The 57,671-nt window shown below is 70.8% G+C and carries 54 protein-coding genes (2 of these 54 only partly in view); 45 read left to right on the top strand and 9 right to left on the bottom strand.

Going from position 1 to position 57,671, the window contains the following annotated elements; all coding sequences use genetic code 11:
* On the bottom strand, positions 1-1,147 hold the 5' portion of the coding sequence (locus tag ACFY6U_RS45465; protein ID WP_390048058.1) for an elongation factor G-like protein EF-G2. 1,052 nt of this gene lie to the left of the window's left edge; the window shows 1,147 of its 2,199 coding nt (coding positions 1-1,147); its start codon is at positions 1,145-1,147; the stop codon falls past the left edge of the window.
* Between the two features lie 280 nt (positions 1,148-1,427).
* On the opposite strand from ACFY6U_RS45465, the gene pgsA reads away from it, so the two are divergent.
* The 15 genes from pgsA to ACFY6U_RS45390 all read left to right on the top strand — a co-directional run bounded on the left by pgsA (position 1,428) and on the right by ACFY6U_RS45390 (position 17,119).
* Positions 1,428-2,105 carry a phosphatidylinositol phosphate synthase gene (gene pgsA / locus ACFY6U_RS45460; protein ID WP_390048056.1) on the top strand — a complete coding sequence of 226 codons (678 nt, stop codon included), beginning with the start codon at positions 1,428-1,430 and terminating at the stop codon, positions 2,103-2,105.
* Positions 2,102-3,010, top strand: coding sequence for a phosphatidylinositol mannoside acyltransferase (locus tag ACFY6U_RS45455; protein WP_390048054.1), 909 nt, complete (start codon positions 2,102-2,104; stop codon positions 3,008-3,010). The genes pgsA and ACFY6U_RS45455 overlap by 4 nt, the downstream gene beginning before the upstream one ends.
* The gene (locus ACFY6U_RS45450) at positions 3,007-4,167 is read left to right on the top strand and encodes a glycosyltransferase family 4 protein (protein WP_390048052.1); all 1,161 of its coding nucleotides are present in this window, start codon (positions 3,007-3,009) and stop codon (positions 4,165-4,167) included. Before ACFY6U_RS45455 ends, ACFY6U_RS45450 begins: the two co-directional genes overlap by 4 nt.
* 138 nt (positions 4,168-4,305) lie before the next feature.
* Entirely contained in the window at positions 4,306-4,857 is a 552-nt protein-coding gene (locus tag ACFY6U_RS45445; RefSeq protein WP_351487702.1) for a hypothetical protein, read from the top strand.
* Positions 4,858-4,961: 104 nt separating this feature from the next.
* On the top strand, positions 4,962-5,867 hold the full coding sequence (gene pdxS / locus ACFY6U_RS45440) for a pyridoxal 5'-phosphate synthase lyase subunit PdxS (protein ID WP_093505318.1): 906 nt from the start codon (positions 4,962-4,964) through the stop codon (positions 5,865-5,867).
* A gap of 20 nt (positions 5,868-5,887) precedes the next feature.
* Complete coding sequence (pdxT, locus tag ACFY6U_RS45435) at positions 5,888-6,496, top strand: pyridoxal 5'-phosphate synthase glutaminase subunit PdxT (RefSeq protein WP_390048049.1); 609 nt, start codon at positions 5,888-5,890, stop codon at positions 6,494-6,496.
* A gap of 49 nt (positions 6,497-6,545) precedes the next feature.
* A complete protein-coding gene (locus tag ACFY6U_RS45430) occupies positions 6,546-7,298 on the top strand; it encodes a YebC/PmpR family DNA-binding transcriptional regulator (RefSeq protein WP_390048047.1) in 753 nt (250 codons plus the stop codon).
* A gap of 151 nt (positions 7,299-7,449) precedes the next feature.
* Entirely contained in the window at positions 7,450-7,989 is a 540-nt protein-coding gene (gene ruvC, locus ACFY6U_RS45425; protein WP_390048045.1) for a crossover junction endodeoxyribonuclease RuvC, read from the top strand.
* Positions 7,986-8,591 (top strand): Holliday junction branch migration protein RuvA, encoded by a 606-nt coding sequence (gene ruvA / locus ACFY6U_RS45420; RefSeq protein ID WP_390048043.1) that lies wholly within the window; start codon positions 7,986-7,988, stop codon positions 8,589-8,591. The genes ruvC and ruvA overlap by 4 nt, the downstream gene beginning before the upstream one ends.
* A gap of 27 nt (positions 8,592-8,618) precedes the next feature.
* Complete coding sequence (gene ruvB, locus ACFY6U_RS45415) at positions 8,619-9,692, top strand: Holliday junction branch migration DNA helicase RuvB (RefSeq protein ID WP_390048041.1); 1,074 nt, start codon at positions 8,619-8,621, stop codon at positions 9,690-9,692.
* Between the two features lie 538 nt (positions 9,693-10,230).
* Positions 10,231-10,764, top strand: a complete 534-nt coding sequence (gene yajC / locus ACFY6U_RS45410; protein WP_390048039.1) for a preprotein translocase subunit YajC — start codon at positions 10,231-10,233, stop codon at positions 10,762-10,764.
* Positions 10,765-10,905: 141 nt separating this feature from the next.
* Positions 10,906-12,711: a protein translocase subunit SecD gene (gene secD, locus ACFY6U_RS45405; RefSeq protein ID WP_390048037.1), complete on the top strand. Its 1,806-nt coding sequence runs from the start codon at positions 10,906-10,908 to the stop codon at positions 12,709-12,711.
* Between the two features lie 3 nt (positions 12,712-12,714).
* The gene (secF, locus tag ACFY6U_RS45400) at positions 12,715-13,827 is read left to right on the top strand and encodes a protein translocase subunit SecF (RefSeq protein ID WP_390048035.1); all 1,113 of its coding nucleotides are present in this window, start codon (positions 12,715-12,717) and stop codon (positions 13,825-13,827) included.
* The gene (locus ACFY6U_RS45395; protein ID WP_390048034.1) at positions 13,824-14,363 is read left to right on the top strand and encodes an adenine phosphoribosyltransferase; all 540 of its coding nucleotides are present in this window, start codon (positions 13,824-13,826) and stop codon (positions 14,361-14,363) included. The genes secF and ACFY6U_RS45395 overlap by 4 nt, the downstream gene beginning before the upstream one ends.
* 227 nt (positions 14,364-14,590) lie before the next feature.
* The gene (locus tag ACFY6U_RS45390; protein WP_390048032.1) at positions 14,591-17,119 is read left to right on the top strand and encodes a RelA/SpoT family protein; all 2,529 of its coding nucleotides are present in this window, start codon (positions 14,591-14,593) and stop codon (positions 17,117-17,119) included.
* 81 nt (positions 17,120-17,200) lie between these two features.
* Here ACFY6U_RS45390 and ACFY6U_RS45385 read toward each other — a convergent pair whose 3' ends face one another.
* Both ACFY6U_RS45385 and ACFY6U_RS45380 read right to left on the bottom strand, forming a co-directional pair.
* Positions 17,201-18,430, bottom strand: a complete 1,230-nt coding sequence (locus ACFY6U_RS45385) for a DUF349 domain-containing protein (RefSeq protein WP_390048031.1) — start codon at positions 18,428-18,430, stop codon at positions 17,201-17,203.
* A gap of 135 nt (positions 18,431-18,565) precedes the next feature.
* Positions 18,566-19,390, bottom strand: coding sequence for a peptidylprolyl isomerase (locus tag ACFY6U_RS45380; protein ID WP_390048029.1), 825 nt, complete (start codon positions 19,388-19,390; stop codon positions 18,566-18,568).
* Between the two features lie 178 nt (positions 19,391-19,568).
* On the opposite strand from ACFY6U_RS45380, the gene ACFY6U_RS45375 reads away from it, so the two are divergent.
* Together ACFY6U_RS45375 and hisS are read left to right on the top strand one after the other, a co-directional pair.
* Positions 19,569-20,276: an MBL fold metallo-hydrolase gene (locus tag ACFY6U_RS45375; protein ID WP_390048027.1), complete on the top strand. Its 708-nt coding sequence runs from the start codon at positions 19,569-19,571 to the stop codon at positions 20,274-20,276.
* Between the two features lie 13 nt (positions 20,277-20,289).
* Positions 20,290-21,552, top strand: a complete 1,263-nt coding sequence (gene hisS, locus ACFY6U_RS45370) for a histidine--tRNA ligase (protein WP_351487732.1) — start codon at positions 20,290-20,292, stop codon at positions 21,550-21,552.
* Positions 21,553-21,834: 282 nt separating this feature from the next.
* Here hisS and ACFY6U_RS45365 read toward each other — a convergent pair whose 3' ends face one another.
* From ACFY6U_RS45365 to ACFY6U_RS45350, 4 genes are read right to left on the bottom strand one after another with little or no spacing between them, the layout of a single operon-like run.
* Positions 21,835-22,458 (bottom strand): response regulator transcription factor, encoded by a 624-nt coding sequence (locus ACFY6U_RS45365; RefSeq protein WP_351487734.1) that lies wholly within the window; start codon positions 22,456-22,458, stop codon positions 21,835-21,837.
* Positions 22,455-23,651 (bottom strand): sensor histidine kinase, encoded by a 1,197-nt coding sequence (locus tag ACFY6U_RS45360; RefSeq protein ID WP_390048145.1) that lies wholly within the window; start codon positions 23,649-23,651, stop codon positions 22,455-22,457. The genes ACFY6U_RS45365 and ACFY6U_RS45360 overlap by 4 nt, the downstream gene beginning before the upstream one ends.
* A complete protein-coding gene (locus ACFY6U_RS45355; protein ID WP_390048025.1) occupies positions 23,648-24,493 on the bottom strand; it encodes an ABC transporter permease in 846 nt (281 codons plus the stop codon). The genes ACFY6U_RS45360 and ACFY6U_RS45355 overlap by 4 nt, the downstream gene beginning before the upstream one ends.
* Complete coding sequence (locus ACFY6U_RS45350; RefSeq protein ID WP_390048023.1) at positions 24,490-25,356, bottom strand: ABC transporter ATP-binding protein; 867 nt, start codon at positions 25,354-25,356, stop codon at positions 24,490-24,492. The genes ACFY6U_RS45355 and ACFY6U_RS45350 overlap by 4 nt, the downstream gene beginning before the upstream one ends.
* 146 nt (positions 25,357-25,502) lie before the next feature.
* Between ACFY6U_RS45350 and ACFY6U_RS45345 the strand changes: the two genes are divergently transcribed.
* The 3 genes from ACFY6U_RS45345 to rpsD all read left to right on the top strand — a co-directional run bounded on the left by ACFY6U_RS45345 (position 25,503) and on the right by rpsD (position 28,498).
* Positions 25,503-26,159: a vitamin K epoxide reductase family protein gene (locus tag ACFY6U_RS45345; RefSeq protein ID WP_351487740.1), complete on the top strand. Its 657-nt coding sequence runs from the start codon at positions 25,503-25,505 to the stop codon at positions 26,157-26,159.
* A gap of 58 nt (positions 26,160-26,217) precedes the next feature.
* Positions 26,218-27,573 carry a replication-associated recombination protein A gene (locus ACFY6U_RS45340; protein ID WP_351487743.1) on the top strand — a complete coding sequence of 452 codons (1,356 nt, stop codon included), beginning with the start codon at positions 26,218-26,220 and terminating at the stop codon, positions 27,571-27,573.
* Between the two features lie 310 nt (positions 27,574-27,883).
* A complete protein-coding gene (rpsD, locus tag ACFY6U_RS45335; protein WP_093505354.1) occupies positions 27,884-28,498 on the top strand; it encodes a 30S ribosomal protein S4 in 615 nt (204 codons plus the stop codon).
* Positions 28,499-28,525: 27 nt separating this feature from the next.
* Here rpsD and ACFY6U_RS45330 read toward each other — a convergent pair whose 3' ends face one another.
* Positions 28,526-30,691: an ATP-binding protein gene (locus tag ACFY6U_RS45330; protein WP_390048020.1), complete on the bottom strand. Its 2,166-nt coding sequence runs from the start codon at positions 30,689-30,691 to the stop codon at positions 28,526-28,528.
* Positions 30,692-30,903: 212 nt separating this feature from the next.
* On the opposite strand from ACFY6U_RS45330, the gene ACFY6U_RS45325 reads away from it, so the two are divergent.
* The 13 genes from ACFY6U_RS45325 (at position 30,904) to nusB (ending at position 43,911) form a co-directional block, all read left to right on the top strand.
* Complete coding sequence (locus ACFY6U_RS45325; protein WP_089103241.1) at positions 30,904-31,344, top strand: DUF948 domain-containing protein; 441 nt, start codon at positions 30,904-30,906, stop codon at positions 31,342-31,344.
* Between the two features lie 12 nt (positions 31,345-31,356).
* Positions 31,357-31,704, top strand: a complete 348-nt coding sequence (locus tag ACFY6U_RS45320; RefSeq protein WP_293999699.1) for a hypothetical protein — start codon at positions 31,357-31,359, stop codon at positions 31,702-31,704.
* Positions 31,704-34,376 (top strand): alanine--tRNA ligase, encoded by a 2,673-nt coding sequence (alaS, locus tag ACFY6U_RS45315; protein WP_390048017.1) that lies wholly within the window; start codon positions 31,704-31,706, stop codon positions 34,374-34,376. Before ACFY6U_RS45320 ends, alaS begins: the two co-directional genes overlap by 1 nt.
* Before the next feature lie 14 nt (positions 34,377-34,390).
* Positions 34,391-34,855, top strand: coding sequence for a Holliday junction resolvase RuvX (gene ruvX / locus ACFY6U_RS45310; RefSeq protein ID WP_351487751.1), 465 nt, complete (start codon positions 34,391-34,393; stop codon positions 34,853-34,855).
* A 123-nt stretch (positions 34,856-34,978) separates the two neighbouring features.
* Positions 34,979-36,712 (top strand): endolytic transglycosylase MltG, encoded by a 1,734-nt coding sequence (mltG, locus tag ACFY6U_RS45305; RefSeq protein ID WP_390048015.1) that lies wholly within the window; start codon positions 34,979-34,981, stop codon positions 36,710-36,712.
* The gene (locus ACFY6U_RS45300) at positions 36,693-37,532 is read left to right on the top strand and encodes a shikimate dehydrogenase (protein WP_390048014.1); all 840 of its coding nucleotides are present in this window, start codon (positions 36,693-36,695) and stop codon (positions 37,530-37,532) included. The genes mltG and ACFY6U_RS45300 overlap by 20 nt, the downstream gene beginning before the upstream one ends.
* A 166-nt stretch (positions 37,533-37,698) precedes the next feature.
* A complete protein-coding gene (gene aroC, locus ACFY6U_RS45295) occupies positions 37,699-38,883 on the top strand; it encodes a chorismate synthase (protein ID WP_390048012.1) in 1,185 nt (394 codons plus the stop codon).
* Positions 38,884-38,915: 32 nt separating this feature from the next.
* Positions 38,916-39,398: a shikimate kinase gene (locus tag ACFY6U_RS45290; RefSeq protein WP_390048143.1), complete on the top strand. Its 483-nt coding sequence runs from the start codon at positions 38,916-38,918 to the stop codon at positions 39,396-39,398.
* Positions 39,395-40,486, top strand: a complete 1,092-nt coding sequence (aroB, locus tag ACFY6U_RS45285) for a 3-dehydroquinate synthase (protein WP_390048010.1) — start codon at positions 39,395-39,397, stop codon at positions 40,484-40,486. The genes ACFY6U_RS45290 and aroB overlap by 4 nt, the downstream gene beginning before the upstream one ends.
* Positions 40,487-40,628: 142 nt before the next feature.
* Entirely contained in the window at positions 40,629-41,453 is an 825-nt protein-coding gene (locus ACFY6U_RS45280) for a Pro-rich N-terminal domain-containing protein (protein WP_390048008.1), read from the top strand.
* Positions 41,454-41,751: 298 nt separating this feature from the next.
* Positions 41,752-42,858 (top strand): aminopeptidase P family protein, encoded by a 1,107-nt coding sequence (locus ACFY6U_RS45275; protein ID WP_390048006.1) that lies wholly within the window; start codon positions 41,752-41,754, stop codon positions 42,856-42,858.
* Between the two features lie 52 nt (positions 42,859-42,910).
* Positions 42,911-43,477: an elongation factor P gene (gene efp, locus ACFY6U_RS45270; protein ID WP_181803274.1), complete on the top strand. Its 567-nt coding sequence runs from the start codon at positions 42,911-42,913 to the stop codon at positions 43,475-43,477.
* Between the two features lie 2 nt (positions 43,478-43,479).
* Entirely contained in the window at positions 43,480-43,911 is a 432-nt protein-coding gene (gene nusB / locus ACFY6U_RS45265) for a transcription antitermination factor NusB (RefSeq protein ID WP_390048004.1), read from the top strand.
* 286 nt (positions 43,912-44,197) lie between these two features.
* Here the strand turns inward: nusB and bldD are convergent, their stop codons facing one another.
* Positions 44,198-44,701 carry a transcriptional regulator BldD gene (gene bldD / locus ACFY6U_RS45260; protein ID WP_390048002.1) on the bottom strand — a complete coding sequence of 168 codons (504 nt, stop codon included), beginning with the start codon at positions 44,699-44,701 and terminating at the stop codon, positions 44,198-44,200.
* A 253-nt stretch (positions 44,702-44,954) separates the two neighbouring features.
* On the opposite strand from bldD, the gene pyrR reads away from it, so the two are divergent.
* The 12 genes from pyrR to coaBC all read left to right on the top strand — a co-directional run.
* Positions 44,955-45,554, top strand: coding sequence for a bifunctional pyr operon transcriptional regulator/uracil phosphoribosyltransferase PyrR (gene pyrR / locus ACFY6U_RS45255; protein ID WP_390048000.1), 600 nt, complete (start codon positions 44,955-44,957; stop codon positions 45,552-45,554).
* A gap of 85 nt (positions 45,555-45,639) precedes the next feature.
* On the top strand, positions 45,640-46,620 hold the full coding sequence (locus ACFY6U_RS45250) for an aspartate carbamoyltransferase catalytic subunit (protein ID WP_390047998.1): 981 nt from the start codon (positions 45,640-45,642) through the stop codon (positions 46,618-46,620).
* A gap of 5 nt (positions 46,621-46,625) precedes the next feature.
* A complete protein-coding gene (locus ACFY6U_RS45245) occupies positions 46,626-47,912 on the top strand; it encodes a dihydroorotase (protein WP_390047996.1) in 1,287 nt (428 codons plus the stop codon).
* Complete coding sequence (locus tag ACFY6U_RS45240) at positions 47,909-48,478, top strand: hypothetical protein (RefSeq protein ID WP_390047994.1); 570 nt, start codon at positions 47,909-47,911, stop codon at positions 48,476-48,478. Before ACFY6U_RS45245 ends, ACFY6U_RS45240 begins: the two co-directional genes overlap by 4 nt.
* Positions 48,475-49,617 (top strand): glutamine-hydrolyzing carbamoyl-phosphate synthase small subunit, encoded by a 1,143-nt coding sequence (gene carA / locus ACFY6U_RS45235; protein WP_390047992.1) that lies wholly within the window; start codon positions 48,475-48,477, stop codon positions 49,615-49,617. The genes ACFY6U_RS45240 and carA overlap by 4 nt, the downstream gene beginning before the upstream one ends.
* Positions 49,610-52,918 (top strand): carbamoyl-phosphate synthase large subunit, encoded by a 3,309-nt coding sequence (gene carB, locus ACFY6U_RS45230; RefSeq protein ID WP_390047990.1) that lies wholly within the window; start codon positions 49,610-49,612, stop codon positions 52,916-52,918. The genes carA and carB overlap by 8 nt, the downstream gene beginning before the upstream one ends.
* A gap of 119 nt (positions 52,919-53,037) precedes the next feature.
* The gene (locus ACFY6U_RS45225) at positions 53,038-54,144 is read left to right on the top strand and encodes a quinone-dependent dihydroorotate dehydrogenase (RefSeq protein ID WP_390047988.1); all 1,107 of its coding nucleotides are present in this window, start codon (positions 53,038-53,040) and stop codon (positions 54,142-54,144) included.
* Positions 54,141-54,986, top strand: a complete 846-nt coding sequence (pyrF, locus tag ACFY6U_RS45220) for an orotidine-5'-phosphate decarboxylase (RefSeq protein ID WP_390047986.1) — start codon at positions 54,141-54,143, stop codon at positions 54,984-54,986. The genes ACFY6U_RS45225 and pyrF overlap by 4 nt, the downstream gene beginning before the upstream one ends.
* Before the next feature lie 278 nt (positions 54,987-55,264).
* Complete coding sequence (locus tag ACFY6U_RS45215; protein WP_003977346.1) at positions 55,265-55,588, top strand: integration host factor; 324 nt, start codon at positions 55,265-55,267, stop codon at positions 55,586-55,588.
* 60 nt (positions 55,589-55,648) lie between these two features.
* Positions 55,649-56,242 carry a guanylate kinase gene (gmk, locus tag ACFY6U_RS45210; RefSeq protein WP_351487795.1) on the top strand — a complete coding sequence of 198 codons (594 nt, stop codon included), beginning with the start codon at positions 55,649-55,651 and terminating at the stop codon, positions 56,240-56,242.
* Positions 56,243-56,293: 51 nt separating this feature from the next.
* The gene (gene rpoZ, locus ACFY6U_RS45205; protein ID WP_005319902.1) at positions 56,294-56,566 is read left to right on the top strand and encodes a DNA-directed RNA polymerase subunit omega; all 273 of its coding nucleotides are present in this window, start codon (positions 56,294-56,296) and stop codon (positions 56,564-56,566) included.
* 73 nt (positions 56,567-56,639) lie between these two features.
* Positions 56,640-57,671, top strand: partial view of a bifunctional phosphopantothenoylcysteine decarboxylase/phosphopantothenate--cysteine ligase CoaBC gene (gene coaBC / locus ACFY6U_RS45200; protein WP_390047984.1) — the 5' portion only. It continues 198 nt past the right edge of the window; 1,032 of the gene's 1,230 nt are visible here — the first part of the coding sequence; the start codon lies at positions 56,640-56,642; its stop codon lies beyond the right edge, outside the window.

The raw sequence follows: 57,671 nt of genomic DNA, 5'->3' as shown, positions 1-57,671 counted from the left end.
GGTCCTCGTGCCCGCGGTCGGCGAGCCCGTGCCCGGAGACGTGGACCGTCTCGTCGGGCCGCAGGGTGCCGGAGAAGACCCGGACCAGCGAGACCCGGCCGACGTACGGGTCGGAGGCGGTCTTCACCACCTCCGCGACCAGCGGGCCGCCGGTGTCGCACGGCTTGATCTCGCGGGGCTTGCCGTCGATGGTGGTGACCCCGGGCGTGGGGTGCTCGAACGGCGTCGGGAAGCCGCCGGTGACCAGTTCCAGGAGCTCGACCGTGCCGAGGCCCTGGCGGGCGCCGTCGGCGGCCGGGGCGGCGGCCAGGACGGGGAAGAAGGCCCCGCGGGCCACGGCCCGCTCCAGGTCCTCGATCAGCGTCTTGAGGTCGATCTGCTCGCCGCCCAGATAGCGGTCCATGAGGGTCTCGTCCTCGCTCTCCGAGATGATCCCCTCGATGAGCCGGTTGCGGGCGTCCTCGATGTCCGGCAGCTGGTCGGGGCCCGGCTCGGACTCCTTGCGCTCCCCGGTGGAGTAGTCGAACAGCTTCTGGGTGAGCAGCCCGACCAGACCGGTCACGGGCGCGTGCCCGTCCGGCCCCTGCGGGCCGTAGAGCGGCAGGTAGAGGGGGAGCACGGCGTCGGGGTCGTCGGCGCCGAACGCCTCGGCGCACACCCGGGTCATCTCCTGGAAGTCCGCGCGGGCGGCCTCCAGGTGCGTGACGACGATCGCCCGGGGCATCCCGACGGCCGCGCACTCCTCCCACACCATCCGGGTCGAGCCGTCCACCCCGTCCGAGGCCGAGACGACGAAGAGGGCCGCGTCCGCCGCGCGCAGACCGGCCCTCAGCTCACCGACGAAGTCGGCGTATCCCGGGGTGTCCAGGATGTTGATCTTGATTCCGTTCCAGTCGACCGGCACCAGCGACAGCTGTACGGAGCGCTGCTGCCGGTGCTCGATGTCGTCGTAGTCCGAGACGGTCCCGCCGTCCTCCACGCGGCCCGCGCGGTTCACCGCTCCCGCGGTCAGCGCGAGCGCCTCCACCAACGTGGTCTTGCCCGATCCGGAGTGGCCGACCAGCACCACATTCCGTACAGACGCGGGGTGGTCGGCCGCCCTTGCCCTGCCGGCGGCTCCGGGGTGTTCCTTGACCTTGTCGCCCATGGTTTTGCCTCCCGTGCACGGTGAGGTCTCTGTGGGCGCGGGCGAGCATGGCGGGCCGCGTGCGGTGGCGGCTCCGATGACGCCCGCGGTTATTCGAGCTTTCCACTCCCGTCACGGTGCGTCCATACGAAGGACGTGATCGTGCCCGCGGGACCCTTCCCGACGGGCCGCCGGCCCCTCCTGCGAGTGCCCACCCGTCGCACACACGCGCGCGTGGCTACGATGGGCCAGCCGGGGTGGCCAGCAGGGGCCGCACGGCGCAACGACCGTCGGGAAGGCCATGCTGAACAAGTACGCGCGTGCATTCTTCACGCGTGTCCTCACACCGTTCGCCGCGTTTCTCATCCGCCGGGGCGTGAGCCCGGACACGGTCACGCTCCTCGGCACGGCCGGAGTGGTCGCGGGCGCGCTGGTCTTCTTCCCCCGGGGTGAGTTCTTCTGGGGCACGATCGTGATCACGCTGTTCGTGTTCTCGGACCTGGTGGACGGCAACATGGCCCGCCAGCTGGGCCGCACCAGCCGCTGGGGCGCCTTCCTGGACTCCACCCTGGACCGGGTCGCCGACGGCGCGATCTTCGGCGGCTTCGCCCTCTGGTACGCGGGCAACGGGAACGACAACGTCCTGTGCGCGGTCGCCATCTTCTGCCTGGCCAGCGGCCAGGTGGTGTCGTACACCAAGGCGCGCGGCGAGTCGATCGGGCTGCCGGTGGCCGTCAACGGTCTCGTGGAGCGTGCCGAGCGCCTGGTGATCTCGCTGGTGGCGGCGGGCCTGGCCGGCTTCCACAAGTTCGGCGTCCCGCACATCCAGATCCTGCTGCCGATCGCCCTGTGGATCGTCGCCGTGGGCAGCCTGGTCACCCTGGTCCAGCGGGTCGTCACGGTCCGCCGGGAGTCCGCCGAGGCGGAGGCCGCGGCCGAGCGCGAGAAGGCCTCGCACGGGAGCGAGGCCTCCCAGTGACCGCCGCCGACCGGCTCACCGACTCCATGTACGGTCTCGGCTGGAGCACCGTCAAGAAGCTCCCCGAACCGGTCGCCGTGCGCCTCGGCAACTCCGTCGCGGACCTCGCCTGGAAGCAGCGCGGCAAGGGCGTCCAGCGGCTCGAGTCGAACTACGCGCGCGTGCGGCCCGACGCGAGCCCCGAGCGGCTGCGCGAACTCTCCCGGGCGGGCATGCGGTCGTACCTGCGCTACTGGATGGAGTCCTTCCGGCTGCCGTCCTGGAGCGAGGAGCGGATCCGGACCGGCTTCGTCCCCAAGGACGTCCACCACCTCACCGACGGCCTCGCCTCCGACCGCGGGGTGATCCTCGCGCTGCCGCACCTGGCCAACTGGGACCTGGCCGGTGCCTGGGTCACCACCGAGCTGGAGACCCCGTTCACCACGGTCGCCGAGCGCCTCAGGCCCGAGACGCTGTACGACCGTTTCGTCGCCTACCGCGAGGGCCTCGGCATGGAGGTCCTCCCGCACAGCGGCGGCACCGCCTTCGGCACCCTGGCCCGCAGGCTGCGCGACGGCGGCCTGGTCTGCCTGGTCGCCGACCGCGACCTGTCCGCCTCCGGCATCGAGGTCGGTTTCTTCGGCGACACCGCGCGGATGCCCGCCGGACCGGCCCTGCTGGCCCAGCAGACCGGCGCGCTCCTGCTGCCCGTGACGCTCTGGTACGACGACACCCCCGTCATGAAGGGCCGGGTGCACGCCCCGATCGAGGTACCCGAGTCAGGTGACAAGGCGTCGAAGACGTCTGTCATGACACAGGCGCTGGCCGATGCCTTCGCCACCGGGATCGCCGACCATCCGGAGGACTGGCACATGCTGCAGCGGTTGTGGCTCGCGGACCTCGACCCCGCGAAGGGACCGTCGTGAGGATCGGCATCGTCTGCCCCTACTCCTGGGACGTCCCGGGTGGCGTCCAGTTCCACATCCGCGACCTCGCCGAGTACTTCATCGGCCTGGGCCACGACGTCTCCGTCCTCGCCCCCGCCGACGACGACACCCCGCTGCCGCCCTACGTCGTCTCGGCCGGCCGCGCGGTCCCGGTGCCGTACAACGGCTCGGTGGCCCGCCTCAACTTCGGCTTCCTGTCCGCCGCGCGGGTGCGCCGCTGGCTGCACGACGGCGCGTTCGACGTGGTCCACATCCACGAGCCGACCTCGCCCTCCCTCGGCCTGCTGACCTGCTGGGCGGCGCAGGGTCCGATGGTGGCGACCTTCCACACCTCCAACCCGCGCTCCCGCGCGATGATCGCCGCGTACTCGATCCTCCAGGCGGCCCTGGAGAAGATCAGCGCCCGGATCGCCGTCAGCGAGTACGCCCGCCGCACCCTGGTCGAGCACCTCGGCGGCGACGCCGTCGTGATCCCCAACGGCGTCGACGTCGACTTCTTCGCCAAGGCCGAGCCGCGCCCCGAGTGGCAGGGCGACACCATCGGCTTCATCGGCCGCATCGACGAGCCCCGCAAGGGTCTCCCGGTGCTGATGAAGGCCCTGCCCAAGATCCTCGCCGCCCGGCCGCAGACCCGGCTCCTGGTGGCGGGCCGGGGCGACGAGGAGGCCGCGGTCGAGTCGCTCCCCGCCGAGCTGCGCTCCCGCGTCGAGTTCCTCGGCATGGTCAGCGACGAGGACAAGGCCCGCTTCCTGCGCAGCCTCGACCTGTACATCGCGCCCAACACGGGCGGCGAGAGCTTCGGGATAATCCTCGTGGAAGCCCTGTCCGCGGGCGCGCCTGTCCTCGCCTCCGACCTCGACGCCTTCGCCCAGGTCCTCGACCAGGGGGCGGCGGGCGAACTCTTCGCCAACGAGGACGCGGACGCGCTGGCCGAGGCCGCGGTACGGCTCCTGGAGGACCCGGAGTACCGGGCCGGGCTGCGCGCCCGCGGCAGCGTGCACGTACGGCGCTTCGACTGGTCCACCGTGGGCGCGGACATCCTGTCCGTCTACGAGACGGTGACGGCGGGCGCGGCGGCGGTGGCGGCCGACGAGCGGTCGGGGCTGCGGGCGAGGTTCGGGCTGGCGCGGGACTAGGCGCTTCGCTGCGAGGGCCGCGATGCGTGGTGCGGCGTCTGCCGTCTCACGGGTGCGGCGTCGTCGTGGCTGGTCGCGCAGTTCCCCGCGCCCCTTCGGGGGCGCACTGCTGTGGGTGCTTCCTATAGCGTTCCGCCCGTGACCGCAACGCTCGTCTGGACCCTCTGTATCCTCGCCGCCCTCGTGGTGATCGGCCTCTATCTGAGCTGGACCGCAGGCCGCCTCGATCGGCTGCACTCGCGGATCGACGCCGCCCGGGCCGCCCTCGACGCGCAGTTGCTGCGGCGGGCCTCGGTGGCCCAGGAGCTGGCGACCTCGGGGGTGCTGGATCCCGCCTCTTCGATCGTGCTGTACGAGGCCGCGCACGCGGCCAGGCAGGCCGAGGAGGAGCAGCGGGAGGTCGCGGAGAGCGAGTTGAGCCAGGCCCTGCGGGCCGTCTTCGAGCACCCGCAGCAGGTCGAGGAGGTCCGTCAGGCCCCCGGCGGCGACGCCGCCGCGAGCGAGCTGGCCGAGGCCGTACGCCGGGTCCCGATGGCTCGCCGCTTCCACAACGACGCCGTCGGCGCGGCCCGCCGGCTGCGTGAACACCGCAAGGTCCGGTGGTTCCGGCTGGCCGGGCACGCCGCCTTCCCGCTGGCCTTCGAGATGGACGACGAACCGCCTGCCGCGCTGGTCGAGCGCACGGCCTGACCGGAAAACGATCCACCGCCTTCCCATTGGCCCTTGCTGTGGACTGGTCCACTCGCGTTTCCTCGGTGTTTGCAGAAACCCTCTTTCAGCGAGTGAGGTCACCCGTGTCCACCAGTGAGAACCAGACCCCCGAGACCGGCACCGCCCGTGTGAAGCGCGGCATGGCCGAACAGCTCAAGGGCGGCGTGATCATGGACGTCGTCACGCCGGAGCAGGCGAAGATCGCCGAGGACGCGGGCGCCGTCGCCGTCATGGCCCTGGAGCGGGTCCCGGCCGACATCCGCAAGGACGGCGGGGTGGCCCGGATGTCCGACCCGGACATGATCGAGGGCATCATCGAGGCCGTGTCGATCCCGGTCATGGCCAAGTCCCGGATCGGCCACTTCGTCGAGGCCCAGGTCCTGCAGTCGCTCGGCGTCGACTACATCGACGAGTCCGAGGTCCTCACCCCGGCCGACGAGGTCAACCACTCCGACAAGTGGGCCTTCACCACCCCCTTCGTCTGCGGCGCCACCAACCTCGGTGAGGCCCTGCGCCGGATCGCCGAGGGCGCGGCCATGATCCGCTCCAAGGGCGAGGCCGGCACCGGCAACGTCGTCGAGGCCGTCCGCCACCTGCGCCAGATCAAGGGCGAGATCGCCAAGCTGCGCGGCTGCGACAACAACGAGCTGTACGCCGCCGCCAAGGAGCTGCGCGCCCCCTACGAGCTGGTCAAGGAGGTCGCCGAGCTCGGCAAGCTGCCGGTCGTGCTGTTCTCCGCCGGTGGCGTCGCCACCCCGGCCGACGCGGCCCTGATGCGTCAGCTCGGCGCCGAGGGCGTCTTCGTCGGCTCCGGCATCTTCAAGTCCGGCGACCCGGCCAAGCGCGCCGCCGCCATCGTCAAGGCGACCACCTTCTACGACGACCCGAAGATCATCGCGGACGCGTCCCGCAACCTCGGCGAGGCCATGGTCGGCATCAACTGCGACACCCTCCCCGAGACCGAGCGCTACGCCAACCGCGGCTGGTAAGGCCAGAAGGTTTCGCACACATGACCGACGCACCTGTCATAGGCGTCCTGGCCCTCCAGGGCGACGTACGGGAGCACCTCATCGCCCTGGCCGCGGCCGACGCCGTGGCCAGGCCGGTCAGGCGCCCCGAGGAACTCGCCGAGGTGGACGGCCTCGTCATCCCCGGCGGCGAGTCCACCACCATCTCCAAGCTGGCCGTCCTGTTCGGCGTGATGGACCCCCTCCGCGCGCGCGTGCGCGACGGAATGCCCGTCTACGGCACCTGCGCCGGCATGATCATGCTCGCCGACAAGATCCTCGACCCGCGCTCGGGCCAGGAGACCATCGGCGGCATCGACATGATCGTGCGCCGCAACGCCTTCGGGCGGCAGAACGAGTCGTTCGAGGCGGCGGTCGACGTCCGCGGGATCGACGGCGATCCTGTAGAGGGTGTGTTCATCCGCGCCCCCTGGGTCGAGTCGGTCGGCGCCGGGGCCGAGGTGATCGCCGAGCACGAGGGCCACATCGTCGCGGTCCGCCAGGGCAACGTACTCGCCACGTCGTTCCACCCGGAGCTGACCGGCGACCACCGCGTGCACTCGCTCTTCGTCGACATGGTGCGCGCCTACCGGGCACCGGAGTCCTTGTAGGATCTCTGGAGTTCGTTGCAGAGATGGGTTACGCGAAGGAGACAGGCAGATGTCCGGCCACTCTAAATGGGCTACGACGAAGCACAAGAAGGCCGTGATCGACGCCAAGCGCGGCAAGCTCTTCGCGAAGCTGATCAAGAACATCGAGGTCGCGGCCCGCATGGGCGGCGTGGACCTCGAAGGCAACCCGACGCTCTACGACGCCGTCCAGAAGGCGAAGAAGCAGTCGGTCCCGAACAAGAACATCGACTCCGCGATCAAGCGCGGCGGTGGCCTCGAGGCCGGCGGTGCCGACTACGAGACGATCATGTACGAGGGCTACGGCCCGAACGGCGTCGCGGTGCTCATCGAGTGCCTCACCGACAACCGCAACCGCGCCGCCTCCGACGTGCGCGTCGCCATGACCCGCAACGGCGGCAACATGGCGGACCCGGGCTCGGTGTCGTACCTCTTCAACCGCAAGGGCGTCGTGATCGTCCCCAAGGGCGAGCTGACGGAGGACGACGTGCTCGGCGCCGTCCTGGACGCGGGCGCCGAGGAAGTCAACGACCTGGGCGAGTCCTTCGAGGTGCTCAGCGAGGCCACCGACATGGTCGCCGTCCGCACCGCCCTCCAGGACGCCGGGATCGACTACGACTCCGCCGAGGCCAACTTCGTCCCGACCATGCAGGTCGAGCTGGACGAGGAGGGCGCCAAGAAGATCTTCAAGCTGATCGACGCCCTGGAGGACAGCGACGACGTCCAGAACGTCTTCGCCAACTTCGACGTCAGCGACGAGGTCATGGAGAAGGTCGACGCGTAACGCTGCCGCGGGCTGAGCCGACCGACCGGGCCGACGGGACACACCCGTCGGCCCGTCGCCATGTCGGCCGTTGTCGGTGGCACCCGCTAGCCTGCACGAACTGGGGGCACCTCCCAGCGATAGCTGGGCGAGACCGAAGGGAGGGGGCGCGGTGCGCGTACTGGGGGTGGACCCCGGGCTGACCCGGTGTGGTGTCGGGGTCGTCGAGGGAGTTGCCGGGCGGCCGCTCACCATGGTCGGTGTGGGGGTCGTACGGACACCGGCGGACGCCGAGCTCGGCCGTCGCCTCGTCGCCGTCGAGCAGGGCATCGAGCAGTGGCTCGACGAGTACCGGCCCGAGTTCGTCGCCGTGGAGCGGGTGTTCAGCCAGCACAACGTACGGACCGTGATGGGCACCGCCCAGGCCAGCGCCGTCGCCATGCTGTGCGCCGCCCGCAGGGGCATCCCGGTCGCCCTGCACACCCCCAGCGAGGTCAAGGCCGCCGTCACCGGCTCCGGACGCGCCGACAAGGCCCAGGTCGGTGCCATGGTCACCCGGCTGCTCAGGCTCAGCGCCCCGCCGAAACCCGCCGACGCCGCCGACGCCCTCGCGCTCGCCATCTGCCACATCTGGCGCGCCCCCGCGCAGAACCGACTCCAGCAGGCCGTCGCCCTGCACGCAGCCAACGCAACGAAAGGCCGTACGGCATGATCGCCTTCGTCAGCGGCCCGGTCGCCGCCCTCGCCCCGGACTCCGCGGTGGTCGAGGTGGGCGGGATCGGCATCGCCGTCCAGTGCACCCCCAACACCCTGTCCGGGCTGCGCATGGGCCAGCCGGCCAAGCTCGCCACCTCCCTGGTCGTCCGGGAGGACTCGCTCACCCTGTACGGCTTCGTGGACGACGACGAGCGCCAGGTCTTCGAACTGCTCCAGACGGCGAGCGGCGTCGGCCCCCGGCTCGCCCAGGCGATGCTCGCCGTGCACAGCCCGGACGCGCTGCGCCGCGCAGTCGCCACGGGTGACGAGAAGGCTCTGATCGCCGTCCCCGGCATCGGCAAGAAGGGCGCGCAGAAGCTGCTGCTGGAGCTGAAGGACCGGCTCGGCGAGCCCATCGGCGCCCCTGCGATCGGTGCGCCGGTCAGCCAGGGCTGGCGCGACCAGCTGCACGCCGCCCTGATCGGTCTGGGCTACGCGACCCGGGAGGCCGACGAGGCCGTCACCGCCGTCGCCCCGCAGGCCGAGTCCGCCGGGGGCCCGCCCCAGGTCGGCCAGCTGCTCAAGGCGGCCCTGCAGACCCTCAACCGCGCCCGCTGACCCCACCACCGCTGAGGCACATCACTTATGAACTGGGACGACACGACCGACACCGGCGCCGACGCGGAGCGGCTGGTGGGCGCCGTCGCCGACCGTGAGGACCAGGCCGTCGAGGCCGCCCTGCGCCCCAAGGACCTCGGCGAGTTCATCGGTCAGGAGAAGGTCCGCGAACAGCTCGACCTGGTGCTGCGCGCCGCACGCGCGCGTGGCGCCACCGCCGACCACGTGCTGCTCTCCGGCGCCCCCGGGCTGGGCAAGACCACGCTCTCCATGATCATCGCGGCCGAGATGGGCGCCCCGATCCGCATCACCTCGGGCCCCGCCATCCAGCACGCCGGCGACCTGGCCGCGATCCTCTCCTCCCTCCAGGAGGGCGAGGTCCTCTTCCTCGACGAGATCCACCGCATGTCGCGGCCCGCCGAGGAGATGCTGTACATGGCGATGGAGGACTTCCGCGTCGACGTCATCGTCGGCAAGGGGCCGGGCGCCACCGCCATCCCCCTGGAGCTGCCCCCGTTCACACTGGTCGGCGCCACCACCCGGGCGGGCCTGCTGCCGCCTCCGCTGCGCGACCGGTTCGGCTTCACCGCCCACATGGAGTTCTACGAGCCGCGCGAGCTGGAGCGGGTGGTGCACCGCTCGGCCAACCTGCTGGACGTCGAGATCGAGCCGGCCGGCGCCGCCGAGATCGCCGGCCGCTCGCGCGGCACGCCCCGTATCGCCAACCGGCTGCTGCGCCGGGTCCGCGACTACGCGCAGGTCAAGGCGGACGGCCTGATCACCCGTGAGATCGCGCACGCGGCGCTCGCCGTCTACGAGGTGGACGAGCGCGGCCTGGACCGGCTGGACCGCGCCGTCCTGGAAGCCCTGCTCAAGCTGTTCGGCGGCGGCCCGGTCGGCCTGTCCACCCTCGCCGTCGCGGTGGGGGAGGAGCGGGAGACGGTCGAGGAGGTCGCCGAACCCTTCCTGGTCCGCGAGGGCCTGCTGGCCCGCACCCCACGCGGGCGGGTCGCCACCCCCGCCGCCTGGGCCCACCTCGGCCTGACCGCCCCGCGCGGCACGGCGGGCGCAACCGGCCAGCAGGACCTGTTCGGCACCTGACACCGACACGACGGTGCCCGGGCTGCGGGCCCGCGCACATCCGGGCCCGCGGACATCCGGGCTGCGGGCCCGCGGACATGCGGGCTGCGGACATGCGGGCTGCGGGCTCGCGGGCTGCGGGCATGCGGGCATGCGGGCTTCGGGTCTGCGGACGGTCTGCGGAAAACCGGTCCCGGCCCGGAAACCCGGTGCCCGAGCCCTCGCGCGTCCGATGCCCGGCGCCGCGCCCCTCCGGTTCCCGGAACCGTTGCCGATGGGAACGCCCCCGTGCCCGCCGTATCCCGGTCCCGGCCCCGGACTCGCGGCCCGCGCTGCGCGGACGGCCCGCCGCCCGCCGACCACACTCCCGCCGCAGACGTGATCGCTTCGTGACGGCGGGGCATTGGCGGGCCCAGGAACCCAGGTGCCATGCTGAGCGTTGTTCCATGCGCGCGGACTCGCTTAGACTCCGCCGATGCCGCCTTTGCGGGCGGCGCCGACCACACCCCCATCATCCAGGCCGCTCACCGCCGCGGCTGCGCGAAGGAAATTCCGTCCCGTGAATAGCTTGCCTCTTCTCGTGTTCATCGTCCTCATCGCGGCCATGTTCCTGATGACGCGTTCCACCCGGAAGCGCCAGCAGCAGGCCACGCAGATGCGGAACGAGATCCAGCCCGGCAACGGGGTCCGCACCATCGGGGGCATGTACGCGACGGTCAAGGAAGTCAACGAGGACACGGTCCTCCTCGACGCCGGTCCGGGCGTCGAGCTCCTCTTCGCCAAGAACGCGATCGGCGCCATCCTCACGGACGACGAGTACAACCGCATCGTGCACGGCATCGAGCACGACCTGAAGTCCGACGCCGACGTCGTCCCGGACGACGCCTCCTCCCTCACCGAGACCGACGACGCGCCTGCCGACGCTGCCGCCGCCTCCGACGACAAGGCCGTCGACCTCGGGAAGAAGGACGCCGCCGAGGACGAGGCCGCGGATGCGGAGAACAAGACCGACGGGCCGGCCGAGTCCGCGACCGCCGAGGCGAAGGCTGACGAAGAGCCGAAGAAGACCGACGGCGACTCCGACGCGAAGTAGCCGTGTCCCGGGGAGCGGTGCGTACATCCCACGCGCACCTCGCACCCCGGGTACGTCTGTTTCCCGCACGGGATCCCGACACCATGTCATGGCCGACCGCACCGACCAGGCGCGCGGCGGCCCGAGAGGGAGTACGAGAAGGTGGCAGCACCTAAGAGGGGCCGGAGCGCGAGCGCCCAGAGCAAGCCAGGGCGCTCGCTGGCCCTCATCCTGATCGCCATCGTGGCGCTCACCGGCGGAATGTTCGCCTCCGGAAACACCACTCCGCGTCTCGGTATCGACCTGGCCGGTGGTACGAGCATCACGCTGCAGGCGAGGAACGAGCCGGGCCAGCCCAACGCGATCAACAAGACCAACATGAACACCGCGGTTGAGATCATGAACCGCCGTGTCAACGGTCTGGGCGTGTCCGAAGCGGAGGTCCAGACCCAGGGCACCAGCAACATCATCGTCAACATCCCCAAGGGCACGAACTCCGCAGAGGCCCGCCAGCAGGTCGGCACCACCGCGAAGCTGTACTTCCGCCCGGTCCTGGCCCAGGAGGCCAGCGGCGCCGCGGCGTCGAGCGCCTCCCCGAGCGCGTCCGCCAGCGGCAGCTCCACCGCCTCCCCGAGCGCCTCCCCGTCGAGCAGTGCGTCGGGGTCCCAGACGGCGACCGGGTCGTCCGCCTCGCCGTCCTCCTCGGCCACCTCGCAGGGCCGCGCGGTCACCGACGGCCTCAAGGCCGGCTCCACGCCGTCGTCCTCGGCGTCCGCCTCCTCGTCGGCGAGCCCCTCCGCCACCTCCTCGGCCGACGCGAGTGCCTCCGCCAGCGCCTCCGCCGCGGCGTCCAAGCTGGAGGCCGAGTACACCGCGCTGGACTGCACCAAGGCCGCGCAGCGTGCCACCGCCGGCAAGAGCGCCAAGCCGACCGACACCACCGTGGCCTGCGGCAAGATCGGCGGCGCCTGGTTCAAGTACGTGCTCGGCCCGGCCCGCGTCGACGGCACCGATGTCAAGAAGGCCCAGGCCGTCTTCGACACGCAGGGCGCCGCAGGCTGGCAGGTCCAGATGACCTTCACCGGCAGCGGATCCAAGAAGTTCGCGGACGTCACCGGCGAGCTCGCCAAGAACACCACACAGCCGACGAACGAGTTCGGCATCGTCCTCGACGGCGAGGTCGTCTCCAGCCCGACCGTGAGCCAGTCCATCACCGGCGGCTCGGCGGAGATCTCCGGCAGCTTCACCCAGCAAGAGGCCCAGAGCCTCGCCAACGTGCTGTCGTACGGCGCGCTCCCGCTCTCCTTCAGGACGGAGAGCGTCACCACGGTCACCGCCGCCCTCGGCGGTCAGCAGCTGCACGCCGGTCTGCTGGCCGGTGCCATCGGCCTCGCCCTGGTCATCATCTACCTGGTGGCCTTCTACCGCGGCCTGTCGCTGATCGCGATCCCCTCGCTGCTGGTGTCCGCGATCCTGACCTACACGATCATGTCGCTGCTCGGCCCGACGATCCACTTCGCGCTGAACCTGCCCGCGGTCTGCGGTGCGATCGTCGCGATCGGCATCACGGCGGACTCGTTCATCGTGTTCTTCGAACGCATCCGGGACGAGATCCGCGAGGGCCGCACCCTGCGCCCCGCCGTCGAGCGGGCCTGGCCGCGCGCCCGGCGCACCATCCTGGTCTCCGACTTCGTGTCGTTCCTGGCCGCCGCCGTGCTGTTCATCGTGACCGTCGGCAAGGTCCAGGGCTTCGCGTTCACCCTCGGTCTGACCACCGTGCTCGACGTGGTCGTCGTCTTCTTCTTCACCAAGCCGCTGATGACGATCGTCGCCCGGCGTAAGTTCTTCGCGAGCGGCCACAAGTGGTCCGGGCTCGACCCGAAGGGCCTGGGCGCCAAGGCCCCGCTGCGCCGCACCCGCCGTCCCGCCGGCCCCGTCGCCGGCCCTGTCGACCCGAAGGAAGCGTGAGCGATGTCGAAACTCGGCAACCTCGGCGCCCGACTGCACCGCGGCGAGATCAGCTACGACTTCGTCGGCAAGCGCAAGATCTGGTACGGCATCTCCATCCTGATCACCATCACGGCCATCGTCGGCCTGGCGGTGCGCGGCCTGAACATGGGCATCGACTTCCAGGGCGGCGCCGTCTTCACCACCTCCAAGACCAGCGTCTCGGTGTCCCAGGCGGAGACCTACGCGAAGGAGGCCTCCGGCCACGACGCGGTCGTGCAGAAGCTCGGCACGGGCGGTCTGCGCATCCAGATCGCCGGCATGGACACCGAGAAGTCGGACGCGACCAAGGCCAAGCTGGCCACGGACATGAAGGTGGACCCCGAGTCCATCAACTCCGACCTGGTCGGCCCCAGCTGGGGTGACGAGATCGCCAACAAGGCCTGGGAGGGCCTCGGCATCTTCATGGTCCTCGTGGTGGTCTACCTGGCGATCGCCTTCGAGTGGCGGATGGCGCTCGCGGCCCTGGTCGCGCTGATCCACGACATCACCATCACGACCGGTATCTACGCCCTGGTCGGCTTCGAGGTCACGCCCGGTACGGTCATCGGTCTGCTGACGATCCTCGGTTACTCGCTCTACGACACGGTCGTCGTCTTCGACAGCCTCAAGGAGCAGACGAAGGACATCACCAAGCAGACCCGCTTCACCTACAGCGACATCGCCAACCACTCGATCAACGGCACCCTGGTCCGTTCGATCAACACCACGGTCGTCGCGCTGCTGCCGGTCGCGGGCCTGCTGTTCATCGGCGGCGGCTTCCTCGGCGCGGGCACGCTGAACGACATCTCGCTGTCGCTGTTCGTCGGTCTCGCCGCCGGTGCCTACTCGTCGATCTTCATCGCCACGCCGCTCGTCGCCGACCTCAAGGAGGCCGAGCCGCAGATGAAGGCCCTGAAGAAGCGCGTCCTCGCCAAGCGCGCCCAGGCCGCGGCCGAGGAGGAGATGGCCGGCGCCCGGGTGGGCGGCTCCGACGAGGGACCCGAGGACGCCGCTCCGGCCGTCGTCGGCCCGCGCAACCAGCCCGCGTCCCGCAACCGGGGCGGCCGCGGCCGCCCGTCGGGGAAGCGCCGGTGACCGACATCAAGGAGCTGCTGCTCAGCCGTATCCGGGACGTCGAGGACTACCCGGAGCAGGGCGTGATGTTCAAGGACATCACCCCGCTCCTGGCGGACCCCGCCGCGTTCACCGCGCTCACCGACGCCCTCGCGGAGATCGCCGAGCGCACCGGCGCCACCAAGGTCGTCGGTCTGGAGGCCCGGGGCTTCATCCTGGGCGCCCCGGTCGCCGTCCGCGCCGGTCTCGGCTTCATCCCGGTCCGCAAGGCGGGCAAGCTCCCCGGAGCCACCCTCCGCCAGGCCTACGAGCTGGAGTACGGCTCGGCCGAGATCGAGGTGCACGCCGAGGACCTCGGAGCGGACGACCGGATCCTGATCGTCGACGACGTGCTCGCCACCGGCGGCACCGCCGAGGCCGCGATCCGGCTGATCCACCGCGCCGGCGCCGAGGTCGCGGGCGTCGCGGTCCTGATGGAGCTGGGCTTCCTGGGCGGCCGCGGTCGCCTGGAGCCGGCCCTGCGGGGAGCGCCGCTGGAGGCTCTTCTCCAGGTCTGAGCGTCGTACGACCGACGGAACGGCCGTCCCCTCGGGGGCGGCCGTTCGCGTTCCGCGGGGCCCGGGGCAACCCGCAGGACACCCCCGTGGAATCCCACGGCAGCCTCCGGTGTTTCTCCCGTATACGGTCCTCTGTCCGGCCTGCAGGCGATGACACGGCCCAGGATCGCTACCATGGGCACTCCGGAGCCTGACCGGGGGACCCGGATCGCGCACGAGGAGCCCTCTTGCCAGACGAGGCCCAGCCACTGACAGCCGCCAAGCCCGAGCCCGCCTCGGCGCCCGCGGCCAAGCCCGCGCCGAACGTGTCGCAGACGAAGAACGACACCCGTGGGCCGGTCGAGCACGCCCAGTCCTCGCCGGTCGAGAAGTCGGCCGAGACCTCGCGCCCCAAGCCGGCCCCGCCCGAACGCCCCGCGACCCGCCCCAACAGCGGCCAGCCCGCACGCTCCGGCTCCTCCAACCGCGTCCGGGCCCGCCTCGCCCGCCTGGGCGTGCAGCGCGCGAACCCGTACAACCCGGTCCTGGAACCGCTGCTGCGCATAGTCCGCAGCAACGACCCCAAGATCGAGAACGCCACACTCCGCCAGATCGAACGCGCCTACCAGGTCGCCGAGCGCTGGCACCGCGGCCAGAAGCGCAAGAGCGGTGACCCGTACATCACGCACCCGCTCGCGGTGACCACCATCCTCGCCGAGCTGGGCATGGACCCGGCGACCCTGATGGCGGGCCTGCTGCACGACACCGTCGAGGACACCGAGTACGGCCTGGAGGACCTGCGCCGCGACTTCGGCGACGTCGTCGCGCTGCTCGTCGACGGCGTGACCAAGCTGGACAAGGTCAAGTTCGGCGAGGCCGCGCAGGCCGAGACCGTGCGCAAGATGGTCGTCGCCATGGCCAAGGACCCGCGCGTCCTGGTCATCAAGCTCGCCGACCGCCTGCACAACATGCGCACCATGCGCTACCTCAAGCGCGAGAAGCAGGAGAAGAAGGCGCGCGAGACCCTGGAGATCTACGCGCCGCTCGCCCACCGGCTGGGCATGAACACCATCAAGTGGGAGCTGGAGGACCTCGCGTTCGCGATCCTCTACCCCAAGATGTACGACGAGATCGTCCGGCTGGTCGCCGAGCGGGCGCCGAAGCGGGACGAGTACCTCGCCATAGTGACCGACGAGGTCCAGGCCGACCTGCGCGCCGCCCGCATCAAGGCGACCGTCACCGGCCGGCCGAAGCACTACTACAGCGTCTACCAGAAGATGATCGTCCGCGGCCGGGACTTCGCGGAGATCTACGACCTGGTGGGCATCCGCGTCCTGGTGGACACCGTCCGCGACTGCTACGCGGCCCTGGGTACCGTCCACGCGCGCTGGAACCCGGTTCCGGGGCGCTTCAAGGACTACATCGCGATGCCCAAGTTCAACATGTACCAGTCGCTGCACACGACGGTCATCGGCCCCAACGGCAAGCCCGTCGAACTCCAGATCCGGACGTTCGACATGCACCGCCGCGCCGAGTACGGCATCGCCGCGCACTGGAAGTACAAGCAGGAGGCCGTCGCCGGCGCGTCCAAGGTCCGCACCGACGTGCCGAAGTCGTCCGGCAAGGGCAAGGACGACCACCTCAACGACATGGCGTGGCTGCGGCAGTTGCTGGACTGGCAGAAGGAGACCGAGGACCCCAGCGAGTTCCTGGAGTCCCTGCGCTTCGACCTGTCCCGCAACGAGGTCTTCGTCTTCACGCCCAAGGGCGACGTCATAGCGCTCCCGGCCGGCGCCACCCCGGTGGACTTCGCGTACGCGGTCCACACCGAGGTCGGCCACCGGACGATAGGGGCCAGGGTCAACGGCCGTCTCGTCCCCCTCGAATCGACGCTGGACAACGGCGACCTGGTCGAGGTGTTCACCTCCAAGGCGACCGGCGCCGGACCGTCCCGCGACTGGCTCGGCTTCGTCAAGTCCCCGCGCGCCCGCAACAAGATCCGCGGCTGGTTCTCCAAGGAGCGCCGGGACGAGGCGATCGAGCAGGGCAAGGACGCCATCGTCCGCGCGATGCGCAAGCAGAACCTGCCGATCCAGCGCATCCTCACCGGCGACTCGCTGGTCACGCTGGCGCACGAGATGCGCTACCCGGACATCTCCTCGCTGTACGCGGCGATCGGCGAGGGCCATGTGGCCGCGCAGAACGTCGTGCAGAAGCTGGTGCAGGCGCTCGGCGGCGAGGAGGCGGCCACCGAGGAGATCGACGAGTCGGTCCCGCCGACCCGCGGCCGCCGCAGCAAGCGGCGCAGCAGCCAGGACCCCGGGGTGGTCGTGAAGGGCGTCGACGACGTCTGGGTCAAGCTGGCCCGCTGCTGCACCCCCGTGCCCGGCGACCCGATCATCGGCTTCGTCACGCGCGGCAGCGGGGTCTCGGTGCACCGCAGCGACTGCGTCAACGTCGAGTCACTGTCCCGCGAGCCGGAGCGCATCCTCGACGTCGAGTGGGCGCCCACCCAGTCCTCGGTCTTCCTGGTCGCCATCCAGGTCGAGGCCCTGGACCGGTCCCGGCTCCTGTCCGACGTCACCCGCGTCCTGTCGGACCAGCACGTCAACATCCTGTCCGCGGCCGTCCAGACCTCCCGCGACCGGGTGGCCACCTCCCGCTTCACCTTCGAGATGGGCGACCCCAAGCACCTGGGCCACGTCCTGAAGGCCGTACGGGGCGTGGAGGGCGTGTACGACGTCTACCGGGTCACCTCGGCGCGGAGCCGGTCGTAGCGGCGGACAGAGATACGACGAGGGGCCCCGTACGCCGTGTACGGGGCCCCTCGTAGAACCGCCCTCTGAGTGGGCCGCAGGTCAGCCGCCGAACTCCTGGAGGCCCTTCAGAGCCTGGTCCAGGAGCGCCTGGCGGCCCTCCAGCTCACGCTCCAGCTTCTCCGCCTTCGACGTGTTGCCCTGGGCGCGGGCCTGCTCGATCTGCGTCCGCAGCTTGTCCACGGCGGCCTGCAGCTGGCCGGTCAGGCCGGCGGCACGCGCGCGTGCCTCCGGGTTGGTCCGGCGCCACTCGGCCTCCTCGGCCTCCTGGATGGCCCGGTCGACCGTGTGCATCCGGCCCTCGACCTTCGGACGCGCGTCGCGCGGCACGTGGCCGATGGCCTCCCACCGCTCGTTGATCGAGCGGAAGGCGGACCGCGCGGACTTCAGGTCCGTGATCGGCAGGAGCTTCTCGGCCTCGGCGGCCAGCTCCTCCTTCAGCTTCAGGTTCTCCGTCTGCTCCGCGTCCCGCTCCGCGAAGGCGGATCCGCGCGCCGCGAAGAACACGTCCTGGGCGCCGCGGAAGCGGTTCCACAGGTCGTCCTCGTGCTCGCGCTGGGCGCGGCCGGCGGCCTTCCACTCGGCCATCAGCTCGCGGTAGCGCGCGGCCGTCGGACCCCAGTCCGTCGAGTCGGACAGCGCCTCCGCCTCGGCGACCAGCTTCTCCTTGGCCTTGCGGGCGTCCTCGCGCTGGGCGTCGAGCTGCGCGAAGTGCGCCTTGCGGCGCTTGGAGAACGCCGACCGGGCGTGCGAGAAGCGGTGCCACAGCTCGTCGTCCGACTTGCGGTCGAGACGCGGCAGGCCCTTCCAGGTGTCCACCAGGGACCGCAGCCGCTCACCGGCCGCCCGCCACTGGTCGGACTGCGCCAGCTGCTCCGCCTCGACGACCAGGTCCTCCTTGGCCTGACGGGCCTCGTCGGACTGCTTGGCACGCTGCGCCCGGCGCTCCTCGCGGCGCGAGTCGACGGTCTTCACCAGCTCGCCCAGCCGGGTGCGCAGTGCCTCCAGGTCACCGACCGCGTGGTGTGCCTCCACCTGCTCGCGCAGGTGGTCGATGGCGACCTGGGCGTCCTTCGCGGACAGGTCGGTGGTCTGTACTCGCTTTTCGAGGAGGCCGATCTCGACAACCAGGCCCTCGTACTTGCGCTCGAAGTAGGCCAACGCCTCCTCGGGGGAGCCGGCCTGCCAGGACCCGACGACCTGCTCGCCGTCGGCCGTACGCACGTACACGGTCCCCGTCTCGTCGACGCGGCCCCACGGGTCGCTGCTCACAGCGCCTCCTCCACATGATGCCCGCGAGGGGCCTCAGCGCCCCCGGGCATCGTCCACAGTTTCGTCACGGCCAACATAGGCGACCGGCGGGTTGCCTGTCCGCATCCCGCGCGACCGAAATTTCGCAGTTCGTGGTCAGGATTTCGTGACCGTGGCCTTGTTGATCACGACCGTCGCGTTCGGGGCTCCGTCACCCTGTCCCGTGTTCTCACCCGCGGCGGCGATCTTCTTGAGGATCTTCAGGCCGGCGGCGTCTACCGTGCCGAACGGGGTGTAGCTGGCCGGCAACTGGCTGTCCTGGTAGACCAGGAAGAACTGGCTGCCACCGGTGTGCTTCTGACCCGTGTTGGCCATCGCGACCGTACCCGCCGGATAGACACCGCCCTTCAGGCTCGTGTCCTTCAGGTTCTCGTCAGGGATCGTGTACCCGGGACCGCCGCTTCCGGTACCCGTCGGGTCGCCGCACTGCAGCACGTAGATGCCGTTGGTGGTGAGCCGGTGGCACTTGGTGTGGTCGAAGTAGCCCTTCGACGCGAGGAAGTCGAACGAGTTGACCGTGTGCGGGGCCGCCGACGTCTTCAGCGCGATGCCGATGTCGCCGCAGGTCGTCGACAGCGTCATCGTGTACTTCGCCGACGTGTCGATCGTCATCGCCGGCTCCTTCTTCCAGCTCAGCTTCTTCACCGAGCCGGCCGCGGCCTTCTCACACGGGTCGGGTGCCTTGCTGGGCGAGGCGGAGGCGCTGGGAGTCGTCTCCGAGCTGGCGTTCGCCTTGTCGTCGTTGCCCTTCAGCGCGCCGGTCGTGTACAGCGTGACACCCACGATCACGACCACGCCGAGCACCGACGCGATCACCGAGTTGCGCATGCGCGTCTTGCGTCGTGCGCTGGTACGCCGCTGCTGCTGCCGCAAGAACTTCTCCCGGGCGAGCTGACGCCGCCGCTGCTCCTGGCTGACCACCGGGTTCTCTCCTCATGCGTGTCGTGTGTCGACCGGTACGCGTGCGTCCTGTGCGCTGTGTGAGCCGACTGCTGCGTGTAGCCCCGTACCGTATATGGGTTCGCTGAGGAAACGGCAGCGCCGGTAGGCTCTGGACCACAGCTTGCAGCCACCCGAACCGACACAACGAAGGACGATCGTGCTCATTGCCGGGTTCCCCGCCGGGGCCTGGGGGACGAACTGTTATCTCGTCGCCCCCGCCGCCGGTGCGGAGTGCGTGATCATCGACCCCGGCCACCAGGCCGCCGAAGGCGTCGAGGAAGCACTGAAGAAGCATCGGCTCAAGCCCGTCGCCGTCGTCCTCACCCACGGCCACATCGACCACGTGGCCTCGGTCGTCCCCGTCTGCGGAGCGCACGACGTACCGGCCTGGATCCACCCCGAGGACCGGTACATGATGAGCGACCCCGAGAAGGCGCTCGGCCGGTCCATCGGCATGCCGCTGATGGGCGAGCTGACGGTGGGAGAGCCGGACGACGTCTTCGAACTGACCGACGGCGCGAAGCTGGAGCTGGCCGGACTCGAACTCTCCGTCGCGCACGCGCCGGGCCATACCAGGGGGTCGGTGACCTTCCAGATGCCGGAGACGGCCGACATCCCGTCGGTCTTCTTCTCGGGCGATCTGCTCTTCGCCGGCTCCATCGGACGCACGGACCTGCCGGGCGGCTCCATGGACGACATGCTGGCCTCGCTGGCCCGCGTGTGCCTGCCGCTCGAGGACTCCACCGTGGTGCTGTCCGGCCACGGCCCCCAGACGACCATCGGCCAGGAGCGCGCCACCAACGCCTATTTGCGGCAGGTGGCCGCCGGCCAGGGAGCGCAGGACGCTCCCCGACGAGGAATGTGACGAGAGACCTTCCGTGAGCACCTTCCAGGCCCCCAAGGGCACCTACGACCTGATCCCGCCGGACTCCGCCAAGTACCTCGCCGTCCGCGAGGCGATCGCCGCGCCGCTGCGCAACTCCGGCTACGGCTACATCGAGACCCCGGGCTTCGAGAACGTCGAGCTCTTCGCGCGTGGTGTCGGTGAGTCCACCGACATCGTCACGAAGGAGATGTACGCGTTCGAGACGAAGGGCGGCGACAAGCTGGCGCTGCGCCCCGAGGGCACGGCCTCCGTGCTGCGCGCCGCCCTGGAGGCCAACCTCCACAAGACCGGCAACCTCCCCGTCAAGCTCTGGTACTCCGGCTCGTACTACCGCTACGAGCGCCCGCAGAAGGGCCGTTACCGCCACTTCTCCCAGGTCGGTGCCGAGGCGATCGGTGCCGAGGACCCCGCGCTGGACGCCGAGCTGATCATCCTGGCCGACCAGGCGTACCGCTCGCTGGGGCTGCGCGATTTCCGCATCCTGCTGAACAGCCTGGGCGACAAGGAGTGCCGCCCGGTCTACCGCGCGGCCCTCCAGGACTTCCTGCGCGGCCTGGACCTCGACGAGGACACCCTGCGCCGGGCCGAGATCAACCCCCTCCGCGTGCTGGACGACAAGCGGGAGTCGGTCCAGAAGCAGCTGGGCGACGCGCCTCTCCTCCGTGACTACCTGTGCGACGCCTGCAAGGCGTACCACGAGGAGGTCCGCGAGCTGATCACGGCGGCGGGCGTCGCCTTCGAGGACGACCCGAAGCTGGTCCGCGGCCTGGACTACTACACCCGCACCACCTTCGAGTTCGTCCACGACGGTCTGGGCTCCCAGTCCGCGGTGGGCGGCGGCGGCCGCTACGACGGCCTGTCCGAGATGATCGGCGGCCCCGCGCTGCCGTCCGTCGGCTGGGCCCTGGGCGTCGACCGCACGGTGCTGGCGCTGGAGGCCGAGGGTGTGGAACTCGACATCCCGTCCGCCACCAGCGTCTTCGCGGTACCGCTCGGCGAGGAGGCGCGTCGCGTGCTCTTCGCGAAGGTCACGGAGCTGCGCCGGGTGGGCATCGCGGCGGACTTCTCCTACGGCGCCAAGGGACTCAAGGGCGCCATGAAGAACGCCAACCGCAGCGGCGCCCGCTACACGATCGTCGCCGGCGAACGGGACCTCGCCGAGGGCGTCGTCCAGCTCAAGGACATGGAGTCCGGCGAGCAGTCGGCGGTGGGCGTGAACGAGATCGTGGCGGAACTGGAATCCCGCCTGGGCTGACCGGTGGACCGGGGCGGCGGGGACGTACATCGCCCCCGCCGCCCCTACCCGTCCCATCCCCAGGGACTCCGCCCCTTCGACCCCGACCTCCCCGCCCATCCATCACCCGCCTCGGCCGCCCGCGCAACGGACCGAACCGCGAGGCAAGCAGCGAAGCGGAGGGCGCGCACCGCGCGAAGAAGCGGGTCGGGAAGCGGGGGAGGGGGAACGGGGCCGGTGGTTGTGGGGAGATGTGGGGGCTTTTCTCAACTGGCCGAGTCGGGTGGGTGGGTGGGCAGAAGGTCAGTCCAGCAGGCCCAGCCGCATCGCGCCCGTGACCGCAGCCGTGCGGTCGTCCACGCCCAGCTTGGCGAAGGCCCGCAGCAGGTGGGTCTTCACCGTCGACTCGCCGATGAAGAGCCGTCGGCCGATCTCCGCGTTCGTGCAGCCGTCGGCGACCAGGCGCAGTACCGCCACCTCACGCTCCGACAACCTCGGTCGCTGCGGCCGGACCCGGAGCTGGTCCACGAGCCTCGCCGCCACCGACGGGGCCAGTACGGTCTCGCCCCGGGCAGCGGCCCGTACCGCGTCGGCCAGTTCGCCCCGGGGCAGGTCCTTCAGCAGGTAGCCCGCCGCGCCTGCCTCGACCGCCCGGAGAATGTCCCGGTCGTTCTCGTAGGTCGTCAGCACGACCACCCGGCACGGCAGTCCAGCCTCGGCCATGCGCACGATCGAGTCGACGCCACCGCCGCCCGGCATGCGCAGATCCATCAGCACGATGTCGGGGCGGAGTTCCGCCGCCAGCGCCTCCGCCCGCGGCCCGTCGGACGCGTCGGCCACCACCTCCAGGTCCGGCTCGGCGCTGAGCATCGCGCGCAGCCCCTCGCGGACGACGGGATGGTCGTCGGCGAGCACGATCCGGATCACCGCGGACCACCTCCCACGGGCAGTCGTACCGTCACCGTCGTACCGGCCCCCGGCGCGCTCCGCACGGTCGCCGTCCCGCCCGCCTCGGCCGCCCGGGCCCGCAGCCCCGCCAGTCCGTAGCCGGAGCACACGGCCGCCGGGTCGAAGCCGCGGCCGTCGTCGTGGACGGCCACGGTGAGGCTGTCGGCGTCGTAGCAGAGCCGGATGCCGACCGAGACCGGACTGCCCGCGTGCTTACGGGCGTTGGTCAGGGCCTCCTGGCAGGAGCGGAGCGCGACCACCTCGGCGCCGGCGGGCAGCGGCCGTACCGGGCCGGTCACGTCCAGGCCCGCCGCCCCGTGCCGGTCCACCAGCCGGCGCAGTGCGTCCGGCAGCGAGGCGCCGTCCAGGTCGGCGGGTGTGCCGCCGGCGACGAGCGCACGGGCCTCGGCGAGGTTCTGCCGGGCCGTCTCGTCCATCAGGTTCAGGTGGCGGCGGGCCTGCGGCAGGTCGTGGTCCAGTTCCGCCTCGACCGCCTGGACCAGCATCAGCAGGCTGGTGAACCCCTGGGCGAGGGTGTCGTGTATCTCGCGTGCCATCCGCTCCCGCTCCGCGAGGGCGCCATGCGCCGCCGAGAGCCGGGAGACCTCGTGCCGGCTGGCGTCCAGCTCCGCGATCAACTCGGCCCGTTCCTCGCTCTGCTCGATGATCCGGATGATCCAGCTGCCGATCACGACGGAGAACACCAACGTCACCGTGGAGAAGAGGAGGTTGCCGAACAGGGCCGCCGCGTCCGGCCGCCACAGCAGCGCCCAGCCCGCCACCGGCGCCAGGTTGATCACGGTGACGGCGATCAGCGCCCTGCGCCGGCGCAGGGTCATGAAGCACTGGGGGATCAGCGCGAACGCCATCAGCCGGGTCTCGCCGACCAGCACCGCCGACGGCAGGAACAGCACCATCGCGCCGGCCAGGTAAGGCGTCGTCAGTCGCTCGGCCGGCTGCTCCAGCTGGATCAGCGCCCGCCCGACCATCAGGTACCAGGGCACCAACGGCACCAGCAGCAGCGCCGCGACGAGCCGGACCGGCCACCCCGGGAACTCCGCGCCGAGCACGAAGGCCAGGGTCGCCGCCCACGCGACCGCGAAGTACACGTCCCACAGCCGGATCGTGCGGTCCCAGGCGTGGGCGCCGCGCGCCGTGCCCCGGCCGGTCATCCGTCGCGCCGGTTCTTCCACCGGAAGGTCAGCAGACACAGCACCAATCCTCCGGCGCACCAGGCGGCCAGCACCAGGGCGATCCGCCCGAACTCCCAGTCGCCCGCCTGCTCCAGGACCTTCGCCGAGTCGGGCAGGAACACCCCGCGCAGCCCCTGGCACAGCCACTTCAGCGGGAACAGGGCACCGATGTCCAGCATCCAGCCGGGGATCGTGTCGACCGAGATGTACACGCCGGAGATGAACTGCAGGACCAGGAAGGGGAGTACGACCACGGAGCTGGCGCTCTTCGCCGACTTCGGCACCGAGCTGATCGCGATGCCGAGCAGCGCGCACCCGGTCAGGCCCAGCACGAAGATCCACGCGAAGTCCAGCCAGCGCCCGGCGTCCGACGGGAGCGAGACGTCGTAGAGCGTCGTGCCGACGGCGAGGAGGATCGCGGTCTCCAGCACGCCCGTGAAGAGAACCAGCCAGATCTTGCCCAGGAAGTACGCCGACGGCGGCATCGGCGTCCCGCGCAGCCGGCGCAGCACCTTCTCGTCGCGTTCGACCGCGATCGAGATGCCCAGCGACTGGAAGCTGGTGGACATGATCCCGGAGGCCATCATGGCGGGCACGTAGAGCTGGGACGCCGTGACGCCGCTGCCCCGGACGTCGTCGTGGAAGATCGAGGCGAACAGGAAGAGGAAGACGACCGGGAAGGCGAAGGTGAAGACCACCTGGTCGCGCTGGCGGAAGAACTGCCTGATCTCCAGGGCGCCCCGGCGCACGCCCAGGGCCCAGGCGCCCGGCAGGCGGGCGTCGCCGCGGGCCCGTACGGACACCGTGGTGGTCGTGGTCATCGCGCGCTCTCCTGTCCGGTCAGGCGGAGGTAGACGTCCTCCAGGGTGGGGCGGCTCACCCGCAGCCCGGGTATCTCGCCGTCGAAGCGGCGCATCAGCTCGGCGACCTTCCTGGTCGGGGTCTCGGTGTGCTCCGCGCGCGCGGTGCCGTCGGGCTCGGTCCACTCGACGGTGGCACCGGTGCCGAAGCGGTCCCGCAGCGCCTGCGGCTCGCCCTCGGCGACCACCCGGCCCCCGGCGACGATCGCCAGCCGGTTCGCGAGCGCCTCGGCCTCCTCCAGGTAGTGGGTGGTGAGCAGGATCGTCGTGCCCTCGTCCGCGAGCAGCCGGATCAGGTCCCAGAACTGCCGCCGGGCCGCCGGGTCGAAACCGGTCGTCGGCTCGTCGAGCAGCAGGAGCTCCGGGTCGCCGATCACGCCCAGCGCCACGTCCAGGCGGCGGCGCTGGCCGCCCGAGAGGGCCTTGATCCGGCTGTCGGCCTTGGCCTCGAGGCCCACCAGGCCGATCACCAGCTCCGGGTCGCGCGGCCTCGGGTAGTAGTGCGCGAAGTGCCGTACCGTCTCGCGGACCGTCAACTCGGCGGGTGCCGATTCGTCCTGCCAGACGATGCCCACCCGGGACCGCCACGCGCGCGTGCCCGTCGCCGGGTCCGCGCCCAGCACCGACACGTCGCCGGCGTCCCGGCTCCGGTTGCCCTGGAGGATCTCCACCGTCGTGCTCTTGCCCGCTCCGTTGGGTCCGAGCAGGCCGAACACCTCGCCCCGCCGGATGCCCAGGTCGATGCCGTCCACCGCGGTCACGTCGCCGTACCGCTTGCGCAGCCCGCGGACGTCCACCGCGAGTTCGTGTCCCTGTGCTGTCATGGCTCCGAGCATCGACCGGAACCGAGCGATCCGGGACGACCGTGCGTACTTCCTTATGTCCACCGAACGGTGGACAGGGCGCCTCGTGCGGCACAATGGCCCCTGCCCGAAGAAGTTCCAACTCTCAAACAGACGGAATCGGCGTGATGAGCAAGACGACAGTCAAGGACGTCTCCACCGAGCCCGAGCCCGAGCACGCTTCCGCGGCACCGCGCACGGAGGGCGGCAGTCGCGCCTTCGCGCTGCTGCTGATCATCACCGGCGCCGCCGGACTGCTGGCCGCGTGGGTCATCACGATCGACAAGTTCAAGCTGCTGGAAGCCAAGGTCGAGGGCAAGACGTTCACCCCCGGGTGCAGCCTCAACCCGGTGGTCTCCTGCGGCAGCGTCATGGAGTCCAAGCAGGCCGCCGCCTTCGGCTTCCCGAACCCGATGCTCGGCCTGGTCTGCTACGGCATCGTCATCTGCGTGGGCATGAGCCTGCTGGCCCGCGCCCGCTTCCCGCGCTGGTACTGGCTGACCTTCAACTTCGGCACGCTCTTCGGCGTGGGCTTCTGCACCTGGCTGCAGTTCCAGTCCCTGTACCGGATCAACGCGCTGTGCCTGTGGTGCTCGCTGGCCTGGGTCGCCACGATCACCATGTTCTGGTACGTGACCTCCTTCAACATCCGCAAGGGCTTCCTGCCGACCCCGAACTGGCTGAAGTCGTTCTTCGGCGAGTTCACCTGGGTGCTGCCGGTCCTGCACATCGGCATCATCGGCATGCTGATCCTGACCCGCTGGTGGGACTTCTGGACCAGCTGACGACCGGGGCCACCGGCGGCCCGGCGGGATTGTCAGTGCCGTGACTTAGGGTTTCAGCGTGGAACCCGACCTGTTCACCGCCGCCGCAGAAGAACGCCAGGAGAAGGACCCGACCGGGAGCCCCCTGGCGGTGCGGATGCGCCCGCGCACCCTCGACGAGGTGGTGGGCCAGCAGCACCTGCTCAAGCCGGGATCCCCGCTGCGCAGACTGGTCGGCGCGGGTTCCGGCGGCCCGGCCGGACCGTCTTCCGTGATCCTCTGGGGGCCGCCCGGCACCGGTAAGACGACCTTGGCGTACGTCGTCTCCAAGGCGACCGACAAGCGGTTCGTGGAGCTGTCCGCGATCACCGCCGGCGTCAAGGAGGTCCGCGCGGTCATCGACGGCGCCCGCCGCGCCACCGGGGGCTACGGCAAGGAGACCGTCCTCTTCCTGGACGAGATTCACCGCTTCAGCAAGGCCCAGCAGGACTCCCTGCTCCCGGCCGTCGAGAACCGCTGGGTCACCCTGATCGCCGCGACCACCGAGAACCCGTACTTCTCCGTGATCTCCCCCCTCCTGTCCCGCTCCCTGCTCCTCACCCTCGAACCGCTCACCGACGACGACGTCCGCGGCCTGCTGCGGCGGGCCCTCACCGACGAGCGGGGCCTGAAGGAGGCCGTCGCCCTCCCCGGGGACACCGAGGAGCACCTGCTGCGCATCGCCGGCGGCGACGCCCGCCGCGCCCTGACCGCCCTGGAGGCCGCCGCCGGGGCCGCCCTCGACAAGGGCGAGACGGAGATCGGCCTGGGCACCCTGGAGGAGGTCGTCGACCGGGCCGCGGTGAAGTACGACCGCGACGGCGACCAGCACTACGACGTCGCCAGCGCCCTGATCAAGTCCATCAGGGGGTCGGACGTCGACGCGGCCCTGCACTACCTGGCCCGCATGATCGAGGCCGGCGAGGACCCCCGCTTCATCGCCCGCCGCCTGATGATCTCGGCGAGCGAGGACATCGGCCTCGCCGACCCGAACGCCCTCCCGATAGCCGTGGCCGCCGCCCAGGCCGTCGCCATGATCGGCTTTCCCGAGGCCGCCCTCACCCTCAGCCACGCCACCATCGCCCTCGCCCTGGCCCCCAAGTCCAACTCCGCGACCACCGCGATCGGCGCCGCCCTGGAGGACGTCCGCAAGGGCCTGGCCGGCCAGGTGCCCCCGCACCTGCGCGACGGGCACTACAAGGGCGCCGCCAAGCTGGGGCACGCGCAGGGCTACGTCTACCCGCACGACCTGCCCGAGGGCATCGCCGAGCAGCAGTACGCCCCGGACACGGTCAGGGACCGGGAGTACTACACCCCGACCCGGCACGGCTCCGAGGCGCGGTACGCCGACGCGGTCGAGTGGACCAGGAAGCACCTCGGTCGCAGGCGGTCCTGAGCAGCCTGTAGACTTCCCCGAAGCGCCGAGTCCCGCGCAGTCAGAGCGGGACAGTCGGCCGGAACCCCCGGCAGGGGGATCCAGGAGCGTCGCGCACCGTCGAACGGTGTCGCGGGCAGCCCACCACCATCCGTCGGGTCCAAGACGACGGGACCGGTCGGTGGGCCACTCGCGTGCTGCACGTATGTGCCCAGACCAGGGGAGCGGCTGCCCACCAGGCCCGGCAACGGGATCCGGCGGGTTTCCCCGGCTGCGGATTGCGACCTCCCTCAACCCTGACAAGCCGAATATCAGAAGGAAGAAAGAGACAGTGGCGAACCAGTCCCGCCCCAAGGTCAAGAAGTCGCGTGCCCTCGGCATCGCGCTGACCCCGAAGGCCGTCAAGTACTTCGAGGCCCGCCCCTACCCGCCGGGTGAGCACGGCCGCGGCCGCAAGCAGAACTCGGACTACAAGGTCCGTCTGCTGGAGAAGCAGCGTCTGCGCGCGCAGTACGACATCTCCGAGCGTCAGCTGGTCCGCGCCTACGAGCGTGCCTCCAAGGTGCAGGGCAAGACCGGTGAGGCCCTGATCGTCGAGCTCGAGCGCCGCCTCGACGCGCTGGTCCTGCGTTCGGGCATCGCCCGCACGATCTACCAGGCCCGCCAGATGGTCGTCCACGGCCACATCCAGGTCAACGGCCAGAAGACCGACAAGCCGTCCTTCCGGGTCCGCCCGGACGACGTCGTGCAGGTCCGCGACCGCTCCAAGGACAAGACGCTCTTCCAGATCGCCCGTGAGGGCGGCTTCGCCCCCGACGGCGAGACCCCCCGCTACCTGCAGGTGAACCTCAAGGCCCTGGCGTTCCGCCTGGACCGCGAGCCGAACCGCAAGGAAGTTCCGGTCATCTGCGACGAGCAGCTCGTCGTCGAGTACTACGCCCGCTGATCACCGGCCGGGTGTAGCACCTCAGCGTCAGCCCGCCGTCTCCCCGCCCTTCCGGGTGGGCGAGGCGGCGGGCTTCCGCATGTCGGTGCCGTCCCGCCGCTGCGGTACCGGCCCGCGCGGCGCGGGCAGCGCGTCCAGCGGCCGTACCCCGAAGTACCCCAGCGCCCGGGCCACCGCCGCCTCCCGGTCCAGCCCGGCCCCCTGCCGTACGCACTCCGCGTACCGTTCCTCGCCCAGCGCCCGCCGGGCCGTCGCCTCGCACAGTTCGTGCGGGGCGTTGTAGTGGGCCGAGCCGAACAGCGGCAGTCCCACCGACGGCCACATCCGCCCGGCCGCGCCCTGCAGCACCGCCGCCTCCGCGGGGTCGCCCTGCGCCACCGTCACCAGGGCGAGGAGCTCGATCGACAGAACCGAGCCGAGCAGGTCACGGAAACCGTGGGCGTGGCCCAGACAGTCGGTCAGCAGCTCCCGGGCCGCCGCGTGCTCGCCGTCCTGCCAGGCCGCGTACGCCAGCACGTACAGCGCGTACGAGCGGGCCCAGCGCTCGCCGTGGTCCTCGCACACCCGGCGCACGTCCTCGCACAGCCGTACCGCGTCCGCCAGATCGCCGCGGAACGCCCTGGTCATCGCCAGCTCGACCTGCCCCATCAGGACATTGCTGTTGAGCTCGCCGATCGCCTGGTAGCGGCTGAGGGCCGAGCGCAGCAGCGTCTCCGCGCGCGCCATGTCGCCCGTGACCAGTGCCAGACAGCCGGTCCGGTGCTCCGCGTACGCCACCGCGGCCGGGTCGGCGGCCAGCTCGGCCTCCGCACGACACTCCTGGAGCGCGGCAAGGGCGGGCACCGCGTCGCCCTGGAGGATCGCCACATAGCCGAGCACCCACAGTGCCTTCAGCCGGGACTGCGGATATCCGGAGTCCAGCTCCAGACTCCGTTCCAGCCAGCGCCGCCCCTCCGAGAGCCGCCCGCAGCCCGCCCAGCAGAACCACAGCGAGCCCGCCAGACACTGGCTCAGATGCGCCTCGTCCGGCTCGGTCAGGCAGTGCTCCAGGGCCGCCCGCAGATTCGGCAGCTCGGCCTCGACCCGCGCGGCCACCTCGTCCTGCCGCGGCGAGAACCACTCCAGCTCGCACCAGGTCGCCAGCCCCATGAACCAGTCCCGGTGCCGGCGCCGCAGCCGCCCCGCGTCCCCCGCCGCCGCCAGCCAGTCCGCGCCGTACGCCCGCACGGTGTCGAGCATCCGGTAGCGCACGCCCGACCCCGTCTCCGCACGGGAGACCACCGACTGGGCGAGCAGCTCCGCCAGCACGTCCAGGACCTCCTCGGCCGCCAGCCCGTCCCCGCTGCACACGTACTCGGCGGCCTCCAGATCGAAGGCCCCCGCGAACACCGACAGCCGGGCCCACAGCAACCGCTCGGCGGGCGTGCACAGTTCGTGGCTCCAGCCGATCGCGGTGCGCAGCGTCCGGTGGCGGGGGAGCGCGTCCTGGCCGCCGCCGGTGAGCAGCCGGAACCGGTCGTCGAGCCGCTCCAGCAACTGCCCCGGCGACAGCGCCCGCAGCCGCCCCGCCGCCAGCTCGACCGCCAGCGGGATCCCGTCCAGGCGCCGGCACACCTCCCGCACCTCCGCGCAGTCCCGCACCTGAAGCCCCTGCCGCCCGGCTCGCTCGGCGAACAGCTCCACCGCCTCGTCCTCGCCGAGCGGTCCCAGCGGGAACAGCAGCTCGCCCGCCACCCCGAGCGGCCGCCGGCCCACCGCCAGCACGGCCAGGTCCGGCAGCCGCCGCAGCAGCTCGGCCACCAGCTCCGCACACGCGTCGACCAGGTGCTCGACCCCGTCGAGCAGCAGCAGGATCCGGCGGCCGGCCAGCTGCTCGAGGAGCGTCTCGCGGGGTAGCCGGGTGGTGTGGTCGGTCAGCCCGAGCGCCTCCACGACCGCGTAGTCCACGAACTCCGGATCGCGCACCGGAGCCAGCTCCACCCGCCACACCCCGTCCCGGGGCGCCGCGCCCGCCGCCGCCCGGGCCGCCAGCCGGGACTTGCCCACCCCGCCGGCCCCGGTCACCGTCACCAGCCGGCCGGACTCCAGGGCCCTGGACAGCTCGCCGAGTTCGGCCGAGCGGCCCACGAAGGCGGTCAGTTCCAGGGGCAGATTGCCGTCCGCCGAAGGGCCGGGACGCTGAGGACCTCGCATGGGACACGGAGCGTACTCAAGCGTGTTCGGTCCGTACAATCGCCTCCCGCGACTCCACCTTCCGCGCGTGGTAATCCGGTACGGACCCCGAGCCCCGGCGCGATAGGCTCGGTGCAGACTTTTCGAGGTAGTTCCACGTTGTAGTTGATCCACGCGGTAGTTGATCCACGCGGTGGTCGATCCACGTGGTCCAGGTACGAGACAGGGAGCGGGTGCGCGCGGTGTCCGGTGGAGAGGTGGCCGGGATCCTGGTGGCCGTCTTCTGGGCGATCCTGGTCTCCTTCCTCGCGGTGGCTCTCGTGAGGCTGGCCCAGACGCTCAAGGCGACCACCAAGCTCGTGGCGGACGTGACCGACCAGGCCGTCCCGCTGCTCGCCGACGCCTCCGCGGCCGTACGCTCCGCGCAGACCCAGATCGACCGGGTCGACGCGATCGCCTCCGACGTCCAGGAGGTCACGTCCAACGCCTCCGCACTGTCCACCACGGTCGCTTCCACCTTCGGCGGCCCGCTGGTCAAGGTCGCGGCCTTCGGCTACGGCGTGCGCCGGGCGCTGGCCGGCCGCAAGGCGGACGTGCCCGTGAAGGAGCCCAGGCGTACGGTGATCGTGGGCCGGACCGTCCCCGCCGCACGTCGGAAGAACCGGGGAAAGTAGGAGCCAGGCCATATGTTCCGCCGTACGTTCTGGTTCACCACCGGTGTCGCCGCCGGAGTGTGGGCCACCACCAAGGTCAACCGCAAACTGAAGCAGCTGACCCCCGAGAGCCTCGCCGCCACCGCCGCGAACAAGGCCCTGGAGACCGGGCACCGGATCAAGGACCGGGCGGTCGGCTTCGCGCTCGACGTCCGCGACAACATGGCCCAGCGGGAGGAAGAGCTGGGCGACGCGCTGGGCATCAACGCGAATCCCGAGCTCCCCGCGCCCCGGCGGCTCGCCGCCATCGAGAACCGCAGCAACCCGAAGTACGCCGATGACAGGACGACGTACTCGTACAACCGGAATGAGGACCACTGATGGAGTCGGCTGAGATCCGCCGCCGCTGGCTGAGCTTCTACGAGGAGCGCGGGCACACCGTCGTCCCTTCGGCGTCGCTCATCGCGGACGACCCGACTCTGCTCCTCGTCCCCGCCGGCATGGTGCCCTTCAAGCCCTACTTCCTCGGTGAGGTCAAGCCGCCGTGGGCGCGCGCCACCAGCGTGCAGAAGTGCGTGCGGACCCCCGACATCGAAGAGGTCGGCAAGACCACCCGGCACGGCACCTTCTTCCAGATGTGCGGCAACTTCTCCTTCGGCGACTACTTCAAGGAAGGCGCCATCAAGTACGCCTGGGAGCTGCTCACCACGCCCCAGGACAAGGGCGGTTACGGCCTGGAGCCGGACCGGCTGTGGATCACCGTCTACAAGGACGACGACGAGGCCGAGCGCATCTGGCACGAGGTCATCGGTGTGCCCAAGGAGCGCATCCAGCGCCTCGGCATGAAGGACAACTACTGGTCCATGGGCGTCCCCGGCCCGTGCGGACCGTGTTCCGAGATCAACTACGACCGCGGCCCGGAGTTCGGCGTCGAGGGCGGCCCCGCCGTCAACGACGAGCGGTACGTGGAGATCTGGAACCTCGTCTTCATGCAGTACGAGCGCGGCGAGGGCATCGGCAAGGACAACTTCGAGATCCTCGGCGAGCTGCCCAGCAAGAACATCGACACGGGCCTCGGCCTGGAGCGTCTCGCCATGATTCTGCAGGGCGTGCAGAACATGTACGAGATCGACACCTCGATGGCCGTCATCAAGAAGGCCACCGAGCTGACCGGGGTCCACTACGGCGAGGCCCACGCCTCGGACGTCTCGCTGCGCGTGGTCACCGACCACATGCGCACCTCCGTGATGCTCATCGGCGACGGCGTCACCCCCGGCAACGAGGGCCGCGGCTACGTGCTGCGCCGCATCATGCGCCGCGCCATCCGCAACATGCGCCTGCTCGGCGCCACCGGTTCGGTCGTCCTCGACCTGATCGACACCGTGATCCGGATGATGGGCCAGCAGTACCCCGAGCTGGTCACCGACCGCGAGCGCATCGAGAAGGTCGCCGTCGCCGAGGAGAACGCCTTCCTCAAGACGCTGAAGGCCGGCACGAACATCCTCGACACCGCCGTCACCGAGACCAAGGAGTCCGGCGGCTCGGTGCTGGCCGGCGACAAGGCGTTCCTGCTCCACGACACCTGGGGCTTCCCGATCGACCTCACCCTCGAAATGGCCGCCGAGCAGGGCCTCTCGGTGGACGAGGAGGGCTTCCGCCGCCTGATGAAGGAGCAGCGGGAGCGCGCCAAGGCCGATGCCCAGGCCAAGAAGACCGGGCACGCCGGGGCCGGCGCCTACCGTGAGATCGCCGACAAGACCGGCGAGACCGACTTCATCGGTTACTCCGACACCGAGGGCGAGACCACGATCGTCGGCATCCTCGTCGACGGCGTCTCCTCCCCGGCCGCCGGCGAGGGCGACGAGGTCGAGATCGTCCTGGACCGCACCCCGTTCTACGCCGAGGGCGGCGGCCAGATCGGCGACACCGGGCGGATCAGGGTCGACTCCGGTGCCGTCATCGAGATCCGCGACACCCAGAAGCCGGTCCCGGGCGTCTACGTCCACAAGGGCGTCGTCCAGGTCGGCGAGGTGACGGTGGGAGCCAAGGCCCATGCCTCGATCGACTCCCGGCGCCGGACCGCCATCGCCCGCGCCCACTCGGCCACCCACCTCACCCACCAGGCGCTGCGCGACGCCCTCGGCCCGACGGCCGCCCAGGCCGGTTCCGAGAACCAGCCCGGTCGCTTCCGCTTCGACTTCGGCTCCCCGTCCGCCGTCCCGACGGCCGTGATGACCGACGTCGAGCAGAAGATCAACGAGGTGCTCGCCCGCGACCTCGACGTGCGCGCCGACATCATGGGCATCGACGAGGCCAAGAAGCAGGGCGCCATCGCCGAGTTCGGCGAGAAGTACGGCGAGCGGGTCCGCGTGGTGACCATCGGCGACTTCTCCAAGGAGCTGTGCGGCGGCACGCACGTCCACAACACCTCCCAGCTGGGCCTGGTGAAGCTGCTCGGCGAGTCCTCGATCGGCTCGGGTGTGCGCCGTATCGAGGCCCTCGTCGGCGTCGACGCCTACAACTTCCTCGCCCGTGAGCACACGGTCGTCGCCCAGCTCCAGGAGCTGATCAAGGGCCGTCCGGAGGAGCTCCCGGAGAAGGTCTCCGCCATGCTCGGCAAGCTGAAGGACGCCGAGAAGGAGATCGAGAAGTTCCGCGCGGAGAAGGTGCTGCAGGCCGCCGGCGGTCTCGTCGAGTCCGCCAAGGACGTCCGCGGCATCGCCGTCGTCACCGGGCAGGTCCCGGACGGCACCACCCCGGACGACCTGCGCAAGCTGGTCCTCGACGTGCGCGGCCGCATCCAGGGCGGACGGGCCGCGGTCGTGGCCCTGTTCACGGTCAACAACGGCAAGCCGCTCACGGTCATCGCCACCAACGACGCCGCCCGTGACCGCGGCCTCAAGGCCGGTGACCTGGTCCGCACCGCCGCCAAGACCCTCGGCGGGGGCGGTGGCGGCAAGCCGGACGTCGCCCAGGGCGGCGGCCAGAACCCGGCCGCGGTCGGCGAGGCCATCGACGCCGTCGAACGCCTCGTGACCGAGACCGCCAAGTAAGGAAACGGTCGGAAATGCGCAGAGGACGTCGACTCGCGATCGACGTCGGGGATGCCCGGATCGGGGTTGCCTCGTGCGACCCCGACGGGATCCTCGCGACCCCGGTCGAGACGGTCCCCGGCCGGGACATCCCGGCGGCCCACCGCAGGCTGCGGCAGCTGGTCGAGGAGTACGAACCGGTCGAGGTCGTCGTCGGTCTCCCACGCTCCCTCAAGGGAGGCGAGGGCCCGGCCGCCGTCAAGGTCAGGGCCTTCGTCCAGGAACTCGCCAAGGGCATCCAGCCGGTGCCGGTCCGGCTGGTCGACGAGCGGATGACGACGGTGACGGCCAGTCAGGGGCTGCGCGCTTCTGGAGTGAAGAGCAAGAAAGGCCGCTCGGTCATCGATCAGGCCGCGGCGGTCATCATCCTTCAGCAGGCACTGGAATCCGAACGGGTGTCAGGTAAACCACCCGGCGAGGGCGTCGAAGTAGTCATCTGATCGCGATACGGTAACGTTCCGCGCGATGCGATGGTTTTCGAACAGCCACCGCACAGCAAGAGGCGGAACGGTCGGTCGGCCCACCAGCCGCGTGACGCGCCGCCTCGCGGCTCTAGGGGATCGATGACTGAGTATGGCCGGGGCCCAGGCTCCGAACCGTGGCACCCGGAGGACCCGTTGTACGGGGACGACGGGTGGGGAGGACAGCAGGCCCACGTGGGTCAGCAGTCCCCCTACGGCGGCCAGCCGCAGCACTACCCGCAGCAGTCGCAGCAGGAGCAGTACGGCGACTGGGGCCAGCACCCGCAGGCCGGGTACGACCAGCAGCAGTACGCGTACTACGACGAACAGGGCCAACTCCAGTACGCCGACGGACACGGCGGGCACACCCACGGGCAGGGCCAGCAGCAGTACGACCAGCAGTACGTCGGCCATGCACCGCAGCAGTACCACCAGGGCACCTGGGACGCGACCGGCACCCACGGCCACGTCCCCTACGCCGCCGACCCGGGCGACCCCTACGGCCAGCAGCCCGTGGCCTACGGCGCCGAGCAGCCCGACTTCTACGGCACCGAGGACGCCTACCCGCCCCCGGAGCCGCCCGGCCGCCGGCGCCCCGAGCCGGAACCGCAGCCGGAGCCGGCCGTCGAGGAGGAGGAAGAGCAGCACCCCTTCTTCACGGGCGCCGACGACGGGGACGACGACGGGGACGACGACCCGAAAGGGCGCCGCGGTGGTGGCCGCGGCAAGGACGCCAAAGGTGGCAAGGGCGCCAAGAAGCGCCGCAGCGGCTGCGCCTGCCTGGTGGTCTGCCTGGTCTTCGGCGGCGGTGCGGCCACCGTCGGCTATTTCGGCTGGCACTTCTACCAAAATCGTTTCGGCGCGGCCCCGGACTACGCGGGCAGTGGCAGCAGCGAGACCGTGACCGTCCAGATCCCCAAGGGCGCGGGCGGATACGAGATCGGCCGCCGGCTGAAGGAAGCCGGTGTCGTCAAGAGCGTCGACGCGTTCGTCCACGCGCAGTCGCAGAACTCGAAGGGCGACACGATCCAGGCGGGCGCCTACACCCTCAAGAAGGAGATGTCCGCCGCCAGCTGCGTGCTGCTGATGCTCGACCCGAAGAGCCAGGCCAATGTGGTGGTCACCCCGGGTGAGCGCGCGGCGCGCGTCTATGTGGACCTGGACAAGAAACTCGGCCTTTCCGCCGGCTCCTCCAAGAAGATCGCCAAGGCCGAGTACAAGAACCTCGGCCTGCCGAGCTACGCGAACTCCAACAGCAAGATCATGGATCCGCTGGAAGGATTCCTCTACCCCGGTACCTATCCCGCGGCCAAGGGCATGAAGCCCGACGCGATCCTGAAACAGATGGTCGCCGCGGCCAAGGAGCAGTACGCCGGCTACGACCTGGAGGCGGAGGCCAAGAAGTACGACCTGGACAGCCCGCTGCAGGTCATCACCGTCGCGAGCCTTGTCCAGGCCGAAGGAAAGACACACGACGACTTCCGCAAGATGGCGGAAGTGATCTACAACCGTCTCAAGGCCACGAACACCGAGACGAACCAGAAGCTGCAATTCGACTCGACCTTCAACTACCTGAAGGGCACCAGCAACATCCACATCAGCGAGTCGGAGATCAACAGCAACCGGGACCCGTACAACACGTACACCCAGAAGGGGCTTCCGCCCGGTCCGATCGGCAACCCGGGCGAGGACGCGCTGAAGGCGGCACTGAACCCGACCGACGACGGCTGGATCTATTTCGTGGCGACCGACGGCCAGAACAACACCGAATTCGCGAAGACCTACGCGGAATTCCAGCAGCTCAAGGAAAAATTCAATGCCAACTCGGGCAACTGACGCCCGCCGGGCCGCCGTGCTCGGTAAGCCCATCGCCCACTCCCTCTCCCCGGTGCTGCACCGGGCCGCGTACGACGAACTCGGCCTCACCGACTGGTCGTACGAGCGCTTCGAGGTCGACGAGGCCGCACTGCCCGGCTTCCTCGGGACGCTGGGACCGGAGTGGGCGGGGCTGTCGCTGACCATGCCGCTGAAGCGGGCGGTCATCCCGCTGGTCGACGAGATCAGCGAGACGGCCGCCTCGGTCGACGCGGTCAACACCGTCGTCCTCACCGAGGACGGCCGACGCCTCGGCGACAACACCGACATCCCGGGCATGGTCGCCGCGCTCCGCGAGCACGGCATCGAACAGGTCGGCTCCGCCGCGATCCTCGGCGCCGGCGCCACCGCCTCCTCCGCCCTGGCCGCCCTGGCCCGGATCTGCACCGGCGAGGTCGTCGCCTACGTCCGCAGCGAGGAGCGCGCCGCCGAGATGCGGCACTGGGGCGAGCGGCTCGACGTCGAGGTCCGCACCGCCGACTGGGCCGACGCCGAGCAGGCCCTGCACGCCCCGCTGGTGATCGCCACCACCCCCGCCGGCACCACCGACGCCCTCGCCGCCGCCGTACCGGAGCGCCCCACCACCCTCTTCGACGTCCTCTACCACCCCTGGCCCACCGCCCTGGCCGCCCGCTGGTCCATGTTCGGAGGCGCCGTCGTCAGCGGCCTCGACCTCCTGGTGCACCAGGCCGTGCTCCAGGTCGAACAGATGACCGGCCGCGCCCCGGCGCCGCTGGACGCCATGCGGCGGGCCGGGGAGAAGGCGCTCGCCGAGCGCTGACCTGACAGATCCGCGTCCGTCTGCTGGACCGGGGACCGGGTCCAGGGCCCGGACGTGGGAGGATCGGACATGACGGACCGGGGACCGCGCACCCGGTCGGCCGTCGCCGTACGCGAGGACGCGCGTACGCAGGGCAGTACCAGGGCGCGAGCACTGAGGAGCATCGTTGAGCAGGCTGCGTTGGCTGACCGCGGGGGAGTCCCACGGTCCCGCACTTGTCGCGACGCTGGAGGGCCTTCCCGCCGGCGTGCCGATCACGACCGAGATGGTCGCCGACCATCTGGCGCGGCGGCGGCTCGGCTATGGCCGCGGTGCGCGCATGAAGTTCGAGCGTGACGAGGTCACCTTCCTCGGCGGTGTCCGGCACGGCCTCACCCTCGGCTCCCCGGTCGCGATCATGGTGGGCAACACCGAGTGGCCCAAGTGGGAGCAGGTCATGGCGGCCGACCCGGTCGACCCGGAGATCCTCGCCGGGCTGGCCCGCAACGCCCCGCTGACCCGGCCCCGTCCCGGCCACGCCGACCTGGCCGGTATGCAGAAGTACGGCTTCGACGAGGCCCGGCCGGTCCTGGAGCGGGCCTCCGCCCGGGAGACCGCGGCCCGCGTGGCGCTGGGCGCCGTCGCCCGGTCGTACCTGAAGGAGACGGCGGGCATCGAGATCGTCTCGCACGTGGTCGAGCTGTGCTCGGTGAAGGCCCCGGCAGGCGTCTACCCCACCCCGGCCGACGTCGAGAAGCTGGACGCCGACCCGCTGCGCTGCCTGGACGCGGACGCGTCGAAGGCGATGGTCGCGGAGGTCGACCAGGCCCACAAGGACGGCGACACCCTCGGCGGTGTGGTGGAGGTCCTGGCGTACGGCGTCCCCGTCGGTCTCGGCTCGCACGTTCACTGGGACCGCAAGCTGGACGCCCGGCTCGCCGGGGCCCTGATGGGCATCCAGGCGATCAAGGGCGTCGAGATCGGCGACGGGTTCGAGCTGGCCCGGGTGCCCGGCTCCCGGGCGCACGACGAGATCGTCGGCACGCCGGAGGGCATCCGCCGGGTCTCCGGCCGGGCCGGCGGCACCGAGGGCGGCCTCTCCACCGGTGAGCTGCTGCGGGTGCGGGCCGCGATGAAGCCGATCGCGACCGTGCCGCGCGCTCTGCAGACCGTGGACGTGGCGACCGGCGAGGCCACCCAGGCCCACCACCAGCGCTCGGACGTCTCGGCTGTGCCGGCGGCCGGGATCGTGGCCGAGGCGATGGTCGCGCTCGTCCTGGCGGACGCGGTCGCGGAGAAGTTCGGCGGCGACTCGGTCCCCGAGACCCGGCGGAACGTCCGGTCGTACCTCGAGAACCTGGCCATCCGGTGACCAGCGCGCCGAGGGTGGTGCTGGTCGGGCCGATGGGTGTGGGCAAGTCCACGGTCGGGGAGCTGCTCGCCGAGCGGCTCGGGGTCGGCTACCGGGACACCGACGACGACATCGTGGCCGCCGAGGGCCGCACCGTCGCCGACATCTTCGTGGCCGAGGGCGAGCCGGTGTTCCGGGCGATCGAGAAGCGGGCGGTGCGGGCGGCGCTGGCCGAGCACGAGGGCGTCCTCGCGCTCGGCGGGGGCGCGATCCTCGACGCGGAGACCCGTGCTCTGCTCGCCGACTGCCGGGTGGTCTACCTGTCGATGGACGTCGAGGAAGCCGTCAAGCGCACCGGCCTGAACGCGGCCCGGCCGCTGCTCGCCATCAACCCGCGCAAGCAGTGGCGCGAGCTGATGGAGGCGCGGCGGCACCTGTACGAGGAGGTCGCCACGGCCGTCGTGGCGACCGACGGCCGTACGCCCGAAGAGGTCACCCAAGCAGCCCTGGACGCACTGGAGTTGAAGGAAGCATGAGCGACGCAGTCACCCGGATCCAGGTCGGCGGCACGGCGGGCACCGAGCCGTACGAGGTCCTGGTGGGCCGTCAGCTCCTCGGCGAGCTGGGCGGATTGATCGGGGACAAGGCGAAGCGGGTGGCCGTGATCCACCCCGAGGCGCTCGCCGAGACCGGCGACGCGCTCCGCGCCGACCTGGCCGGGCAGGGCTACGAGGCCGTCGCCATCCAGGTGCCCAACGCCGAGGAGGCCAAGACCGCCGAGGTCGCCGCCTACTGCTGGAAGGCGCTCGGCCAGTCCGGTTTCACCCGCTCCGACGTGATCGTCGGTGTCGGTGGCGGTGCGACCACGGACCTCGCCGGTTTCGTGGCCGCGACCTGGCTGCGCGGGGTCCGCTGGATCGCCGTCCCGACGACCGTGCTGGCCATGGTCGACGCGGCGGTGGGCGGCAAGACCGGCATCAACACCGCCGAGGGCAAGAACCTGGTCGGCGCCTTCCACCCCCCCGCGGGCGTGCTCTGCGACCTCGCCGCCCTGGACTCGCTCCCCGTCAACGACTACGTCTCCGGGCTCGCCGAGATCATCAAGGCCGGCTTCATCGCCGACCCGGTGATCCTGGAGCTCATCGAGGCCGACCCGGAGGCCGCGCGCACCCCGGCGGGCGCGCACACGGCCGAGCTGATCGAGCGCTCCATCCGGGTCAAGGCGGAGGTCGTCTCCTCCGACCTCAAGGAAGCGGGTCTGCGCGAGATCCTCAACTACGGCCACACGCTCGGCCACGCCATCGAGAAGAACGAGCGCTACAAGTGGCGGCACGGCGCCGCGGTCGCCGTCGGCATGCACTTCGCCGCGGAACTGGGCCGGCTGGCCGGCCGCCTGGACGACGCGACGGCCGACCGCCACCGTACGGTCCTGGAGTCCGTCGGCCTTCCGCTGCACTACCGCTACGACCAGTGGCCCAAGCTGGTCGAGACGATGAAGGTCGACAAGAAGTCCCGCGGCGACCTGCTCCGCTTCATCGTCCTGGACGGCCTCGCCAAGCCGACCGTCCTGGAGGGCCCGGACCCGGCCGTGCTGCTCGCCGCGTACGGCGAGGTCGGGCAGTAGGTCCGCCACTGTTCCTTCCGCCCGATTCGCCGCGTGGAACGGGCACTTCGGACCGCCCCCGGCCGTTTCACCAAACGACCACCGGGGGCGGTACCGTTCGGTAACGAGCGCAGCCGAACATGACGAGACGGAGTGGCACCGGATGCAGCACGCAGTGGGATCTCCGCTGCCGCCCCCCCATCAGCCGGGGCAGGGACCGACCGGCTGGCAGCCGGCCGCACAGCACCCGGGAGCGCCGCAGGGCCCCGCGCCCGTGCCGCCGCCACCGCCCGCGCCCCCGCAGCCGCCGCTCCCACCGCTTCCCTCGGCCCCGCCGCCGCCCGACACCACGGGCCACGTCCCGCTGCCGCCGGGCGCCCCGGTGGGCATGCCGAGCACGCCCCCCGCCGCCACGGTCCCCGACCCGACGACCACCACCCTGGCCGTCCTCCTGATCGGTCCGGCCGGCGCGGGCAAGACCAGCGTGGCCAAGTACTGGGCGGACCACCGCCGGGTCCCCACCGCCCACATCAGCCTCGACGACGTCCGCGAATGGGTCCGCTCCGGCTTCGCCGACCCCCAGTCCGGGTGGAACGACCACTCCGAGGCCCAGTACCGCCTCGCCCGCCGCACCTGCGGCTTCGCCGCGCGCAACTTCCTCGCCAACGGCATCTCGTGCATCCTCGACGACGCGGTCTTCCCGGACCGCCCGGTCGTCGGCCTCGGCGGCTGGAAGCGCCACGTCGGCCCCGGCCTGCTCCCGGTCGTCCTCCTCCCGGGCCTCGACATCGTCCTGGAGCGCAACGCGGAACGCACGGGCAACCGCCGCCTCACCGACGAGGAGGTGGCCCGCATCCACGGCCGCATGGCCGGCTGGTACGGCTCCGGCCTCCCGATCATCGACAACTCCCAGCTCGACGTCCCCACAACGGCCAGAGTCCTCGACGAGGTCCTGACCCGAGCAATAGCCAGCCCCCCAACCTGGTAACGAGGGCCCACGGGAGAACCCCCGCTGCTAACGAGGGCCCACCGGAGAAACCCCGGGGCGCGAGGATCTCCGCGAATGCCCCCACCGGCGGTCAGCCGGAACGCGACCGGTCTTTCGAAGGGCGCGAGGATCTCCGCGAATGCCCCCACCGGCGGTCAGCCGGAACGCGACCGGTCTTTCGAGGGGCGCGGGGAACTGCGCAAAACCTCCACGCACCCGCAGTCGAAAACGGCGCCCCGCCACCCCACTCGGCCCCCCTCAACCGGCACAAACCGCCCACCCCTCCTACGCTCGACTCATGTCAGACGTGTACGCGGCCCGCCGAACCAGGCTGAGGGAACGCTGCCACGCGGCCGGCAGCCAGTCCGCCGTCATCTCGCACCCGGCCAACGTGAGATACCTCGCCGGCGCCGCCCCCCACGGCTCCGTCCTGCTCCTCGGCAGACGCGAGGACCTCCTCGTCTGCCCCGGCCCGCTGGACGACCGCCCCACCGAGGACCGCCCCGACGAGTCCCTGCGGCCGCACCTCCTGGCAGGCCCCGGCGGCGACCCCGCCGTCGCCGCCGCCGACCTCGCCGCCGCCCAGGACGCCGACGCGCTCGCCGTCGAGGAGCACCACCTCACCGTGGCCCGGCACCGCGCCCTCGCCTCCGTCGCCCCCGGCCTCCGCCTGACCGACCTCGGCAGCGCCGTCGAGCAGCTCAGGGTCGTCAAGGACGAGGAGGAGATCTCCTGTCTCCGCATCGGCGCGGAGATCGCCGACCAGGCCCTCGGCGAACTGCTGGAATCGATCCTCGTCGGCCGTACCGAACGCCACCTCGCCCTGGAGCTGGAGCGCCGCCTGGTCGACCACGGCGCCGACGGCCCGGCCTTCCCCACCTCCGTGGCCACCGGCCCGAACTCCGGCCGCCGCGGCCACCGCCCCACCGACCGGCGGGTCGAGGAGGGCGACTTCCTCTCCGTCTGCCTCGGCGCCACCTACCGTGGCTACCGCTGCGAGATCGGCCGTACCTTCGTCATCGGCACCTCGCCCGCCGACTGGCAGATCGAGCTCTACGACCTGGTCTTCGCCGCCCAGCGGGCCGGCCGGGAGAGCCTCGTGCCCGGCGCCGCCTACCGCGACGTCGACCGCGCCGCCCGGCAGGTACTGGGCTCCGCGGGCCACGCGGAAGGCCTCCAGCCGCTCACCGGACACGGCGTCGGACTCGAAATCGACGAGGACCCGCAGCTGGCCCCTTCAGCCATGGGTAAACTGGACGCTTGCGTGCCGGTCACCGTCGAACCGGGGGTCCACCTCCCGGGCCGGGGCGGCGTCCGGATCGATGACACGCTCGTCGTGCGCCCCGAGGCGGACGGCGGACCCGAGCTACTCACCATCACGACCAAGGAGCTGCTCGCACTCTAGGCAAGGTGCGTGCCCCGGGGTCGTCCACGTCAGTCCAGGAGATTCCGCAACCGTGGCTTCCACGAACGACCTCAAGAACGGCCTGGTGCTCAAGCTCGAAGGCGGCCAGCTCTGGTCCGTCGTCGAGTTCCAGCACGTCAAGCCCGGCAAGGGCCCCGCTTTCGTGCGCACCAAGCTCAAGAACGTGCTGTCCGGCAAGGTGGTCGACAAGACCTTCAACGCCGGCGTCAAGGTCGAGACGGCCACTGTCGACAAGCGCGACATGCAGTTCTCGTACATGGACGGCGACTACTTCGTCTTCATGGACATGGACACGTACGACCAGCTGCACATCGACCGGAAGACCGTCGGCGACGCCGCGAACTTCCTGATCGAGGGCTTCACGGCCGTCGTCGCCCAGCACGAGGGCGAGGTGCTCTTCGTCGAGCTCCCGGCCGCCGTCGAGCTGACCATCCAGGAGACCGAGCCGGGCGTCCAGGGCGACCGCTCCACCGGCGGCACCAAGCCCGCCACCCTGGAGACCGGCCACCAGATCCAGGTCCCGCTCTTCATCACCACCGGTGAGAAGATCAAGGTCGACACCCGCACGAGCGACTACCTCGGCCGGGTGAACAGCTAACCGTGGCTGCCCGCAACACGGCCCGCAAGCGCGCCTTCCAGATCCTCTTCGAGGGCGACCAGCGCGGGGCCGACGTCCTGACCGTCCTCGCGGACTGGATCCGGCTCTCCCGGGACGACACCCGGCAGCCGCCGGTGAGCGAGTACACGATGCAGCTGATCGAGGGCTACGCCGAGCACACCACGCGTATCGACGAGCTGATCGCCCAGTACGCGGTCGGCTGGACGCTGGACCGGATGCCGGTCGTCGACCGCAACCTCCTGCGCCTCGGCGCGTACGAGCTGATCTGGGTCGACGAGACGCCGGACGCCGTCGTCCTCGACGAGATGGTGCAGCTGGCGAAGGAGTTCTCGACGGATGAGTCGCCGGCGTTCGTGAACGGACTGCTGGGGCGTCTCAAGGAGCTGAAGCCGTCGCTGCGCCGCGAGGCGTAGCCGACGGAACGCCGGAAGGCCCGCAGCAAGCCGCTGCGGGCCTTCCGGCGTTTGTGTGCCCAATGGGGTGGGTGGTGCGGTGGTCGGGCGGCTGACGGTCGTCTGTGGCTTGTCGCGCAGTTCCTCCCCCAGCCTTCGGCCGGGGGTACCCCCAGCGCCCCTGGGGGCTGCCTCTGGCCTGCGTCAAAAGCTCGTGTCAGCTGTCGCAAGAAGAACCGCCGGGCCAGCCGAAACCGTCAGGTTCCGGCCACCCCGGCGGCACGTTTCTGCTCAGTCGCTGTAAGGCTCAGGCCTCTTCGTGCGCGGCTACCGCGCGGCGGGCGTCCGCGTCCAGGACTCCCCAGCTGATCAGCTGCTCGGTGAGGACCGAGGGGGACTGGTCGTAGATGACGGCCAGTGTGCGCAGGTCGTCCTGGCGGATCGACAGCACCTTGCCGTTGTAGTCACCGCGCTGGGACTGGATGGTCGCCGCGTAGCGCTGCAGGGGTCCCGCCTTCTCGGCCGGCACGTTGGCCAGCCGCTCCAGGTCGAGGACCAGCTTCGGCGGGGGCTCGGCGGCACCGCCGGGGGTGGTGCCAGGCAGCAGCTCCTGCACCGGGACCCCGTAGAAATCCGCCAACTCTGCAAGCCGCTGTACGGTCACGGCACGGTCGCCGCGCTCGTACGAACCGACCACCACGGCCTTCCAGCGCCCCTGGGACTTCTCCTCGACACCGTGGAGGGAAAGGCCCTGCTGGGTGCGGATGGCCCGGAGCTTGGCCCCGAGCTGTTTGGCGTATTCGCTGGACATATAGCTCCCCGGACACTGTGTCGACGCGGCCGGCCTTGGTTCCCGCCGCGCGGCTGGTAACTCACTGTGAGGTTACGCAGCGTTACTCTGCTGCGTCAAGCCGAATGGTCCGCACCGACTCTTCCGTGGTAGCGATGTCCGGTTAGGCCAGGGGGGTGATCAGGGCCCTCTCCGCCACCTGCTACCGTTGATGGCGCAAATCCGACGTCCTTTAAAGTCCGTCCCGTGAGGCGGAGAAGGGGGTCCGTTTCGTATGGACAAGCAGGAAAAGCTCGACAGGCAGGAAAAGCCCGACGCCGCGGCGCAGGCTTCCGATGCGCGGCCCGTTCTCGAGGGCCCGGACATCGCGCGGGTGCTGACCCGCATCGCCCATGAGATCGTCGAGCGCGCCAAGGGCGCCGACGACGTGGTGCTCCTCGGCATCCCGACCCGCGGCGTCTTCCTCGCCCAGCGGCTCGCCGCCAAGCTGGAGCAGATCACCGACCGCAAGATGCCCGTCGGTTCGCTCGACATCACCATGTACCGCGACGACCTGCGCATGCACCCGCCGCGTGCCCTGGCCCGCACCGAGATCCCCGGTGACGGCATCGACGGCAGGCTGGTGATCCTCGTCGACGACGTGCTCTTCTCCGGCCGCACCATCCGCGCCGCCCTCGACGCCCTGAACGACATCGGGCGCCCCCGCGCGGTCCAGCTGGCGGTCCTCGTCGACCGCGGCCACCGCGAACTGCCCATCCGCGCCGACTACGTCGGCAAGAACCTCCCCACGTCGCTGCGGGAGACGGTCAAGGTCCTGCTCGCCGAGGAGGACGGTCGCGACACCGTGCTGCTCGGTGCGAAGCCGACCCCGTAGCAGGCCGAGGGGCCCGCACCACCCCGGTGCGCCCCTTCCTGCCCGCAATCTCCCGATATGTGAACTTCCTTACGGAGCCTGACAGATGCAGCGTCATCTCATCTCGGCCGCCGACCTCACCCGCGACGACGCCGTCCTGATCCTCGACACCGCCGAGGAGATGGCCCGGGTCGCCGACCGGCCGATCAAGAAGCTGCCGACCCTGCGCGGCCGCACCGTCGTCAACCTCTTCTTCGAGGACTCGACCCGGACCCGTATCTCCTTCGAGGCGGCCGAGAAGCGCCTCTCCGCCGACGTCATCAACTTCACCGCCAAGGGGTCCAGCGTCTCCAAGGGCGAGTCCCTGAAGGACACCGCCCAGACCCTGGAGGCGATGGGCGTCGACGCCGTCGTGATCCGGCACGGTGCCTCCGGAGCGCCCTACCGGCTCGCCAACTCCGGCTGGATCGACGCGGCCGTCATCAACGCCGGCGACGGCACCCACCAGCACCCCACCCAGGCCCTCCTGGACGCCTTCACCATGCGCCGCCGCCTGGTCGGCCGGGACGCCGGGAAAGGGCAGGACCTGGCCGGCAAGCGCATCACGATCGTCGGCGACGTGCTGCACAGCCGGGTCGCCCGCTCCAACGTCGACCTGCTGCACACGCTCGGCGCCGAGGTCACCCTGGTCGCCCCGCCCACCCTGGTGCCGGTCGGCGTCGAGAACTGGCCCTGCGAGGTGTCGTACGACCTCGACGCCGTCCTCCCCAAGTCCGACGCCGTGATGATGCTCCGCGTCCAGCGTGAGCGCATGAACGCCGCGTTCTTCCCGACCGAGCGCGAGTACTCGCGGCGCTACGGACTCGACGGCGAGCGGATGGCGAAGATGCCCGAGCACGCCATCGTGATGCACCCCGGCCCGATGGTCCGCGGCATGGAGATCACCGCCGAGGTCGCCGACTCCGAGCGCTGCACCGTCGTCGAGCAGGTCGCAAACGGAGTCTCCATCCGGATGGCCGTTCTGTACCTCCTGCTGGGCGGCAACGAACCCGCCGTCAGCCACGCCCGCACCACCGAGGAGAAGTAAGACCCATGAGCAAGATCCTGATCCGTGGTGCGAAGGTGCTCGGCGGTGAGCCGCAGGACGTCCTGATCGACGGCGAGACGATCGCCGAGGTGGGCGTGATCCCGGAGGCCGAGGGCGCCGAGGTCGTCGAGGCGGCCGGCAAGGTGCTGCTGCCCGGCCTGGTCGACCTGCACACCCACCTGCGCGAGCCGGGGCGCGAGGACTCCGAGACCGTCCTCACCGGCACCCGCGCGGCCGCGAGCGGCGGCTACACGGCCGTCTTCGCCATGGCCAACACCTTCCCGGTCGCCGACACCGCCGGCGTCGTCGAGCAGGTCTACCGGCTCGGCCGGGACCACGGCTACTGCGACGTGCAGCCCATCGGCGCGGTCACCGTCGGCCTGGAGGGCAGGAAGCTCGCCGAGCTCGGCGCCATGCACGAGTCGGCCGCCGGGGTCACCGTCTTCTCCGACGACGGCAAGTGTGTCGACGACGCCGTGATCATGCGCCGCGCCCTGGAGTACGTGAAGGCCTTCGGCGGGGTCGTCGCCCAGCACGCCCAGGAGCCGCGGCTGACCGAGGGCGCCCAGATGAACGAGGGCGTCGTCTCGGCCGAGCTGGGGCTGGGGGGCTGGCCCGCGGTCGCCGAGGAGTCGATCATCGCGCGCGACGTGCTGCTCGCCGAGCACGTCGGCTCCCGTGTCCACATCTGCCACCTCTCGACCGCCGGCTCCGTCGAGATCGTGCGCTGGGCCAAGTCCCGGGGCATCGACGTCACCGCCGAGGTCACCCCGCACCACCTGCTCCTCACCGACGAGCTGGTGCGCTCGTACAACCCGGTCTACAAGGTCAACCCGCCGCTGCGCACCGAACGGGACGTCCTGGCGCTGCGCGAGGCCCTCGCGGACGGCACGATCGACATCGTCGCCACCGACCACGCCCCGCACCCGCACGAGGACAAGGACTGCGAGTGGGCCGCGGCCGCCATGGGGATGGTCGGCCTGGAGACCGCGCTGTCGGTGGTGCAGGAGACCATGGTGGACACGGGCCTGCTGACCTGGGCCGGCGTCGCCGACCGCATGTCCGTCAAGCCCGCGCGGATCGGACAGGCCGCCGGTCACGGCCGTCCCGTCTCGGCAGGCGAGCCCGCCAACCTCACCCTCGTCGACACGGAATACCGTGGCCTGGTGGACCCCGCGGGCTTCGCCTCGCGCAGCCGCAACACCCCGTACGAGGGACGCGAGCTGCCGGGCCGTGTCACCCACACGTGGCTGCGGGGCAAGGCGACGCTCGTGGACGGGAAGCTGACGTGACACCTCTGATCCTGCTGGCCGACGAGAAGAAGTCGGCCGCGGTCACCGACTGGTCCGCCCGCATCGGCTGGCTGGTCGGCCTCGCCCTCTTCGTCGCGCTCGTCTACTGGCTGATGCGCGAGGGCTGGAAGTGGCGCGGCACCCTCCAGGGTGACCTGCCCGAGCTGCCCAGCGCGCCGGACGACCCCGGTGCCGTGAAACTGACGATGAGCGGCCGCTACCACGGCTCCACCACCGCCGGGCAGTGGCTGGACCGCATCGTGGCCCGCGGCCTCGGCTCCCGCAGCCGGGTCGAGCTCACCCTGACCGACGCGGGCCTGGACGTCGTACGCCCCGGCGCGACCGACTTCTTCATCCCCGCCGCCGCGCTCCGCGAGGCCCTGCTCGGCAAGGGCATCGCGGGCAAGGTCCTCACCGAGGGCGGACTCCTCGTGGTGACCTGGCAGCTCGGCGACCGGCTGATCGACTCCGGCTTCCGCTCCGACCAGGCGGCCGAGCACGCCGAGTGGGTCGAAGCTCTCAACTCCATGATCAAGACACCCAGCACGGAAGGCGCCGAACGATGACGACCTCCACCAGGGGAACCGGCAAGGTTCCCGCCGTACTCGTCCTGGAGGACGGCCGGATCTTCCGTGGCCGCGCCTACGGGGCCGTGGGGGAGACCTTCGGCGAGGCCGTGTTCTCCACCGGCATGACCGGCTACCAGGAGACCCTGACCGACCCGTCGTACGACCGCCAGATCGTGGTCGCCACCGCCCCGCAGATCGGCAACACGGGGTGGAACGACGAGGACGACGAGTCCAGCCGCATCTGGGTCTCCGGCTACGTCGTGCGCGACCCCGCGCGCGTGCCCTCCAACTGGCGCGCCAAGCGTTCGCTGGACGCGGAACTGGTCGCGCAGGGCGTGGTCGGCATCTCCGGGATCGACACCCGCGCCCTCACCCGCCACCTCCGCGAGCGCGGCTCCATGCGCTCCGGCATCTTCTCGGGCGAGACGATCGCCTCCGACGCCGAGCTCCTCGCGCGCGTGCAGGCCCAGCCGCACATGAAGGGCGCCTCGCTGTACGAGGAGGTCGCCACCAAGGAGGCGTACGTCGTCCCCGCGGTCGGCGAGAAGCGGTTCACCGTCGCCGCCATCGACCTCGGCATCAAGGGCATGACCCCGCAGCGGATGGCCGAGCGCGGCATCGAGGTGCACGTGCTGCCCGCGACCGCCACCGAGGACGACGTGTACGCCGTCTCCCCGGACGGCGTGTTCTTCTCCAACGGCCCCGGCGACCCGGCCACGGCCGACGGCCCGGTGGCGCTGATGAGCGCCGTCCTGGAGCGCAAGACCCCGCTCTTCGGCATCTGCTTCGGCAACCAGATCCTCGGCCGCGCGCTCGGCTTCGGCACCTACAAGCTGAAGTACGGCCACCGGGGCATCAACCAGCCGGTCCAGGACCGTACGACCGGCAAGGTCGAGGTCACCGCCCACAACCACGGCTTCGCCGTCGACGCGCCGCTCGACAAGGTCAGCGACACGAAGTTCGGCCGCGCCGAGGTCTCCCACGTCTGCCTGAACGACGACGTCGTGGAGGGGCTGCAGCTGCTCGACCAGCCGGCCTTCTCCGTCCAGTACCACCCCGAAGCGGCGGCAGGCCCGCACGACGCCGCCTACCTGTTCGACCGCTTCGTTTCCCTGATGGAGGGCCAGCGTGCCTAAGCGCACCGATATCCAGTCCGTCCTGGTCATCGGCTCCGGCCCGATCGTCATCGGCCAGGCCGCCGAGTTCGACTACTCCGGCACCCAGGCCTGCCGCGTGCTGCGCGCCGAGGGCCTCAGGGTCATCCTGGTCAACTCCAACCCGGCGACGATCATGACCGACCCGGAGATCGCCGACGCGACCTACGTCGAGCCGATCACCCCGGAGTTCGTCGAGAAGATCATCGCCAAGGAGCGCCCCGACGCCCTGCTGCCCACCCTGGGCGGCCAGACGGCCCTGAACACCGCGATCTCGCTCGACGAGAACGGCGTCCTGGCCAAGTACGGCGTCGAACTGATCGGCGCCAACGTCGAAGCCATCAACAAGGGCGAGGACCGCGACCTCTTCAAGGTGGTCGTGGAGGAGGTCCGCAAGAAGATCGGGTACGGCGAGTCCGCCAAGTCCGTCATCTGCCACTCCATGGACGAGGTCCTCGCGGGCGTCGACGAGCTGGGCGGCTACCCGGTCGTCGTCCGCCCCTCCTTCACCATGGGCGGCGCCGGTTCCGGCTTCGCCCACGACGAGCAGGAGCTGCGCCGCATCGCCGGCCAGGGCCTCACGCTCTCCCCGACCACCGAGGTGCTCCTGGAGGAGTCCATCCTCGGCTGGAAGGAGTACGAGCTGGAGCTGATGCGCGACAAGCACGACAACGTCGTGGTCGTCTGCTCCATCGAGAACTTCGACCCCATGGGCGTGCACACCGGTGACTCGATCACCGTCGCGCCCGCGATGACGCTGACCGACCGCGAGTACCAGATCCTGCGCGACATCGGCATCGCCGTCATCCGCGAGGTCGGCGTCGACACCGGCGGCTGCAACATCCAGTTCGCGGTCAACCCCGAGGACGGCCGGGTCATCGTCATCGAGATGAACCCGCGCGTCTCGCGGTCCTCGGCGCTCGCCTCCAAGGCGACCGGCTTCCCGATCGCGAAGATCGCGGCGAAGCTGGCCGTCGGCTACACCCTGGACGAAATCCCCAACGACATCACGCAGGAGACTCCGGCCTCCTTCGAGCCCACGCTCGACTACGTGGTGGTCAAGGCCCCCCGCTTCGCGTTCGAGAAGTTCCCGCAGGCCGACTCCACGCTGACCACCACCATGAAGTCGGTCGGCGAGGCGATGGCCATCGGCCGCAACTTCCCCGAGGCCTTCCAGAAGGCGCTGCGCTCGCTGGAGAAGAAGGGCAGCCAGTTCACCTTCGTCGGCGAGCCCGGTGACAAGCAGGCGCTGCTGCACGAGGCGGTACGGCCCACCGACGGCCGGATCAACACCGTCATGCAGGCCATCCGTGCGGGCGCCACCCCCGAGGAGGTCTTCGAGTTCACGAAGATCGACCCGTGGTTCGTCGACCAGCTCTTCCTGATCAAGGAGATCGCCGACGAGCTGGCCGGGGCGCCGGAGCTGACCGCCGACCTGCTCGCCGAGGCCAAGCGGCACGGCTTCTCCGACCAGCAGATCTCCGAGATCCGCGGCCTGCGCGAGGACGTGGTGCGCGAAGTCCGGCACGCGCTGGGCGTGCGCCCGGTCTACAAGACGGTCGACACCTGCGCCGCCGAGTTCGCCGCGAAGACGCCGTACTTCTACTCCTCCTACGACGAGGAGACCGAGGTCGCGCCGCGCGAGAAGCCGGCCGTCATCATCCTGGGCTCCGGTCCCAACCGCATCGGCCAGGGCATCGAGTTCGACTACTCGTGCGTGCACGCGTCCTTCGCCCTGAGCGACGCGGGCTACGAGACGGTCATGGTCAACTGCAACCCGGAGACCGTCTCCACCGACTACGACACCTCCGACCGGCTCTACTTCGAGCCGCTGACGCTGGAGGACGTGCTGGAGATCGTGCACGCCGAGCAGCAGGCCGGACCGGTCGCGGGCGTGGTCGTGCAGCTGGGCGGCCAGACCCCGCTGGGCCTGTCCCAGGCGCTCAAGGACAACGGCGTGCCGATCGTCGGCACCTCGCCCGAGGCGATCCACGCCGCCGAGGACCGGGGCGCCTTCGGCCGGGTCCTCGCGGAGGCGGGCCTGCCGGCCCCCAAGCACGGCACGGCGACCACCTTCGCCGAGGCCAAGGCCATCGCCGACGAGATCGGCTACCCGGTGCTCGTCCGCCCGTCGTACGTCCTCGGCGGGCGCGGCATGGAGATCGTCTACGACGAGACCCGGCTGGCGGCGTACATCGCCGAGTCCACCGAGATCAGCCCCACCCGGCCGGTCCTCGTCGACCGGTTCCTGGACGACGCCATCGAGATCGACGTGGACGCGCTCTACGACGGCGAGGAGCTGTACCTCGGCGGTGTCATGGAGCACATCGAGGAGGCCGGCATCCACTCCGGCGACTCGGCGTGCGCCCTGCCCCCGATCACGCTCGGCGGCTTCGACATCAAGCGGCTGCGCGCCTCGACCGAGGCCATCGCGCGCGGGGTCGGCGTACGCGGTCTGATCAACATCCAGTTCGCGATGGCCGGGGACATCCTCTACGTCCTCGAAGCCAACCCGCGCGCCTCCCGTACCGTGCCCTTCACCTCGAAGGCGACCGCGGTGCCGCTGGCGAAGGCCGCCGCCCGGATCTCGCTGGGCGCGACCGTCGCCGAACTGCGCGCCGAGGGGCTGCTGCCGGCCCGCGGCGACGGCGGCGAGCTGCCGTTCGACGCGCCGATCTCCGTGAAGGAGGCGGTCATGCCGTGGTCGCGGTTCCGCGACATCCACGGGCGGGGCGTGGACACGGTCCTGGGCCCGGAGATGCGCTCCACGGGCGAGGTCATGGGCATCGACTCGGTCTTCGGCACGGCGTACGCCAAGTCGCAGGCGGGGGCGTACGGGCCGCTGCCGACCAAGGGCCGCGCGTTCATCTCCGTCGCCAACCGCGACAAGCGCTCCATGATCTTCCCGGCGCGCGAGCTGGTCGCCCACGGCTTCGAGCTGCTGGCCACCTCCGGCACGGCCGAGGTGCTCAAGCGCAACGGCATCAACGCGACCGTCGTCCGCAAGCAGTCGGAGGGGGTCGGCCCCAACGGCGAGAGGACGATCGTGCAGCTCGTCCACGACGGCGAGGTGGACCTCATCGTCAACACGCCGTACGGCACCGGGGGTCGCCTGGACGGGTACGAGATCCGGACGGCCGCGGTGGCCCGGTCGGTGCCGTGTCTGACGACCGTGCAGGCGCTGGCGGCGGCTGTGCAGGGCATTGACGCGCTCAATCATGGGGATGTGGGCGTGCGGTCGCTCCAGGAGCATGCGGAGCGTTTGACGGCGGCGAGGGACTAAGAGGGTAGCGAGGCTGCGGGCCGGTTGTGGCCGGTCGCGCAGTTCCCCGCGCCCCTTGGGGGCGCTCCACTGAGGGGGGACTCCGGAGACGGCGTCCCCCTTCCGTACGAGGACCACTGATGTACAAGATCTTCTTCCAGCTCGTCTTCCGGCGGATGGATCCCGAAGCCGCCCACCATCTCGCCTTCCGCTGGATCCGGCTTGCCGCCCGTGTCCCGGTGCTGCGCACCTTCATTGCGGCTGCCCTGGCTCCCCGCTACAAGGAGCTGCGCACCGAGGCCTTCGGGCTGCGGATGCACGGGCCCTTCGGGCTCGCCGCCGGGTTCGACAAGAACGCCGTCGCGATCGACGGGATGTCGATGCTCGGGTTCGACCATGTCGAGATCGGGACCGTGACGGGTGAGGCGCAGCCCGGTAATCCCAAGAAGCGGCTGTTCCGGCTCGTCGGCGACCGGGCGCTGATCAACCGGATGGGGTTCAACAACGACGGCTCGCTGACCGTGGCCGCGCGGCTGGCGACCCGTGAGGCCGTGTTCAGGACCGTCGTGGGCGTCAACATCGGCAAGACCAAGGTCGTACCGGAGGCCGAGGCCGTCGGCGACTACGTGAAGTCGGCCGAGCGGCTCGCGCCGTACGCGGACTACCTGGTCGTGAACGTGTCGTCGCCGAACACGCCCGGCCTGCGCAACCTCCAGGCCGTCGATCACCTCCGTCCGCTGCTGACGGCCGTGCGCGAGGCCGCCGACCGCGTGGTGGCGCACCGGCGGGTGCCGCTCCTGGTCAAGATCGCACCGGACCTCGCCGACGAGGACGTCGACGCCGTCGCGGACCTGGCCGTGGAGCTGGGTCTGGACGGGATCATCGCCACCAACACCACGATCGCTCGCGAGGGGCTCGGGCTGCGGTCGGATCCCGCCCTGGTGAAGGAGACCGGGGGGCTCTCCGGGGCGCCGCTCAAGGCGCGCTCCCTGGAGGTCCTGCGGCGGCTGTACGCGCGCGTGGGCGACCGGATCACCCTGGTCGGCGTCGGAGGTGTCGAGGACGCCGAGGACGCCTGGCAGCGCATCCTGGCCGGTGCCACGCTGGTCCAGGGCTACAGCGCCTTCATCTACCAGGGCCCCTTCTGGGGCCGCGCGATCCACAAGGGCCTCGCGGCACGTCTGCGCACCAGCCCGTACGCCACCCTCGCCGACGCGGTCGGCGCCGACGTGAGGAAGCCCGTATGAGCCCGCTGGAGCCCTTCGGCGCACGGCTGCGCCGCGTGATGGACGAGCGCGGTCCGCTGTGCGTCGGTATCGACCCGCACGCCTCGCTGCTCTCCGAGTGGGGTCTGAACGACGACGTGGCGGGCCTGGAGCGGTTCAGCCGTACCGTCGTCGAGGCGGTGGCCGACCGGGTCGCCGTGATGAAGCCGCAGAGCGCGTTCTTCGAGCGGTTCGGCTCGCGCGGAATCGCCGTGCTGGAGCGGGTGGTGGAGGAGGCGCGGGCGGCCGGGACGCTGGTGGTCATGGACGCCAAGCGCGGCGACATCGGCTCGACCATGGCCGGGTACGCGGAGGCCTTCCTGAGCAAGGACGCCCCGCTGTTCTCGGACGCCCTGACCGTCTCCCCGTACCTCGGCTACGGCTCGCTCAGCCCGGCCGTCGCGCTGGCCCGGGAGAGCGGGGCCGGCCTGTTCGTGCTGGCCCTCACCTCCAATCCGGAGGGCCCCGAGGTGCAGCACGCCGTGCGCGCCGACGGGCGGACGGTCGGCGCGACCGTGCTGGCCCATCTCGCCGCCGAGAACGCGGGGGAGGAGCCGCTGGGTTCCTTCGGCGCCGTCGTCGGTGCCACGGTCGGCGACCTGTCGTCGTACGACCTCGACATCAACGGTCCGCTCCTCGCGCCGGGCGTCGGTGCGCAGGGGGCGACGGCGGCCGACCTTCCCACGGTCTTCGGGGCTTCGGTGCGCAACGTGGTTCCAAACGTGAGCCGAGGTGTTTTGCGTCACGGTCCCGATGTCGGGGCCCTGCGGGCGGCCGCGGAGCGGTTCGCGGGCGAGATCCGGGATGTCGTCGCAGGTCGGTGAGGGCTCCGAAGGGACTCCGACGACTGCTCCGGCGAGCACTTCGGCGACTGCCCGATCGTGAATACATCCTCAAATCCGGGGCAGTATGTCTGAAATGTCTGGCCTGACGGAGGCTGACCAGGACTTTTCCGCTGTTCTCGCTGACTCCGGCGGACTTGCCCGCTAGTCTCCGAGCAGAGTCAACGGGCAAGCGTGTTGCTCGTAGCTCCCCAGGTGTGGGGCGACTAGGTTCCTCACCGGTCCGTATCCGACAGTTCGACATCCGAGGTGACGTAGGCGTGGCTCTTCCGCCCCTTACCCCTGAACAGCGCGCAGCCGCGCTCGAAAAGGCCGCCGCGGCTCGCCGGGAGCGGGCCGAGGTCAAGAATCGACTCAAGCACTCCGGCGCCTCTCTTCACGAGGTCATCAAGCAGGGCCAGGAAAACGACGTCATCGGCAAGATGAAGGTCTCCGCCCTGCTCGAGTCCCTGCCGGGCGTGGGCAAGGTCCGCGCCAAGCAGATCATGGAGCGACTCGGGATCTCCGAGAGCCGCCGCGTGCGTGGGCTCGGTTCCAACCAGATCGCCTCCCTGGAGCGCGAGTTCGGCAGCACCGGCTCCTGATCACGGGGCCGTCCGGGAGGGCCGTCCCGGACGGCCTGCGATTGCTGGAATAATCGCTGCATGGCTGCAACATTCCGGGGGACGACCCCCGAGCCCCCGGACGATCGTCCGCGGCTGACCGTGCTCTCCGGCCCCTCCGGGGTCGGCAAGAGCACGGTCGTCGCCCATATGCGCAAGGAACACCCCGAGGTCTGGCTCTCGGTGTCGGCGACCACGCGCAAGCCCCGCCCCGGCGAGAAGCACGGGGTCCACTACTTCTTCGTCTCCGACGAGGAGATGGACAAACTGATCGCCAACGGCGAGCTCCTGGAGTGGGCCGAATTCGCCGGCAACCGCTACGGCACCCCGCGCGCCGCGGTACTGGAGCACCTGGAGTCCGGCGTACCGGTCCTCCTGGAGATCGACCTCCAGGGCGCCCGGCAGGTCCGCGAGACCATGCCGGAGGGCCGGCTGGTGTTCCTGGCCCCTCCTTCCTGGGAGGAACTGGTGCGCAGGCTCACCGGCCGCGGCACCGAGGCGCCCGAGGTGATCGAGAGGCGTCTGGACGCGGCCAAGGTCGAGCTCGCGGCCGAGCCGGAGTTCGACGAAACCCTGGTCAACACCTCTGTCAAGGACGTGGCGCGCGAGCTGCTAGCCTTGATGGACGTTGTGTGATCGTTGCTGATCATTCAGACTGAATCTTTCCCATCCATCGGAAGGCAGAGCGTGTCCTCTTCCATCACCGCGCCCGAGGGCATCATCAACCCTCCGATCGACGAGCTCCTCGAGGCCACCGACTCGAAGTACAGCCTCGTGATCTACGCGGCCAAGCGTGCCCGCCAGATCAACGCGTACTATTCGCAGCTCGGCGAGGGTCTCCTCGAGTACGTCGGTCCGCTGGTCGACACCCACGTCCACGAGAAGCCGCTCTCCATCGCCCTGCGCGAGATCAACGCGGGTCTGCTGACCTCCGAGGCCATCGAGGGTCCGGCGCAGTAGTACTTTCGTATTGCAGTTGACTTATCCACAGGCCCGGCAGCCGACTGCCGGGCCTGTGGTGTGTGATGGCGTCATGGATTCGACGAGTGGAGGCCCGGTGGGCAAGCCGAAGGTCGTGCTGGGGGTCAGCGGCGGCATCGCCGCGTACAAGGCCTGTGAGCTGCTGAGGAGGTTCACGGAGTCGGGCCACGACGTCCGCGTCGTGCCCACCGCCTCCGCGCTGCACTTCGTCGGCGCCGCGACCTGGTCCGCCCTCTCCGGCAACCCGGTCTCCACCGAGGTCTGGGACCACGTCGAGGAGGTCCCGCACGTCCGGATCGGCCAGCACGCCGACCTGGTCGTCGTCGCCCCCGCCACCGCCGACATGCTCGCCAAGGCGGCCCACGGCCTCGCCGACGACCTGCTCACCAACACCCTCCTCACCGCCCGCTGCCCGGTCGTCTTCGCCCCCGCGATGCACACGGAGATGTGGGAGCACCCGGCCACCCAGGAGAACGTGGCCACGCTGCGCCGCCGCGGCGCCGTCGTGATCGACCCGGCGGTCGGCCGCCTCACCGGCGTCGACACCGGCAAGGGCCGCCTCCCCGACCCGGCGGAGATCTTCGAGGCCTGCCGCCGCGTCCTCGCGAGAGGAGTGACGGAGCCCGACCTGGCCGGCCGCCACGTCGTCGTCTCCGCCGGCGGCACCCGCGAGCCCCTCGACCCGGTCCGCTTCCTCGGCAACCGCTCCTCCGGCAAGCAGGGCTACGCCCTCGCCCGCACGGCCGCCGCGCGGGGCGCCCGGGTGACGCTGGTCGCCGCGAACACCGCAGGACTGCCCGACCCGGCCGGCGTGGACGTCGTCCCGGTCGGTACGGCGGTACAGCTGCGGGAGGCGGTGCTGAAGGCGGCCGCCGACGCCGACGCGGTGGTGATGGCCGCCGCCGTCGCCGACTTCCGCCCCGCGGTCTACGCGGCCGGGAAGATCAAGAAGAAGGACGGCCAGGATCCGGAGCCGATCGTCCTGGTGCGGAATCCGGACATCCTCGCGGAGATCTCGGCCGACCGGGCGCGGTCCGGACAGGTGATCGTCGGCTTCGCCGCCGAGACCGACGACGTCCTCGCC

The sequence above is a fragment of the Streptomyces sp. NPDC013157 genome, assembly GCF_042899865.1.
Taxonomy (GTDB): Bacteria; Actinomycetota; Actinomycetes; order Streptomycetales; family Streptomycetaceae; genus Streptomyces.
The sequence above is the reverse complement of the archived record's forward strand: the minus strand, read 5'-3'. Positions and strand labels throughout refer to the sequence as shown.

Bases quoted from the DNA above. Each gene is read 5' to 3' on its own strand.
- pgsA (WP_390048056.1), top strand. From the start codon at position 1,428: ATGCTGAACAAGTACGCGCGTGCATTCTTCACGCGTGTCCTCACACCG.
- pdxT (WP_390048049.1), top strand. From the start codon at position 5,888: ATGACCGACGCACCTGTCATAGGCGTCCTGGCCCTCCAGGGCGACGTA.
- ACFY6U_RS45430 (WP_390048047.1), top strand. From the start codon at position 6,546: ATGTCCGGCCACTCTAAATGGGCTACGACGAAGCACAAGAAGGCCGTG.
- ruvA (WP_390048043.1), top strand. From the start codon at position 7,986: ATGATCGCCTTCGTCAGCGGCCCGGTCGCCGCCCTCGCCCCGGACTCC.
- ruvB (WP_390048041.1), top strand. From the start codon at position 8,619: ATGAACTGGGACGACACGACCGACACCGGCGCCGACGCGGAGCGGCTG.
- secF (WP_390048035.1), top strand. From the start codon at position 12,715: ATGTCGAAACTCGGCAACCTCGGCGCCCGACTGCACCGCGGCGAGATC.
- ACFY6U_RS45360 (WP_390048145.1), bottom strand. From the start codon at position 23,651: ATGACCGGCCGGGGCACGGCGCGCGGCGCCCACGCCTGGGACCGCACG.
- ACFY6U_RS45355 (WP_390048025.1), bottom strand. From the start codon at position 24,493: ATGACCACGACCACCACGGTGTCCGTACGGGCCCGCGGCGACGCCCGC.
- ACFY6U_RS45350 (WP_390048023.1), bottom strand. From the start codon at position 25,356: ATGACAGCACAGGGACACGAACTCGCGGTGGACGTCCGCGGGCTGCGC.
- ACFY6U_RS45345 (WP_351487740.1), top strand. From the start codon at position 25,503: ATGAGCAAGACGACAGTCAAGGACGTCTCCACCGAGCCCGAGCCCGAG.
- ACFY6U_RS45330 (WP_390048020.1), bottom strand. From the start codon at position 30,691: ATGCGAGGTCCTCAGCGTCCCGGCCCTTCGGCGGACGGCAATCTGCCC.
- ACFY6U_RS45320 (WP_293999699.1), top strand. From the start codon at position 31,357: ATGTTCCGCCGTACGTTCTGGTTCACCACCGGTGTCGCCGCCGGAGTG.
- alaS (WP_390048017.1), top strand. From the start codon at position 31,704: ATGGAGTCGGCTGAGATCCGCCGCCGCTGGCTGAGCTTCTACGAGGAG.
- ruvX (WP_351487751.1), top strand. From the start codon at position 34,391: ATGCGCAGAGGACGTCGACTCGCGATCGACGTCGGGGATGCCCGGATC.
- mltG (WP_390048015.1), top strand. From the start codon at position 34,979: ATGACTGAGTATGGCCGGGGCCCAGGCTCCGAACCGTGGCACCCGGAG.
- ACFY6U_RS45300 (WP_390048014.1), top strand. From the start codon at position 36,693: ATGCCAACTCGGGCAACTGACGCCCGCCGGGCCGCCGTGCTCGGTAAG.
- ACFY6U_RS45290 (WP_390048143.1), top strand. From the start codon at position 38,916: ATGGGTGTGGGCAAGTCCACGGTCGGGGAGCTGCTCGCCGAGCGGCTC.
- aroB (WP_390048010.1), top strand. From the start codon at position 39,395: ATGAGCGACGCAGTCACCCGGATCCAGGTCGGCGGCACGGCGGGCACC.
- ACFY6U_RS45280 (WP_390048008.1), top strand. From the start codon at position 40,629: ATGCAGCACGCAGTGGGATCTCCGCTGCCGCCCCCCCATCAGCCGGGG.
- ACFY6U_RS45275 (WP_390048006.1), top strand. From the start codon at position 41,752: ATGTCAGACGTGTACGCGGCCCGCCGAACCAGGCTGAGGGAACGCTGC.
- bldD (WP_390048002.1), bottom strand. From the start codon at position 44,701: ATGTCCAGCGAATACGCCAAACAGCTCGGGGCCAAGCTCCGGGCCATC.
- pyrR (WP_390048000.1), top strand. From the start codon at position 44,955: ATGGACAAGCAGGAAAAGCTCGACAGGCAGGAAAAGCCCGACGCCGCG.
- ACFY6U_RS45250 (WP_390047998.1), top strand. From the start codon at position 45,640: ATGCAGCGTCATCTCATCTCGGCCGCCGACCTCACCCGCGACGACGCC.
- ACFY6U_RS45245 (WP_390047996.1), top strand. From the start codon at position 46,626: ATGAGCAAGATCCTGATCCGTGGTGCGAAGGTGCTCGGCGGTGAGCCG.
- carA (WP_390047992.1), top strand. From the start codon at position 48,475: ATGACGACCTCCACCAGGGGAACCGGCAAGGTTCCCGCCGTACTCGTC.
- ACFY6U_RS45225 (WP_390047988.1), top strand. From the start codon at position 53,038: ATGTACAAGATCTTCTTCCAGCTCGTCTTCCGGCGGATGGATCCCGAA.
- pyrF (WP_390047986.1), top strand. From the start codon at position 54,141: ATGAGCCCGCTGGAGCCCTTCGGCGCACGGCTGCGCCGCGTGATGGAC.
- gmk (WP_351487795.1), top strand. From the start codon at position 55,649: ATGGCTGCAACATTCCGGGGGACGACCCCCGAGCCCCCGGACGATCGT.